Source organism: Ruegeria sp. BJ5 (assembly GCF_056537865.1).
The window spans coordinates 903853-959938 of record NZ_JBQFSH010000001.1 but is presented as its reverse complement, the minus strand read 5'-3'; the positions used below and the strand labels follow the sequence as shown (position 1 = coordinate 959938).

The following is a 56086-nucleotide window of genomic DNA, read 5'->3' as shown; positions in this document are numbered from 1 at the left end:
GCGACCCGGGCAGTCAAATTCGTATCCTGCTGGATGGCGAGCCGATCCACAGCTTCACGGTCGATGGCAGCGGCCAGTTCGCCGAGTTCGTCACCATCCCCTTCAGCGAGGCCGCGCGAGGTCTGGTTCTTGAAGCCGGTGACGGTACCCGGTCTGCGCAATCGGATGACTATCTAATTGCCGCGTTGCCCAAGCCGCCTGCGCCACCCGCTACGGACGAGCAAGTCGCCAGCACGGACACCGAAGCGCAAGACGAAACGGCGGAACAACCGTCTGTGGCAGCAGCGGCAGAAGGCACCGAGGTCGCGCAAGCGGGCGAGACCGTTACCAGGGCGCAGGACGAAGAAGCAACCTCACCCGAGGCCACGACCGAGACTAAATCCAGCGAAAGCCAGCAGGTGGCCGTTTTGCGGTCCGGTGAGGAAGGGGTTGAGCTTGTCCAGTCGCCGTCGTCCGAAGACGCATCGCCTGAGCAGGTTGCGCTTGATACGATCGGCTATTCCGACGCTGGCGATGTCCAATTGTCCGGCCGCGTATCCGAGGGTGCTGCGGTTCGGCTCTATCTGAACAACAAGCTGGTGGCCGACATCACGCCAGGACAGGACGGTGATTGGCGCGGGGAAATCCAGGAAGTCGATCCCGGTGTCTATACTCTACGCGTTGACGAAGTCGACACGGACGGAACGGTGCTGAGCCGTCTGGAAACGCCATTCAAGCGCGAACCGGTTGAAGTTCTGCAGGCGGCCGAGGCGCAGGATGCGGTGCCGGGTGCTGACCAGAGCACGCCGATCCGGTCTGTTACCGTGCAGAAGGGCGATACCCTGTGGGCGATCTCGCGAGAGCGTTTTGGCGACGGTGTTCTGTATGTCCGCCTGTTCGATGCGAACCGCGACCTGATCCGCGACCCTGACCTGATTTATCCAGGCCAGGTCTTCACCATCCCGGAATAAAGGCTTAGGTCTTGCGGGGCCGGGTTTTCGCCCGGCCTCGAAGCTTTCCGGGTCAGACATGAGAAGACTTGCGCCTATGCATTCCGCAGACATGCCACAGATGGACGAACGCAAGTCGGGTTGGCTGACCATCCGAAAAGTGGCTCCGTACCTGTGGCCCGAAGATGAGCCGTGGGTCAAACGGCGGGTGGTCTTCGCGATGGCCATGCTGGTTCTGGCCAAGCTGATCGCGGTCTATACGCCGATCCTGTACAAGGGCGCGGTCGATGCCTTGGCGGGCGAGGGCGTGCCGCCGCTGGCGCTGGGCGCCGTGGGGCTGACCGTGGCCTATGGCGTGGCGCGGATGTTGACCGTGGGGTTCCAGCAGTTGCGCGATGCGCTGTTCGCGCCGGTGGGTCAACGCGCGCTGCGGGCACTGGCGCTCGAGACCTTCCAGCACATCCACCAGCTGTCGATGCGCTACCATGTGACCCGGCGCACGGGCGGCCTCAGCCGGATCATCGAGCGTGGGGTCAAGGGCGTGGAGTTCCTGCTGCGCTTTCTGCTGTTTTCGATCGGCCCGTTGATGCTGGAACTGCTGCTGGTTGCGGTGGTTCTGATGTGGCTGTTCGACGTCTGGTATCTGGTCGTGGTGGCCGTCACCATCGCGCTGTACATCTGGTTCACCTTCACGGTCACCGAATGGCGGGTGAAGCTGCGGCGCGAGATGAATGACCAGGACACCGAGGCAAACCAGCGCGCCATCGACAGCCTGCTGAATTTCGAAACCGTCAAGTATTTCAATGCCGAGCGGCGCGAAGCTGAACGATATGACGTGTCGATGAAGGCCTATGCGCAGGCCGCATTGAAAACGGCATATTCGCTGGCCTTCCTGAATTTCGGTCAGTCCTTCCTGATCACCTGCGGGTTGATCGGGGTGATGGTTCTGGCCGCGATAGGCGTGCAGAACGGGTCGCTGACGGTGGGCGATTTCGTGATGGTCAACGCCTACATGATACAGATCACCGTGCCGCTGAACTTTCTGGGCACCGTCTATCGCGAGATCCGACAGGCTCTGGTTGATATGGGCCAGATGTTTCAACTGCTGGAGCAACCCGCCGAAGTGGTGGACAAGCCAGACGCCAAGCTCCTGCAGATCACCGAAGGCCGGGTCGAACTGGACGATGTGCATTTCGGCTATGACCCGGACCGCGAGATCCTGCGCGGTGTCTCTCTGGTGGTGCCGGGGGGGCAGACCGTGGCCATCGTGGGCGCGACCGGCTCGGGCAAATCCACCATCGGTCGGTTGCTGTTCCGGTTCTACGACGTGACCGAAGGCGCGTTGCGGATCGACGGGCAGGACGTGCGCGACGTGACGCAGGAAAGCCTGCACGCCGCCATCGGGGTGGTGCCGCAGGATACGGTGCTGTTCAACGATACGATCCGGTACAACATCGCCTATGGCCGCGAGGGGGCCTCGCAGTCCGATATCGAAGCCGCCGCAAAGGCCGCCCAGATCCACGACTTCATCACCTCTCTGCCCGAGGGGTACGAGACCAAGGTGGGTGAGCGTGGCCTGAAGCTGTCAGGTGGAGAGAAGCAGCGCGTGGGCATCGCGCGGACGCTGTTGAAGAACCCGCCGATCCTGCTGTTGGACGAGGCCACCAGCGCGTTGGATACCGACACCGAGCAGGACATCAAGGATGCCCTGGCCCGCGCCGGCGAGGGGCGCACGGTGATCACCATCGCCCACCGCCTGAGCACGATCGCCGAGGCCGACCAGATCGTCGTTCTGGAAAAGGGCGAGATCATCGAGCGGGGCACCCACGACGAGTTGCTGCGCCGTGAAGGGCGTTATGCCCAGCTGTGGAACCGCCAGCAATCGGATACGCAGGCAGCCTGAAACCTCTGCGGCTAAGGTCTCAAACAAAAAACGGGCCGGCAGGACCGGCCCGTTTCCTTTGTTACTCTGCCGCTTTCAGCGGATGTCCCGGTGTGTCGCCCGGGCTTTCCTCGGCATCGGTGGCCTCGACCTCGGTCCAGATGATCACGGTTGCCTGCATCCGGCGGGCCGAGTCTCCGATCGCCATGTCCTGCGCGATCTGGCTGGACTTTCCTGCAGTGACCCGCGCCATCAGTTTGCCCAGCCATATGGCATAAGTGGTCACCCACACCCGCAACGCCAGGAACGAGGGCGTCACGATCAGGGTCAGAACCGTGGCGATGCCCAGGCCGAACACCACCGCCGTCGCCAGCTGTTTCCACCACAGCGCGGTGGGGCTATTGATCGAATAGCCGCCGTTGATGAAGTCCAGTGACAGGCCGAACATCATCGGCGTCAGGCCCGCCATCGTGGTCAGCGTGGTCAGCAGAACCGGACGAATCCGCGCCTCGGCCGTGCGCACGATGGCGTCGATCCGGGGCATGTAGCGGCTGTATTCCTGGTAGGTGTCGATCAGAACGATGTTGTTGTTCACCACGATCCCCGCCAGCGCAACGATGCCCGTCCCGGTCATGATGATCGAGAAGGGTTGTTGCATCACCATCATCCCGATCAGCACGCCAGTGGTGGACAGAACCACCGCCAGCAGCACCAGCACCGAGTTGTAGAACGAGTTGAACTGCGCCAGCAGGATCACGAACATCAGACCCAGCGCGGCCAGGAAGGCGCTGGAGAGGAAGGCCTGGCTCTCGGCTTGGTCCTCCTGGTCTCCGGTCCATTCCCAAGTGATCGTGTTAGCAAAGGGCTGAGTGTCCAGCCACTCGGTCAGTACCGCGATCCGCTCGTTCGGGTTGATCAGCGTCAGGCGGGCGTCGCCGTCATCAATGGCGGCCTGCACCTCCTGGAGGGTTTCGGCGCCGGTCAACTGAACCAGAGAATAGGCCGTACCATCGGCACCGTTGACCGTCGCACCTTCAGGTTCCGAGCCTTCGGTCACTTCGCGCACCACGGCCAGCCGCTGTTCTCCGTCCGGGGTGGCGATCACCACTTTGCTCAGGCTGGGTTCCACATCGGCCTTGACGTCGTAATAGCGCTCTTGATCCACACGGTTGATTTCGGCCAGCTTTGCCACCGGTTTGCGGGTGATGAAGTTCGACAAGGGCACCAGCCCGTCCGGTGTACGCACTTTGAGCGTATCCAACGTTGACAGGACCCGATCCTGATCGGGCAGGCGAACGCGGATCTCGATCTCTTCATCCACGCTTTCGGGGCGCATTTCGCCCAGCAGGATGCCACGGGTCACCAACTGCACCATCGCGCCCACGGTTGCCACGTCGGCCCCGAACCGGCCGGCCTTGGCCACGTCGACGTCGATCTGCCAATCGATGCCGGGCAAGGGCAGGGTGTCCTCGATCTTGATCAGGCCTGGGGTGTTTTCGAACACTTCGCGCGCGGTCAGCGTGGCGCCGGTCAGGTCGTCCCAGTTGTCGCCCTTGATCCGCAGGTGCACGGGCTTGGCCGATGCCGGACCCTGTTCCAACGGCAGGATCTCGACAACGAAACCCGGCAGCTTGGCCAGTTCGGCGTTCAACTGCTCGATCACGAAGTCGCCGTCATACTCGGGCGCGACGGTGTGCTTGTCGAACAATCCGCCTGCGACAGGTTCTGACACGTTCGGGCGATCCTCCCACGGGATGATCTCGAACTGCACGCGGCCCACCGTGTCCGCCGGAGCCTGCGCCCCGCCGTTGTTCTGGTTCAGGCCGCCTTCACCGGCGAACGAGAACACGTTGATCACCGCCGGATGCTGGCTGATCACCTGTTCAGCCTCAAAGACCAGCGCGTCTTTTTCGGCTAGAGACAGGTTGCCCCGCGCACGGACATAGGCGGTGGCCTGTTCCGGCTCGCTTTCGACGAAGAATTCAACACCGCGGTTGTTCTGACCGTACATGGTCATCACCGTCATCACCGCAAAGCCTACCGCCACGATCGAGACGATCGGCATGATCGGATTGCCGACCAGGAACTTGATGACATAGCCGAAGGGCGTATGCTCCTTGGCTGTGTGGACACGTTCGTCCGGCTTGCGCTCGATCCGGGCTGCGCTCAGCGTGACCGATCCGGCGAAGGCGCCGAACAGGAACAGAACCGCGCCCAGCAAGAACCCACCGCCTGCGCCTTCCGGCAACAGATACGTGGGGTTCAGCAGCTGCATTGCGCCCAGGAAGATCATGTAGACCGAGGGTGGAACCATGATGGCACGCACCCACCAGGGCGTCCGCGCGCGCAACCAATCCGAGCTGCGGTCGAACACGCGGCTCAACCGGCCCGAGACACCGCCCATCACCGGCAGGTAGATCAGCGCCACGATCAGCGAGGCCGACAGAACGAAGATCAGCGTGACCGGCAGCATACCCATGAATTCGCCCGGAATGCCCGGCCAGAACAGCATGGGAAGAAATGCGCACAGCGTCGTGGCGGTTGACGAGACGATGGGCCAGAACATCCGCTGGGCTGCCTCGACATAGGCGTGCATCGGGCCGACGCCTTCCTTGATGCGTTTGTCGGCATACTCCACGACCACGATCGCGCCATCGACCAGCATCCCCACAGCCAGGATCAGGCCGAACATGACGATGTTCGAGATGCTGACGCCCATGATGGCCAGGAACGCGAAGCACAACAGGAACGAGGTCGGAATCGCGAATCCCACCAGCAGCGCCGCGCGGGTACCCAGCGAAGCCAGTACCACGATCATCACAAGCGCGATGGCCGTCAGAACCGAACCTTCCAGCTGGCTGACCATCGAGCCGACGATGCGGCTCTGGTCATTAGAAGTGCCGACATTCACGGCAGCCTGCAGCTCGGCCGGCCACTTGGTCTCGGCCTTGGCGACGGTCTCTTTCACCTGGGCCACGGTGTCGATCAGGTTGAAACCCTTGCGTTTGACGACCTGCAGCGCCACGGTCGGTTCGCCGTTGAATCGGGCGGTCCCTTCGCGGTCTTCGAAGGTATAGTTGATCTCGGCCAGTTCGCCCAAGGTCACGACCCGGTCGCCATTGACCTTGATCGGCAGTCCATAGACATCCTGTGCGGTCTTGAAGGACGAAGGAATCTTGACCGAAAACGCACCCTGTTCGGTTTCGACCTCACCAGCGGCGATCAGCTGGTTGTTGTTCTGCACGACGTTGATCAGCTCGGCCGCGGTGACGTTGTACGCCTCAAGCCGCAGCGGATCGATGACCACTTCCAGCATTTCATCGCGGTTGCCGGCGATCCCGGCCTCAAGGACCGAATCCAGCGCCTCGAGCTCGTCCTGAAGGTCCTTGGCGACCCGCGCCATCGTGCGTTCGGGCACGGCACCCGACAGGTTCACGATGACGATCGGGAATTCCGAGAAGTTGATCTCGGTCAGCGTGTATTGCTCGGCGCCTTCGGGGAAGTCGGCCTGCGCGCTGTTCATCGCGTCGCGCACGTCAGCGGTAATGGCTGTCTTGTCCCAGCCAAAGTCGAACTCCAGTGCGATCCCCGCATAGCCCTCGGCGGCGGTGGCGGTCATCTCCTTCAGGCCGTCCAGATCCGCAAGCTCGGTTTCCATCGGCTTGATCAGCAGGTTTTCACTGTCTTCGGCCGAAATGCCCGGAAACTGAACCGACACGAACAGGGCCGGAATCTCGATGTCCGGTTCACCTTCTTTGGGCAGGCTGACATAGGCAAACCCGCCGATGATCAGCGAGATGGCAATGAATGCCAGAACCATTCGGGCCCTGTCGGCGGCCCAGCTGACTATGCCCGTCATTGGGAAACGTCCTTATAGGTGGGCGCTACGACCACACCCGCAGTCACGAACTCTTGTCCGACCACGATAATGTCTACGGTTTCCGCAAGACCGCCGACCCAAACACCGTCGGCCGTATCGCGCAACAGGCGGATGGGTACGAAATCGACGATATTACCGGCTCCGACCGTCCGAACGCCTAGCTGGCCTTCGTTGTTCAGCGTCAACGCCGATTGCGGCAGCAGGTGAGCCTTGGCGCCTTCGGCCGCGATGCGGATGCTTGCGGTCTGCCCGTCCCGGATCAGAAGCTCGGGGTTCGGGATGGTAACTTCCACCTCGAATGTGCGGGTTGTGTCGTCCGCCGAACGGCTGAGGAAGGTCACACGGCCCTCGACCTGCAATCCGGTCACCAATTGTGCCTGCGCCGGAGCGCCGACGGTGACACGGTTCACTTCGGTTTCGGGAACAAAGCCAACCAGCTTGATCGGATCAAGCTGGATCACGGTCGCGCACAACGATCCGGGCTGCATCAGACTGCCCAATTCGGCGGCATCGCTTTCCAGAAGGCCCTGAAACGGGGCCTCGATGGTGATGCGGTCCAATTCCAGTTCGGCAGCCGCAACCGCCGCCTCCGCCGCCTCGATGCCCGCCTCCGTAGCCTTCAACTCGGCCTCGGCCGCCTTGATACCGGCCTTTGCGGTACTCATCTCGGCCTCGGCCGCGATCCGCCGGGTTTCGGAGCCGAAGCCAGTTTCCGACAGTTTGCGGGCTGCAATCAGGTTTATTTCGGCCTCGGCAACGCGCGCATGCGCTTCCTCCAGCCGTGCTTCGGCTTCGGGCACACGGCTTTCCGCCTCCAGCTTGGCCGCCTTGGCTTGGGCAAGCTGTGCCGGGCGTGAGCCGGGATCCAATTCGCACAGCAGATCGCCGGCCTCGACGAAGGTGCCCTTACGCTTGGGTTCCGAAATGACGGTTGACGTCGTTTCCGCCAGAACTTCGACCTGACGGATTGCTTTGGTTTCACCGCGCAGCAAAACCGCGCTGTCGATTTCGCGCGCAGTGGAGCGCAACGCAACAACCCCAACGGCCTGCACGGCCGAGGCGTCGTTTGCTTCAGCGCCAGCGTCAGACTGGCTCGCAGCATCTTCGCGACCGGCAAATGCAAACAGGGCATCGCGCTCGAAAACCACGAAATACAATGCAACGATGACCAATGCGGCGTTGACGAGGGATATCAATCGCATGCCGTCATTCTCCTTAAAATATTATGTCCGCACAAATGCCGATGAGCACGCAATGACATGGGGGCGTGCGTGCGCGAAGTCCATACTGAACTGAATAGTTCGGTTTGTTTTTTTTCGCAAGAGCGCCCTGACGCTGAGCAATTGTGCATTTCGGGTACTTGGCTTGCTGATGGTGCCGGGGTATGACATGGCGCCAGAAAGCTGAATGCAACGCCCGGGGGCAGGAATGAGCGACGTCGACAGTTTCATTGATGAGGTCACCGAAGAGGTGCGCCGCGACCGGCTCTACCTGCAGCTGCGTCGATGGGGCTGGGTCGGTGTTCTGGCCGTTGTTCTGATCGTGGGCGGCGCCGCTTTCAATGAATACCGCAAGGCGCGCGATGCCAGTCAGGCCCAGAAGCTGGGCGACGATATTCTGGCCGCGATGCAGCTTAACGACGCTGCCGAACGTGCGGATGCGTTGGCGCAGGTCACGGCCAATTCGGCCGGCGAACAGGCTGTTTTGGGCTTTCTCCTCTCGGGCGCATTGTCCGAGTCGGGATCGGTCGAACAGGCCGTTGAACAGCTGAACGCGATTGCGGTTCAGGGTGATCTTCCGGAAATCTACCGCTCGATCGCTGCCTTCAAAGCCCTATTGTTGCAGTCCGAAACCATGCCCGCCGCCGAGCGCCGGCAACAGTTCGAGGCACTGGCCGCTCCGGGCGCGCCGCTGCGTCTACTGGCAGAAGAACAACTGGCCCTGATCGACCTCACCGATGGTGACACTCAGGCCGCGCTGGAACGTCTGCAGTCCATCCGTCAGGATGCAGAGGTCAGTGCCGACATCCAGCAGCGTGCAACCCAATTGATCGTCGCGCTGGGCGGAACGCCCGAACCGATCACCGCACAGCAGGGTTGATACGCGGCCCATTTCAGTGAACCAAGACAGGCGAGTTCGGAGTTTCATGGCAAAAAGACTATTTTCCCGATTTGGTTTGCCGGTCGCAGCCCTGGCGCTGACGGCGCTGAGCGCCTGCGAGGAACCCGAAGTGATCCTGCCGGGCGAGCGTGAAGACATCCGCCCGGCCCAGGATCTGGAAACCGTTCAGACGACCGGTGCCAAACCGATCAGCCTGCCGGCCGCAAAGCGCAACGCCGAATGGGCGCAGAGCCCGGGAACCGCGGCTTTCCGTACCACCAACGCGGCGCTCAGCCCCGCGCCGCAGCGCATCTGGTCAACCTCGATCGGGGCCGGCGACGGGCGCAAACAAAGGATCACCGCTGATCCGGTCGTCGCAGGTGGCCTGATCTACACCCTGGACGCGGCGGCAACCGTTTCCGCTGTCTCTCCCCAGGGGCAACTGGTCTGGAGCACAAACCTCGTCCCCGCCACGGATGGCGAAGAGCAGGCAACCGGGGGCGGCATCGCCTATGCAGACAACACGCTGTACGTTTCGTCCGGTTTCGGGCGTCTGACCGCTCTGGATGCGCGCACCGGCGGAATTCGCTGGCAAAAGAAGCTGAACGCGACGGGTAGCGGAGCGCCGCTGGTTTCTGGCGGCCTGCTTTACCTTGTGGCGGGGGATCAGACTGGCTGGGCGGTTGATGCAAAGGACGGGCGCATTGCCTGGCAGATCGAGGGCACGCCCAGCGTGGGCAATGTTCTGGGCGCTCCGGCACCAGTATTGGCGAACGAGTTCGCAGTCTTTGCGTTTGGGTCCGGTGATGTGGCGGCCGCTTTCCGCAAAGGCGGTATCCGTCGCTGGAACGCGTCTGTCGCCGGCGGCCGCAGGGGGCGGGCCGCAGCGCAGATCGTGGATGTGACGGGCGGCCCGATCGTATCCGGAAACTCGATCTACATCGGCAACCACTCGGGACGCACGGTCGCCTTCGACGCCAGCTCGGGGGAACGGATCTGGACCGCTTTCGAAGGCGCGGTCGATACCGTCTGGCCAGTCGGCAACAGCGTTTTCCTGATCAGCGACCGCAGCCAGTTGGTGCGGTTGGACGTGTCAGACGGGTCTGTGGTCTGGGCCATCGACCTGCCGGGCTTCGTCAAGGACAAGCCCAACCGTCGCGGACCGATCTTTGCGCATTACGGCCCCATCATGGCGGGCGGACGTATCGTCATCGGCTCGAACGACGGTTATCTGCGGTTCTACAACCCAGTCGACGGCACGCTGGTGCATCAGGTCGAGGTTCCGGGCGGGGCGACAACGGCACCGGTCGTCGCGAACCAGACCCTCTACGTGGTTTCGACCAAAGGGCAACTGCACGCTTTCCGTTGACGACAAGATGCGTTAAAGGGCGCGTCTGAGTCTTGAAAGTTGAGTATCATGTCTTTGACCCTCGCCATCGTGGGGCGCCCCAATGTGGGCAAATCCACCCTGTTCAATCGCCTTGTGGGCAAGCGCCTTGCGCTGGTGGACGACCAGCCCGGCGTTACCCGCGATCTGCGTGAGGGCGAAGGGCGGCTGGGTGACCTGCGCTTTACCGTGATCGACACGGCCGGGCTGGAGGATGCCACCGACGACAGCCTGCAGGGCCGGATGCGGCGCCTGACCGAGCGTGCCGTGGACATGGCCGATGTCTGCCTGTTCATGATCGACGCCCGTGTGGGCCTGACCCCGACCGACGAGATGTTTGCCGAGATTCTGCGCAAGCGGTCCAAGCATGTGATCCTGGCGGCCAACAAGGCCGAGGGGGCGGCGGCGGATGCCGGTGTGCTCGAGGCGTACAACCTGGGTCTAGGCGAGCCGATCCGCCTGTCGGGTGAGCATGGCGAAGGCATGACCGACCTTTACGCGGCGTTGATGCCTTTGGCTGACGCCATGGAGGAAAAACAGCCAGAGGACGTTCCGCAAACGGATATCGATCTGGACGAGGATGGGGAAACCGAGGGCGAAGCCCCTGCAATTACGCCGGACAAGCCGTTGCAGGTGGCCGTTGTCGGGCGTCCGAATGCGGGCAAGTCCACACTGATCAACAAGATCCTGGGCGAAGATCGTCTTCTGACCGGTCCCGAGGCCGGCATTACCCGTGACGCCATCAGTCTGAAGTTGGATTGGGGTGGCACCCCCATGCGCATCTTTGACACCGCCGGTATGCGCAAGAAGGCCAAGGTACAGGAAAAGCTCGAGAAACTCTCGGTGTCGGACGGCCTGCGCGCCGTCAAGTTCGCCGAAGTCGTGGTTGTCCTGCTGGATGCAGCGATCCCGTTCGAACAGCAGGACCTGCGCATTGCCGATCTGGCCGAACGTGAAGGCCGTGCCGTGGTGATCGCGGTGAACAAGTGGGATGTCGAGGATAACAAGCAGGAGAAGCTGCGCGAGCTCAAAACCTCGTTCGAACGCCTGCTTCCCCAACTGCGCGGCGCACCTCTGGTGACCGTGTCGGCAAAGACGGGCAGGGGGTTGGAGCGGCTGCGTGATGCGATCCTGCGCGCCCACGATGTCTGGAACCGTCGGGTTCCCACCGCGGCCCTGAACCGCTGGCTGACCGCCATGTTGGAGCAGCACCCACCGCCAGCCCCCCAGGGGCGCAGGATCAAGCTGCGCTACATGACCCAGGCAAAGACGCGCCCGCCGGGCTTTGTCGTCATGTGCTCGCACCCGGACAAGATGCCGGAAAGCTACTCGCGGTATCTGGTCAACGGTCTGCGCGAGGATTTCGATATGCCCGGAACCCCGATCCGGCTGACGCTGCGCGGGCAGGGGGACAAGAACCCCTACAAGGGGCGCCGCAAGAAAAACGCGGGTGCGCTGGCCAAACATCTCAAGGGCAAGGCGTAACTGCGCCAATTTTCAGCATTTTCGGGCTTGGGGCGTGACAGCCCTCAAGCATCGCGCTAGCATTCGCATGCGTGCATTCATTTCGCGCGCGATTTGCGCGTGCCAGTGACGTGCAAAATTTCGCAAGGACTATTGAACCGGACCATCGTGGGGAGCGGGCTGGATGGACCTGAGAGAATATACGAGACAGTACGCGGTGCAGGACAATCGGCTGGCCGCGCTCAGCTATTTCGGGACGTTCGTGGTGTATTTCGCATCGCTGACGCTGGCGATCGTCTATGAGGATCAGTGGTTCATCATGATCCCGGCTGGGATCGTGTTCGCCTTTTCGGCAGTGCGTCTCTATGTTCTTCAGCATGATTGCGGTCATCATTCATTGTTCGAAACCCGACGGCAGAATGAATGGGCTGGCCACGTGCTGTCGCCGTTCACCTTCGCTCCGTTCGAAGTGATGAAACAGAACCACAATCTGCATCACGCGGGCATCGGCAATCTCGAGCATCGGGAGACCGGGGAAATCAACACGATGACCTTGCGGGAATGGAATGAAGCGGATTGGAAAACCCGTCTGTTCTACAGGCTTTACCGCAATCCCTTCATCCTGGTGCCGGTCGGGGCCCTGTTCACGTATTTCATCCGCTATCGCTGGCCCAAAAACACGGTGCGGTTCGGCGTCCGTGGGGTCGTGCTGCACAACTTGTCCATCGTGGTTTTCCTCGGGCTGTTGTATTGGATTGCTGGCATGACGGGCATACTCGTCTGGCTGGCCTTCTCGTTTCTCGGTGGAATGCTGGGTGTGTTTCTAGTGTATCTTCAGCACAATTTCGAGGACACCTACTGGGATCGCCGCCCGGATCTGGACCCGCAACTGGCTGCGCTTCAGGGCTCGTCAGCACTGGATTTCGGATGGTGGTTCGACAATGCGGTCGCCTGCATCACGCTGCATGACATCCACCATTTCAATGCCCGCATCCCGTCCTACCGGCTGCGCGCCTGTCACTACAACCTGCCACCTGAATACACACCCCGCCGGATCAAGTTTCCCGAGGCGGTGGCCGCGCTGAACCTGAAACTGTGGGATGAAGATGCCAAGCGGCTCGTTCCCTTTCCGCGGCAAGGTGAAACCGGTGAGCTGGCCCGGGGCAGTTAAAGGTGGTTTTCCGAAGGTTGTGCAGAGCAAAGCCTTGCCTTGCTGCCTGTCGGACGTAGTTTTTGAGTTGGATCGTTTAGGAGTTTTGGAATGACAGCGGTGACCAAGGTTCGCGGCATCGGAGAAGCACTTGGCCGCGCTCTCAACGACAATGGCTTCAAGACGGCCGAGGACCTAGCCAAGGCCAAGCCGGCTGCGCTGGTCGCCGTTCCCGGTATCGGAGCGCGCCGGGCGCCCGGATTGATCGCCGCCGCCAAACAGGCCACGTCCGGCGCTGCACCCGTGGCCAAGACCCGCCCACCGAAGGCCCCAACGCGCAAGACGGCGCAACCTCGGACCTCAGCTGCTGCGCGCAAGGCCGAAGCAGAGGCCAAGATGGCATCCGAGAAAGCCGAGGCAGAGGCCAAGGTGGCGGCTGAGCAAGCTGAAGCAGAGGCCAAGGCCCGGAAAAAGGCCAAGGCCAAAGCCAAGGCCGAAAAGGCAGCGAAGAAAAAGAAAGAGATGGAAGCGGCGATCTCGAAGGCGAAGGAAAAGATAAAATCCAAAGCCAAGTCGAAAAAAGACAAGAAATCCAAGAAGGAAAAAGAGACGGTCAGCGGTAAGTCCAAGAAAGACAAAAAGGACAAGAAGGCCAAGAAAAGGGTAAAGAAGTAGTCACTTCCTTGCCCTGATCCGAAGCAATGCGGTCGCGGCTGGGGTGACCGCTTTATCTTACGCCAGCGTGCCGTCAGCCTGCAGGGTCAGCTTGCCGCCAAGATACGGCGAAAGCACCTCGGGTAGGGTCACGGTGCCATCGGCGTTCTGGCCGTTTTCCAGAACCGCGATCAAGCAGCGCCCCACCGCCAGCCCCGATCCGTTCAGCGTGTGTACGAATTCAGGTTTGCCCCCGCCTTCAGGCCGGAAGCGCGCATTCATGCGACGGGCCTGGAAATCTCCGCAGGTCGAAACCGAACTGATCTCGCGATAGGTGTTCTGGCCGGGCAACCAGGCCTCAATGTCGAAAGTCCGGCGCGCGCCAAACCCCATGTCGCCGGTGCACAAGACGACGGTACGATAGGGAATGCCCAGCTTTTCCAAAATGCATTCGGCACAGCGCAGCATGCGCTGCTGTTCGTCGTCCGATTTGTCGGGATGCGTGACCGAGACCATCTCGACCTTTTCGAACTGGTGCTGGCGCAGCATGCCGCGCGTGTCCTTGCCGGCCGAGCCCGCCTCGGAGCGGAAGCACAGCGAATGCGCCGTGTAGCGGCGCGGCAGATAACTTTCTTCGATGACGCAATTGTTGACGATGTTGGTCAGCGACACCTCGGAGGTCGGGATCAGCCACCACCCCTCGCGGGTTTGGTAGCTGTCCTCGCCGAACTTCGGCAGCTGGCCGGTGCCCTGCATCATCTCGGAGAGCACCAGAACCGGGCCATTCACTTCGGTCAGACCGTTCTCGTTGGTATGTGTATCCAGCATGAACTGCGCGAGCGCCCGGTGAATGCGCGCCACACCGCCCGACAGCAGCACGAAACGAGATCCGGCCAGCTTGGCCGCAGTCTCGAAATCCATGCCGTTTTGTACCGAGGCGATCTCGAAGTGTTCCTTCGGTTCAAAGTCATAGTCCCGCGGCGTGCCCCAGCGTTTGACTTCGACATTGTCATTCTCGTCTTTGCCGTCGGGTACGTCCTCGGCCGGCAAGTTCGGGATGCGAACCAACTGGTCAGTCAGAAGGGCGTCGATATCCTTGGCCTCGGTCTGCATACGGGCGATTTCGGCTTTTTTCTCGGCCACAAGTCCCCGGAGACGCTCGAACTCGGCTTCGTCGCCGCGCGCCTTGGCTGCGCCGACTTCCTTGCTGGCCTTGTTCTGTTCGGCCTGAGCCGTTTCGGCTGCCAGAATCTTGGCCCGACGGCTTTCATCCAGGCGCAGCAGGTCTGACGATACCGGAGCTTCCCCCCGGCGCGCGAGCGCGGCGTCGAAAGCTGCTGGGTTTTCGCGAATTGCGCGGATGTCGTGCATAGGTCAGATCCTTGGCAAGTGAATCACTAGGCCCGCTTATGCACCATCTGACCGGCAGGGTGTAGCACCGGGTTGGAAAATCGGCCTAGTTGTCGGTGTCTTCAACCGCTTCATGTGCCAGTCGACCGTCCCAGGGATGGTTCGGGATCTTCAGCGCGGGCGGGTCGGCAACGTAGGACGGCGTCATGATCTGAACACCGTTCTCGTTGAACACCTCGACGATGTTGCGGTGGAGGTCGGACTTGATCCGCGGGATCGAGTTGCCACGGGTCGTGTAGGCGTTGATCTGGTAGTTGATCGCGTAATCGGCCAGCGCGGTCCACAGGACAAATGGCTCGGGGCGGGCGCGAAGGCCATCGGTACGGCGGGCTGCCTCGATCAGCATGGCTTCGACCTTTTCGGGGGGCTCTTCATAGCCGATCCCGACCGTCGTGTGCAAAAGCAGGCCCTTGCCGTCGGTCTGCTTGGAAAAATTGACCACGTCCGAGTTCATCAATTGGGCGTTGGGAATCGAGATCAGCTCGTTCTTGATGGACTTCAGGTGGGTTTCCATAAGTTTGATCTGCACGACATCACCGATGTGGTCACCGATCTGGATGCGGTCACCGATCGACGTCGACCGGCGATAGATTACGAACAGTCCAGCCAGCATGTTGCTGACAACCGAGTTCGCGCCCAGCGAGAGCATTGCACCAACCAGGATGGTCAGCCCCTGAAAGGCCGCCGAGTCCGAGCCCGGGATGTACGGAACCGCAAAGACAAGGGCGATCAGGATCACCACGACACGCGCGATGTTGAACGTGGGATTGACCCAATGTTTCTCGAAATCGCCCATGTCGAAAGTGCCGGCCTCGACCGCGTCGAAGAACACCCGCATGCCCTTGATGATGTACATCGTCACCCAAGCGATCAACGCCAGCATGATCATGTTCGGGATATAGCTGAGAATACCCCGGAAAATCAGCAGAACCGGTTCGGTCAGGTAGGTCAGCAGCAGCTGCGCAAAGTACCGCGACTCGGCAAATGCCAGCAGGACGAACGACAGATAGTAATAGAAACCCAGAAAGAAGATGATCAGCAGGCCAAAATTCAGCCCGTATCGGATCAGTGCGGCAATCGCCTCGGCCTGTACGCTCTTGGCGGTAGCTTCCTCAACGTCCCTCAAGTATCGCCGGACAAAGATCAGCGTGCGTCGCCGAACGCGCCTGTGCAGCCACAGGATCACCAGGACGAAGACGATGAACCCCAACGTCCACGCCGCCGCTTCGATCGCACCCGACACACGCGCCTCGTCCGTGCGGTTTGCCCGGTAAGCCATGATCGCGTCCCTGATGGCGTCGCCATGCAAGACCGTCAGGACGCTCAGTTCCATCTGCTCCAGCTCGGCATCGGCCTCGGTGACGATGGTGACCATCTGCCCGTCCGCCAGAATGCGGGTGCCTATCTCGGTGTCCTGATAGGTGATGTCGACATCCGTGGCATCCGAGGATTCGGCGACCTTGATGATCGCGTCCTGAATGTTTTCGGCCCTTTCCGGAGCGGGCAGGGCGCTGGAGCCTCGAATGTGAAACAAGGTGTCGCCGTCAACGATGACCGGAGCCATGAAGGTCTCGGCGGCGGCGCTGTCGGCTTCGGGTACGTCCTGCGGGGCATCCTGTGCCATGACAGGCACCGAAAAGGCCCAAGCTGCAAACAGCATGGACAGCAAAACACCCAATGGAAATGGGGCCTTGACGAAACTCCGCATGGGTCCTCCCTGACTTTGACTATACCCAAAGCCCCGTACCATCCTAGTGGATATCTGCGGTGTAATTCATCATCTTCGGGGATCGTGACACTGTCGCACGGCATGCCAAGTCGGGCATCGCTTGCAAAGGTTGATTTCAAAGCATAGTTTCCCGGCAAATTCGCGGTGCTCACTCCGCGACCTCAAGAAAAAAGGAATGTCCCATGGAAGGTGGCGCAATCGCCCAGTTTCTCCCGCTCATCCTGATCTTCGCGATCATGTACTTTCTGCTGATCCGTCCGCAGCAGAAGAAGATGAAGGAACATCAGGCCATGGTCGAGGCAGTGCGCCGCGGCGATCAGGTCGTCACTCAGGGTGGCCTCATCGGCAAAGTGTCGAAGGTCAAGGAAGGCGAAAACGAGATCGAGGTCGAGATCGCGGACGGTGTCCGGGTTCGTGTGGTCAAGTCGACCATCGCTCAGGTGCTGAACAAGACCGAACCGGCGAAGTAATTTCGCGTCGCAACTTCCTGAAAAGGCAGGGTAATGCTGCAAATTGATACCTGGAAACGGGTCCTGATCTGGCTGGTCTGCGTGGTTGGCCTGCTGATGGCCCTGCCGAACGCGTTTTACACGCGGGTCGAACAATCGAACGACGCCAAGGCCGCCATCGAACTGGGCATCGACACGCCCGAGATGCAGGCGCAAGCAGAACAATGGCCCGACTGGTTGCCGTCGTCATTGGTCAACCTGGGGCTTGATCTGCGCGGTGGGGCGCATCTGTTGGCCGAAGTTCAGGTTGGCGATGTCTACGAGACACGGATGGAGGCCATGTGGCCCGAAGTTCGTGATGCCCTGCGGGACGAACGGGCGACGGTCGGAACCATCCGCCGTCAACCCTCGGCCCCGGATGAGATTCGCGTTCGCATCAGCCAGCCGGACGGGATGCCAAGCGCTCTGGAAGCGGTGCGCGGGCTGGCCCGTCAGGTGCAGACGCTGACCGGCGTCGGTGCCACGGATATCGAAGTCAGCGCCGACGGCGACACCCTGATCGTAAAGCTGTCCGAGGCGGAAAAACTGGCCTCGGATGATCGCACGGTGCGTCAGGCTCTGGAAATCGTGCGCCGCCGGATCGACGAGGTTGGCACTCGTGAGCCGACCATCCAGCGTCAAGGCACCGACCGGATCCTGATTCAGGTGCCCGGGATCGGCAGTGCCAGCGAGTTGAAGGACATCATCGGTACCACGGCGCAACTGACCTTCAATCCGGTCGTGGCCCGCGGCACCGATCCGGACGTCGTGCCCGGCGTCGGTGAAGAGGTCGTGCCGTCGATCGACGAAAACGGCGTGTACTACACCATCGAATCCGCACCCGTCGTGACGGGCGAGGAATTGGTCGACGCGCAGCCTTCCTTCGATCAGAACGGACGCCCGGCGGTCAGCTTCCGGTTCAACACATCCGGCGCCCGCAAATTCGGCGATTACACCCGTGACAATATCGGTGCCCCTTTTGCAATCGTGCTGGATGACGAGGTGATCTCGGCTCCGGTGATCCAAAGCCATATCCCTGGCGGTTCCGGCATCATCACCGGCAACTTCACCGTCGAAGAAAGCACGAACCTCGCTGTTCTGCTGCGTGCCGGCGCGCTGCCGGCGGGTCTTGAGTTCCTCGAAGAACGAACGATCGGCCCCGAACTGGGCCAAGACAGCATCGACGCGGGTAAGGTCGCGACCACCGTCGCTTTTGCAGCAGTCTTGATCTTCATGGCGCTCAGCTATGGTCTTTTTGGCGTCTTCGCCAACATCGCTTTGCTGATTAACGTCGGGCTGATCTTTGGGCTGTTGTCATTGATTGGCGCGACATTGACCTTGCCAGGCATTGCCGGGATCGTCTTGACGGTCGGTATGGCGGTGGATGCCAATGTGCTGATCTTCGAACGTATCCGCGAAGAGCTGAAATCGGCCAAAGGCCCCGCTCGGGCAATCGATCTGGGCTATGAAAAGGCCCTGTCGGCCATCCTGGATGCCAACATCACGACCTTCATCACTGCCGTCATTTTGTTCGCCATCGGCAGCGGCCCGGTTCGCGGCTTTGCCATCACTCTTGGCCTGGGCATTCTGACGTCGGTCTTCACCGCGATCTTCGTGACGCGGCTGATGATCATCATGTGGTTCGAACGGCGCCGCCCGAAAACGATCGAGGTTTGACATGAGACTGAAACTCGTACCCGAAAACACCTCGTTCGATTTTTTCAGCCGCTGGCAGCTGTGGCTGGGCATCTCGGGCCTGATGATGGTCATCGCATTCGCTTCGTTCATGCTGCAGGGTTTGAACTTCGGGATCGACTTCCGGGGCGGTACCACGATCCGGACGCAGAGCACGCAGGAACTGGACGTCGGAGTTTATCGCGACGCCATTGCGCCGCTGGGCCTCGGGGATGTCACCATCACCGAGATCTTCGACCCGACGTTCGGGCCTGATGAGAACGTGGCCATGATCCGCATTCAAGCGCAGGACGGTGCCGAGTCTGTCACGGCCGACACCATCGCGGCAGTCGAAGGCGCCTTGCAGGCGGTAATCCCAGATATCCAGTTCGTTTCGGTGGAATCCGTGGGCCCGAAAGTCTCGGGCGAGCTGATCCAAACAGCTGTGATTGCTGTGGTTCTGGCGATCGGAGCGGTGCTGGTCTACATCTGGCTGCGGTTCGAATGGCAGTTCGCGTTGGGGGCGGTCGCCGCGCTGGTGCATGACGTGTTGCTGACGATCGGTATTTTTTCCGAGCTGCAGATCCGCTTCGACCTCGCGATTATCGCCGCGCTTCTGACAATCGTCGGTTACTCGCTGAACGATACCGTGGTCGTATTCGACCGGGTGCGGGAGAACCTGCGTAAATACAAGAAGAAGGACCTGAAAGAGGTGCTGAACCTCTCGATCAATGAAACGCTCAGCCGAACCGTCATGACCTCGGTCACCACGTTGCTGGCGCTTGTCTCGCTGTATGTGCTCGGCGGTGACGTGATCCGCGGGTTCGTCTTCGCGATGATCTGGGGCGTGATCGTAGGGACCTATTCGTCGGTTTTTGTGGCCTCGACCATCCTGCTGTGGCTGGGGGTCAAACGCGATTGGTCCAAGCCATCGAACACGGCCGGCAACCAGTTTGCCAATATTGATGCCTGATGTGTTCGGCCAATCCCCAACGGGATTGGCCGTCATCATTTTTGCAGCCCTCGCGGGTGGAATCGTTCGAGGGTTTTCCGGGTTCGGCACCGCGCTGATCTTTCTGCCGGTGTCGACGCCTTATCTTGGTCCGTTCGGGGCTTTGATCGCGTTGACCTGCATGGATGTCTTCGGGCCACTTCCCAATCTGCGCCGCGCCTGGGTTGATGTCGACAAACGCGATCTCGTGCGACTTGTCGTCGGGTGTGCACTTTTGCTGCCGGTCGGACTGTCGATATTGACCCGAGTCCAGCCTGAGGTTTTTCGCTACGCCGTCAGCCTCGTGACCCTGTTCATGCTGGTCGTGCTGATTTCGGGGCTGCGGTACAACGGCGAAGTCCGGCGCAACATGGTAACTGCCATCGGCGCTGCGGCCGGCTTTTTGGGGGGCGTTGCAGGCATCCCGGGTCCGGCGGTAATCCTGTTCTACATGTCTCGCCCGTTGCCTGTGGCAGTTGTTCGGGCCACGATCCTGCTGTTCCTTCTGGCCTTTGATTTTCTGATCTTCGGATATCTCGCTGCGTTCGGGCAATTGACCTGGTCAACGGTCGGGTTGGGGCTGGCGCTTGCCGTTCCGAATCTGGCAGGAAATTGGCTGGGCGGCTGGATGTTTCAGCCTGCCAGGGAACGGGTCTACCGCGTGATCGCCTATGCAGTCATCGCTGCTGCGGCCTTGTCGGGCTTGCCGCTTTGGGGATAGAAGATCACATGCGTCTGAACGAGATCACATATACCAACGCAGTTCCGATTGATGGCTATGGGCCGGGATTTTTTCGGATAGGCGGCGAGGTTCACGAAGGCAGTGTTCTGACAGGCCCCGGGGGCACCGGACCTTGGGGCGGTTTCACGGACAGCGAGAGCCTTCTAGGGCTGGCCAATCAGGTTGATGTTCTGTTCATCGGCACCGGCGCTGATCTGTCTCACATACCATCTGATTTGCGGTCGACCCTCGAAGAGGCCGGCATCGGGGTCGAGATCATGAACTCGCCCGCCGCCTGCCGCACCTACAACGTGCTTTTGTCCGAGGGGCGCCGTATCGCTCTGGCCCTGTTGCCGGTCTGACCGCTTCATCTGGCCCCTCACATCCCACCCCGCCAAAAGGCCCTGCGGCAAATCCGTCCTTTTTCCCCCGCAACCAATCGGATAAGCGGGTCTCATGACACTGACCGTGACCGACCTTGCCATCGCCCGAGGGGGTGTGCCCGTGCTCGAAGGCCTCAGTTTCGCGCTGCCCCCGGGCAAGGCGCTGATCCTGCGCGGCCCGAACGGGATCGGCAAGACCACCCTTCTGCGCACGCTGGCCGGTCTGCAACCGCCGCTCTCGGGCCGGATCGAGGGGGCCGAAGACCGGATCGCCTATGCCGCCCATTCCGACGGGCTGAAACCCACCCTGACCGTGACCGAGAACCTGACCTTTTGGGCCTCGGTCTTTGGCACGCGTGACATACAGCCGGCGCTGGAGGCCTTCGCCCTGAACGAACTGGCCGATCGTCACGCAGGCAACCTGTCGGCCGGCCAGAAACGCCGCCTGGGTCTGGCCCGAATGCTGGTGACCGGCCGACCGATCTGGATGCTGGACGAACCCACCGTGTCACTGGACAAGACCGCCGTGGCAATGTTCGCCGATGCAGTGCGGGCGCATCTGGGGCAGGGCGGCTCGGCCCTGATTGCCACCCATATCGACCTGGGTCTCGATGGTGAGGTCCTGGATGTCGGCCCCAACAAGGCGCGCCCGAAGGCGCTGGATGACTTCGACGGAGGCTTCCTGTGATCGCCCTGCTGTTACGTGACCTGAAACTGTCCTTCCGCGCGGGGGGAGGGTTCGGCCTCGGGCTGGCCTTCTTCCTGATCGTCACCGTTCTGGTGCCGTTTTCGGTGGGTCCGCAATCCTCGCTGTTGGCGACCATCGCGCCGGGGGTGCTGTGGCTGGGCGCATTGCTGGCCTGCCTGCTGTCGCTGGATCGCCTGCTGGCACTGGATTGGGAGGATGGGTCGCTCGATCTGCTGGCCACCGCGCCGCTGCCGCTGGAATCGGTGGTCACGATCAAGGCGCTGGCGCATTGGATCACCACCGGCCTGCCGCTGGTGCTGGCCGCGCCGGTGCTGGGTGTGCTGCTGAACCTGCCCGGCCCCGGTTTTGGCTGGCTGGTCGTCTCGCTGCTGATCGGCACGCCCGCGCTCAGCGTGATCGGCACCTTTGGCGCAGCCCTGACCGTGGGGCTCAAGCGCGGCGGCCTGCTGCTGTCGCTGCTGGTGCTGCCGCTATATGTGCCCACGCTGATCTTCGGGGCCGAGGTCGCGCGCCGTGGTGCCACCGGGATGGAGGTCCAGACCCCGCTGCTGATGCTGGCCGGGATCACCGCCGCCACGGTCGCCCTTCTGCCTTTTGCCAGCGCGGCGGTGCTGCGCATCAACCTCAGATGATTGGGGCACGTTGACCGATGTCAATTGAGAACGCCCCCGACTCGGACTAGATAAGGCCCATGTCGATAGCAGCCAAAGCCAACGCCCTGTGGGAATACGCCAACCCGCGCAAGTTCCTCGCCACCAGCGAGCGGGTTCTGCCGTTCTTCTGGATCAGCTCGGCCCTGTTTCTGGTCGTCGGGCTGGTGTGGGGGTTCTTCTTCACGCCGGATGACTACAAGCAAGGGTCGACCGTCAAGATCATCTACCTGCATGTGCCATCGGCGCTGATGGCCATCAATTGCTGGCTGATGATGCTGGTCACCTCGCTGGTCTGGCTGGTGCGTCGCCACCATGTCAGCGCGCTTGCCGCACGCGCCGCAGCGCCGATCGGCATCGTGATGACCCTGATCGCACTGGCCACCGGCGCCATCTGGGGGCAGCCCATGTGGGGCACCTGGTGGGCCTGGGATCCGCGCCTGACCTCGTTCCTGATCCTGTTCCTGTTCTATCTGGGCTACATCGCCCTGTGGGAGGCGATCGAAGACCCCGACACGGCGGCGGACCTGACTTCGGTCCTGTGCATCGTGGGCTCGGTCTTTGCCATTCTCAGCCGATATGCGGTGAATTTCTGGAACCAGGGCCTGCATCAGGGCGCATCGGTGATGCGCGCAGGTGCGATCACCGGCACGGACACCACCGAGAAGGTCAGCAACGTGTTCTTCTACCCGCTGCTGACTTGCATCATCGGCTTCGTGCTGCTGTTCATCGCGCTGGTCCTGTACCGGACCGGCACCGAAATCCGCGCGCGGCGCATCAAGGCGCTGCTGGCACGGGAAAGGGTAAACGGATGATGCCTGATCTGGGGAAATACGCCGAGACGGTTCTGTCCTCCTACGCGGCCTCGATCGTTTTGCTGGTGGCGCTGGTGATTTTCAGCATCCTGCGTGGTCGCAAGGTCCGGGCCGAGATGGAAAAGATCGAACAAAGGATGTCGCGCAATGGCTAAGATCTCGCCGTTGATGATTGCTCCGCCGCTGATCTTCGGCGCCTTCGCCGTGCTTGCGGCCATTGGCATGTTCCGCGAAGACCCCAACGCGCTGCCCTCGGCCCGCGAAGGCCAGCCCGCGCCGCCCGTTGTTCTGGCCGAGTTTCCTGGCAAACAGGGGTTCGACGACGCAACCCTGCGCGACGGCCAGGTCAAGCTGGTGAACTATTGGGCCAGCTGGTGTGCCCCCTGCCGTGCCGAGCATCCGAACCTCGAGAAACTGGCGCAGGAAGGTATTCCGGTCTACGGCGTCAACTACAAAGACAAACTGGCCAACGCCGACGCTTTCCTGAGCGAACTGGGTGATCCTTATGCCGCCATCGGGCGCGATGAAAATGGCCGCATGGGATTGGACTGGGGCGTCTACGGCGTGCCCGAGACCTATGTGATCGACGGTGACGGCACGATCATCCTGCGGTTTGCCGGCCCGATCACCCAGCGCGTGATCGAGAGCACTATCCGACCCGCATTGGAAAAAGCCGCCGCGCAGTAACGCCGAGGCTAAAGGCGATACCCGCCAGAGACGGTCAGCACCTCTCCGGTGATAAAAGACGCGTCTTCGGATGCGAGGAAGCGAACTGCGCGCGCGATGTCTTCGGGGGTGCCAACACGCCCCAGCGCGGTGTTCTGAACGAACAAGTCGGTCAGATCGTCGGGCCTGGGGGCTTCGGGGATGTTGATCGCTCCGGGTGCCACCGCGTTGACGCGAATGCCGTCCGGCCCCAGTTCTTTCGCCATGGCGCGGGTCCACAGGTTCAGCGCGGCCTTGCTGGCCCCATAGGTCGCGGCGTCGCGCGGGGGAAGCTGGGCATTGACTGACGAGATACTGACGATCGACGCTCCCCGCTGCAGGTGAGGCAACGCGGCAGCCAGCAGCGCGGCTGGAACCAGCAGGTTGAGATCAAGAATGGCCCTGTGGTCCTTTCGGCTGAAGCTGTCCTTCGGCGTGGCCTGAACCAGCCCGGCATTGTTGATGATCACATCCAGCCGCCCGAACCTGTCGATGACGCGGCGCACCACGTCTTCGGGCTGGCTTTCCTGCGTCAGATCGCTGTGCAGGGTCAGCGCCTGCCGGTCATCGGGCAGGGGGTTCGGTTCGGTTGTGTGCCATGTCAGGGCCACCTGATGATCTGCGGCCAGATCAACCGCGATGGCGCGGCCAATTCCGCGAGCACCACCCGTTATCAAGGCAACTTTTTCCATGCCCCCAGCAGATCGCTTATCTGCACGGAACACAACGCGATTGTGGCTAGACCTGAAATGAAAAAGGGCGCCCGTTCGGGGCGCCCTTGCGTTCTTGGCTTTGTGCCGGCTTAGCTGGCCTTGGCCAGGTTCCGCAGCACATAGTGCAGCACGCCGCCGTTTTCGATGTATTCGATCTCGGGTGCGGTATCGATGCGGCACTTGAGCGTGATGGTCTTCTCGGTCCCGTCTGCGTAGGTGATGGTGCATGGCACCTCTTGCAGCGGCTGGATCGTGTCCAGACCGTGGATCGAGAAGGTCTCGTCGCCTTTCAAGCCCAGCGTCTTGCGGTTGTCGCCGGCGGTGAACTCGAACGGGATGACGCCCATGCCCACCAGGTTCGAGCGGTGGATACGCTCGAAGCTTTCTGCGATCACGGCCTTGACACCCAGCAGCGCGGTGCCCTTGGCCGCCCAGTCCCGCGAGGAACCGGCGCCATACTGCTCGCCGCCGATCACGACCAGCGGAGTGCCTTCTGCCTGATAGGCCATTGATGCGTCATAGATCGAGGTCTGCTGCCCATCGGGGCCTTTGGTGTAACCACCCTCGACGCCGTCCAGCATCTCGTTCTTGATGCGGATGTTGGCGAAGGTGCCGCGCATCATGACCTCGTGGTTGCCACGGCGCGACCCGTACGAGTTGAACTCGCGCGGTTGCACCTGGCGCTCCAGCAGGTATTTGCCCGCGGGGCTGGTGGTTGCAAACGAACCAGCCGGCGAGATGTGGTCGGTGGTGACCATGTCGCCCAGAATGGCAAGAACCTTGGCGCCTTCGATGTTCGAGATGGTGCCCGGCTGTGCCCCCATACCCTGGAAGTAGGGCGGGTTCTGGATATAGGTCGACGTCGGCGGCCAGTCATAGGTCTCGGCATCGGTGGTTTCGACCGATTGCCATTTCTCGTCGCCCTTGAAGACATCAGCGTATTTCGACTGGAATGCCTCGCGGGTTACGGTTGCCTCGACCAGTTCGGCGATCTCTTTCTGGGTCGGCCAGATGTCTTTCATGTAGACGTCGTTGCCGTCCTTGTCCTGACCGATCGGTTCCGAGGTCAGGTCGATGTCCAGCGTGCCGGCCAGCGCATAGACAACCACCAGCGGCGGCGAAGCCAGGTAGTTGGCGCGCACGTCGGGCGAGATCCGGCCTTCGAAGTTGCGGTTGCCCGACAGGACCGAGGTCGCCACAAGGTCGCCCTCGGCGATGGCTCCCGAGATCTCTTTCTGGATCGGGCCCGAGTTGCCGATGCAGGTGGTGCAGCCATAACCAACGAGGTTGAAGCCGATCTTGTCCAGATCTTCCTGCAGGCCAGCGGCCTCAAGATATGCGGATACGACCTGCGATCCCGGGGCCAGAGAGGTTTTGACCCACGGTTGGCGGTTCAGGCCCAAAGCCGCCGCCTTGCGTGCGACAAGGCCCGCACCGATCATCACATAGGGGTTCGAGGTGTTGGTGCACGACGTGATCGAAGCGATCACGACCTTGCCCGATTCCATGGTGTAGTCTTCGCCTTTGACCGGCACTTCCTTGCCCATCGGGCGCTTGAAAGTGTTTTCCATTTCCTGGCGGAAGGCAGCCTTGGCGTTGGTCAGGGGCACATAGTCCTGCGGACGCTTGGGACCCGAGATCGCCGGAACGATGGTGCTCATGTCCAGCGTCAGGGTGTCGGTGTAGACCGGGGCATAGTTCTCGTCGCGCCAGAAACCGTTTTCCTTGGCGTAGGCTTCGACCAGCGCGATGCGGTCCTCGTCACGGCCAGTGTTGCGCAGGTAGCGCAGGGTTTCGTTGTCGATCGGGAAAAAGCCGCAGGTCGCGCCGTATTCGGGCGCCATGTTGGCGATGGTTGCACGGTCGGCCAGCGGCAGACGGTCCAGGCCTTCGCCGTAGAATTCAACGAACTTGCCCACCACGCCCTTGGCGCGCAGCATCTCCACGACCTTCAGAACCAGGTCGGTGCCGGTGGTGCCTTCGACCATCTCGCCGGTCAATTCGAACCCGATCACTTCGGGGATCAGCATCGAGATCGGCTGACCCAGCATCGCGGCCTCGGCCTCGATCCCGCCAACGCCCCAGCCCAGAACGGCCATGCCGTTGACCATGGTGGTGTGGCTGTCGGTGCCGACCAGCGTGTCGGGATATGCGACTTCTTCGCCGTTCTGGTCGGTGTCGGTCCAGACGGTCTGGGCCAGGTATTCCAGGTTCACCTGGTGGCAGATGCCGGTGCCCGGCGGTACCACGCGGAAGTTGTTGAACGCGCTCTGGCCCCATTTCAGGAACTGGTAGCGCTCCATGTTGCGCTCGTATTCGCGGTCCACGTTCATCTGGAAGGCGCGCGGGTTGCCAAATTCATCGATCATGACCGAGTGGTCGATGACCAGATCGACGGGGTTCAGCGGATTGATCTTCTGCGGATCGCCCCCCAGCGCCTTGATGCCGTCGCGCATCGCGGCCAGGTCGACAACGGCCGGAACGCCCGTGAAGTCCTGCATCAGCACGCGGGCAGGGCGATAAGCGATCTCGCGCGGGTTCTTCCCGTTGTTGGCACCCCATTCGGCAAAGGCCTTGATGTCATCGACCGAGACCGAAAAACCGCCGTCCTCGAACCGCAGCATGTTTTCCAGCACCACTTTCAGCGCGGCGGGAAGCTTGGAGAAATCGCCCAGGCCGGCCTCTTGCGCGGCGGGGATCGAGTAATACGAGATGGACTTGCCATTCACGCTCAGGCTGCGGCGTGTCTTGGCGGTATCCTGTCCGACTTTGATGGGCATCTGTGGCCTCCCTCTCAAATGACGTGGAATTGGGATTCGCTGAGCGGTATCTGCATCACCATGGCCTGCGGTTCAAGGTCCAACAGGGCGGGTGCGGCAATTTTTGTATACCATTGCACACATTTTTGCGGATTGGCGCCGAAACCTGTCTCAAGAAACCTTGATTGGCGCTTGATCCGGTGGCGGAGTACACCGGTGCTTGCACGCCCCCTCAAACCGAGAGTGAAATGAAAAGATCAGCCCTGACCACAGTTCTTGCGTCCGTGTTCCTGTCGGCGTCTTCAGCCTGGGCGGACGGCCCGGTAGTGGTCGAATTGTTTACCTCGCAGGGGTGTTCGTCCTGCCCGCCGGCAGATGCGATCATGCACGATCTCGCCAAGCGCGACGACGTGATCGGCTTGGCGCTGCACGTGGACTATTGGGACTACATCGGTTGGAAGGACGAGTATGCCGATCCGGCGCATACGGACCGTCAGCGCGCCTATGCGCGGCGCGGCGGCCGTTCGATGATCTATACCCCTCAGATGGTGATCAACGGACAGCAGGATGTCGTTGGTGCCAAATCCCGTGACTTGAACCGATTGATCGACGCGCATTTGACCGCTGCGCCCACCGCGTCGGTTTCGGCGCAGAGGTCCGGGAACACGGTTACGGTCCGTGTTGCTCCGGTCGATCTCGCCGCCGCGGAAAACTATGACGTGGTGGTCGTGCAATACACGCCCTTGCGCCACGCGTCGATTCGACGGGGCGAGCTGGCCGGACACGATCTGGACTACGCGAATGTCGTTGAGGAATGGCACGAAGCGGGCCGATGGAACGGGTCGGCTGAACAGGATTTTCAGATCGAACTGTCTTCGGACCTGCCCGCGGTGGTTCTGATTCAGAGCACCGGCAATGGCCCGATCATCGCCTCAACAAGGGTGAAGTAGAGGGCGGCTCAGGGCATGTCCTGAGGCTGCACACCCAGCCCATTCCAGGCTTTCCACCGTCGGTGAATCCAGAACCATTGGCCCATGTGTTTCCGCACCATGCCTTCGAGGTCATCGTTGATGAATTGGGTCATGGTCTTGGGGTCCGTATGGGGCACCGGATCATGCAAAACGATCTCGAAATCGATACCGTTGGCTTGGCGCACCGCATAACAAGGAATGAGAACGGCATCGTATTTCATTGCCAATTCCGCGTTCAAAACCGACGTGACTGCGGGTTTGCCAAAAAACGTCAGCTCTTCACCGCCATGGGCGTGCAGGTCCGATACGATGGCGATGATGCCGCCCTTCTTGAGGGACCGAACCATTTCCACCATGCCGCGCCGGCCTTGTTCGAACATCGGCTCTCCGGTTTTGTGGAAGGCGTCGACATACATCTCGTTGAAATACGGATTGGCCATGCGGCGGTACAGGCAGCCAATCGGCTTGCCGCTGCGCGCCTGCAATGCGATCCGCGCAGCAAGGTAGTGGCCGAAATGTGCGGTGATCATCATCACCGGCCGACCTTCGGCCACCGCTTGTTCAAAGGCGGCGATTCCTGAACCTGATACTTTTGCGTTCTTCTGCCGTTCAGTGAAATCCTCGGGCGAGAAGTGTTCCATGATCGCGCGGCCTGCGTTATCGGGCACTGCACGGCAAATGTGTTTCACTTCGGTCTCGGGCAGGTCAGGGCAGGTCAGTTTCAGGTTGCTGCGCACGCGTTTGGTGAACCCAACCGCCGGAGCCAACCCGCGCACGAACGCCCCCATCGTCGCAATGCGCCGCTCATAGGGCAAAAGACGCATTGCGCCGATCATGCCTTTCAGGAACAGGTTGGCGACATAGTATTGACCAAGCTCAAAACGGCTCAGTTCCGACTTTTCGACGGGCATCGGGGGATCTCACCGGGTGTTGTGAATTGCGGATTCAGACATACAGCCGGCGCGCAACAACCACAAGTATTGTCCCGATCCCGGGTTCTACGGCATCCGAGCCAGCGGCAGGCAGCCCTTAGTCGTCGTTGCCATCGGCGTCCGCTTCGACCAAGGTGATTGTGCCTGCGTCCACAAATGTGCGGATCGCCCCGACAATCTGGGTCATGGCCTCCTCTGCTTCGGCCTGCTTGACCTTGCCGCGTTCAGCAATTTCTTCGCGCAGGTTGTCGGCCATCCGCGCGGATATGCTGGACAACAGATAGTCGACCGAGGCTTTGTCATCCTCGGCTCTTGCGCCAGCCAGAGCGGTTATCAGAAGTGGCTGATCGACTTCGCGCAGGATGGCAGGCACATCCCGTGCAGCGATACGCGTGGCGATGTGTCCAAAGGTGAAAATGGACTTGCGAACAGCGCTGGCGAACTCAGAATCCTCCTCGTCAAGCGCATCCAGCAGCCCGTCACGCGTGGATGGGGGGGATTGGTTCAAGATCGCCCCGACGCGCGTGACGGGTGAATCGGTGAAGGCCGGAACCGGGCGTTGATCGAGTTGCGCGGCTAGTGACCAGCCGATCCGCTCCACCGCCTCGGGCGTCACGTTGGCGGTTTTTGAAACGGCATATGTAATCCGTCTGGCCACCGGCCCGGGCAATTGCGCCAACAACTGTGCCGCCTTTGCCGTTTCGAGCTTGGATAGCATGACGGCTGCAACTTCGGTGCTTTCTGCCTGAGCCATACGCGCGAGGTCTTCTGCAGGGGTGTCACGCAGGCGCAGCCATGGATCGCCGACCTGGCGCACACCCGCGACCTTGCGCAGCCGGGCAGCGGTCGCCGGGGCAATCTTGCCATTTACCGCGTCCAGCGCCCCGGCCAAGCCGTGCGGAAAGGCAAGTCCGATGCTGTCCAGTGTGTCTGCGAATTCTTGCGCGACAGCAGCGAGGGTCACGCGGTCAACCAGCCCCATCCGGCCCAGTTGGAGGGTCAGCCGTTCCTGCAGTTCGTCGGGCAACTCCTCCAACGGGAGATCGGCCCCCTCGTTCAACAGCAGGCGTACGATGATGGCGGCCTTCTGGCCGGGCGTGAGTTGACGAGGAACGACGCGAGGGGCGTCATCCGTCTGTTTCGCGGCCGGAGCAGAATTGCCCGGCGCGGTCTGTACCAAAGCATGTGAATCTTGCATCTGCCTGCGGTGTCAATTTTTGTTCCGCAGGCAGATTAGCGAGAGTCGAGTAAAGAAAGACTGAACCTAGTAGCTGTAAGTCAGCCCCGTGCGGATCGCCTCGCGCAGAGACGCTTCGGCCCAGGTGCCTTCTCCTCCGCGTGCCTTGATCTCGCGCCATTGCGTGATGGCCAGTTCGGTTTTCCCTTCGGTGACATATCCCTGGCCCATGTAGCTGCGGGCCAGAATGTTGTCAGGATTGGTTTCGATTGCGCGTTGGTAATAGGTGTTGGCCAGCTCGGCTTCGCCCATTTTGCGGTAGGTGAAACCCCAATACGTCAAAACGCGATCATCGTCTTGATCCATGACCCGCAACACGTCCTGCGCATTTTCGAACTGGCCGTCATAGGCAAGCTCGCGCACGGCCTGATACAATTGCTCTTCGCTGAAATTGGTCTTGTTCGGTTTGACGCATCGGCCGGCTGCTTCGTCATAGACGCGGCCGAACAGGCATTTCTTGGTGGTGTTTGTTGGTTTTGGGGGGCTGCTGTCACCGCCGGCGGCGCTGACCGCAGGGGCAAAGGCAAAGGTCTGAAGGGCTAGTGCCGTGGCCATCAAAAGGCGCATTGTCCTACTCCGTTCCAAGGGCTGCTCGCAAGAAGCATAGTGCGTTCTTCAAAAAAGCTAACAACCAATGGCTCGCTTTTATTCACAAGTAGGACAAGAATTCAGCTGCTGGCGTTTTTCACGCAGCTTTCCGAGGCCGAATCCCAAGTCGTGCCGGGCGCACAGGATTGCGATTGCTTGCTGTGGCCCTGGCAGGCGAATGCGGACGACGCAGACAGGGCAAGGGCCAGTGCGCAGAGGGTCGTGCGGATCATGGTGGGCTCTCCTTGAACGGAAATTGCCCACCCAGCATAGCCGATTTCGGACGTTTCCGCAAAAGACAGGGGCCCGGATCGTGCTGTGCGACCCGGGCCCCAACAAAAGCCGTTCCTGCGTCGAGGGTTACTCGCCGAACACCCGCTCGAAGATCGTGTCGACATGCTTGGTGTGATAGCCGAGGTCGAATTTTTCTTCGATCTCTTCCTTGCTCAGCGCTGCGGTCACATCCGAGTCGGCCAGCAGTTCGGTTTTGAAGTCCTTGCCTTCTTCCCAGACCTTCATCGCGTTGCGCTGCACCAGACGATAGGCGTCCTCGCGGCTGACGCCGGCCTGAGTCAGGGCCAACAGCACGCGTTGGCTCATGACCAGACCGCGGAACTTGTTCATGTTGGCCAGCATGTTGTCCGGATAGACCACCAGCTTGTCGATCACCCCGGTCAGGCGCGACAGGGCGAAATCCAGGGTCACGGTGGCGTCGGGGCCGATATTGCGCTCGACCGAGCTGTGGCTGATGTCGCGCTCGTGCCACAGGGCCACGTTCTCCATCGCCGGGATCACGGTCATGCGCACCAGCCGGGCCAGGCCGGTCAGGTTTTCGGTCAGCACCGGGTTACGTTTGTGCGGCATCGCCGACGAGCCCTTTTGGCCTTTGGAGAAAAACTCCTCGGCCTCCAGAACCTCGGTGCGCTGCATGTGGCGGATTTCGATGGCGATGTTCTCGATGCTGCTGGCGATCACGCCCAGCGTGGCAAAGAAGGCCGCATGGCGGTCGCGCGGGATGACCTGCGTGCTGATCGGCTCGGGCACCAGGCCCAGCTTTTCGCAGACATGCTCTTCGACGCGCGGATCGATATTGGCGAAGGTGCCGACCGCACCGCTGATGGCGCCGGTGGCGATCTCGGCGCGCGCGTCGCGCATCCGTGACAGGTTGCGGTCCATCTCGGCATAGAAGCGCGCGAAGGTCAGGCCCATGGTGGTGGGCTCGGCATGAATGCCGTGGCTGCGGCCGATGCGGACAGTGTCCTTGTGCTCGTAGGCGCGGCGCTTGAGTGCGGCCAGCAGGCCTTCGAGATCGGCGATCAGGATGTCGGCGGCGCGGGTCAGCTGCACGTTGAAGCAGGTGTCCAGCACGTCCGAGCTGGTCATGCCTTGGTGGACAAAGCGGGCCTCATCGCTGCCGACATGCTCGGCCAAATGGGTCAGAAAGGCGATGACGTCATGCTTGGTCACGGCCTCGATCTCGTCGATGCGGGCCACGTCGAATTCCACGTCCTTGGCCTTCCAGACGGCCTCGGCGTTTTCACGCGGGATGACGCCCAGATCGGCCATCGCGTCGCAGGCATGGGCCTCGATCTCGTACCAGATGCGGAACTTGGTCTCGGGCGACCAGACGGCAACCATTTCGGGGCGGGAATAGCGGGGAATCATGGGCGGCGGCACCTTTTTCGGTTGGCAATGGGTGTTGGCGCGGGTGATAGACTCGCCGGACCGTTGGGACAAGGCAGGAGACGCGGGATGAGACGGTTTGCCCTGATTTTGTTGGTTTGGCCCGGAATTCTGGCGGCCGACACGTTCCTACCGCTGACGGGCGCGCAGATTCTTGACGCTCTGTCGGGCCGGACGCTGGCTTATGACAATGGAGCCACACAGGTCTTCGAGCCGTCTATGGCCACGCAGTATTTCTCGGGTCGACCCAGCTCGGGGCGCTGGGCCGTGCGGGATGACAGATATTGTTCGATCTGGCCACCGTCTGACTTTTGGGCCTGTTACGATGTTCAGTCGGACGGTACGCGGATCCGATTTGTGGGTGAGGCGGGCGATGCGACAGTCGGCGTATATGCAGACTAGGCGGCAATGCAGGTCGGGCGGGCCCCTGAGCAAAACTCTTTAAAAACTGGACAAGCGCGGGTTGCATCGCTCATCCTCGGGACGATGACACCAACAAATAGAGATATCAGCTTGTTTAAGAAAAACCTTTTTGCCATCGGCGCGGCTTTTTGGGTCGGGATGGCGGGTGCGGGGCTGAGCGATACGCCGGTCACCTACACCGAAGGGGGGCGTGCGCTGTTTCAGTTCGATGTCCCGGATTTCTGGATGCTGCGCACGGGCGGCCCACGCGATCTTGAGGATACACAACTGGGCGATACCCGGTCCGTAAGCCGGGTGATGGCCGCGCGTCCGGTCACAGATGACTCGGTCTGGATCGGATTCGTTTCGCCGTTCGGCGTTGCCAGCATCGAGGACGGGGTCCGTTACTTGCAGGATGTCGACAAGTTTCTGGTCAAAAACCCAGAGGTGACAAGTGATGCGAACATGCGCATCGGCGGTTTGCCGGCCCGGGTCATTCGCGGCACCGGCACCCGTGACGGGCGTGGGATCAACTTCACCGCTACGGTGATCGACCTGCCGCGCAACCGTGTTGCGGTTGTAGTGACCATCCTGCGCGACGGTGCAGATCCTGGCTATGTCGAGGATCTGAATGCCATCTTCGCGTCATTCCGGTCAGTGCAGTGAGGGCGTGAAAATGGCAGGAACCTTTTTGAAGCGATCCGTCATCGTTCTGGGGCTTGGGGCCGGGGGATTCACCCTCTCGGGCTGTGAAGGCGTCACGGTCGGTGTAGGATACGGATATGACCCGTTCTATGACTCGATGCTGTGGAACGACTATTACCGCAACGTGAATGTCGACATTGACGTGGACCGCCCACCGCCGCCGGGTAAACCGCCGGGTGGAAAACCGCCGCCCAAACCCAAGCCGCCAATTGCGAAACCGCCTGCGCGGCCCAAACCTCCGATCGCCAAGCCGCCGGCGCGTCCTCGACCGCCCGTGGCCCGCCCACCAGCGGCACGGCCCCCGATCCACAGGCCTGCGCCTCGGCGATAGGCCATCCGGACCGGATATCGGTTCACGCCGGAGCCGCAACAGGTTCCGGCGGCAGCAGTTCGGTGGTGATATGCGCCGAATTTTCAAGCGTGCGGTGCACCGGGCATTTGTCGGCAATCTCAAGAAGCTTGATCCGCTGGTCATTGTCCAGCGGTCCGTCCAGTCGGATCTTGCGGCGGAACTGGTCGACCTTTCCATCCCCCGCCAACCCCGCGTCCTGCGCGTGCACCTTGTTGTGACAGACATCCACGCTGATCCCGGTCAGGGGCCATTGCTTGCGTCGCGCATACATTCGGATGGTCATCGAAGTGCACGCCCCAAGCCCGGCAGAAACAAAGCCATAAGGCGACATGCCGCGATCAGTCCCGCCGTAAGAGGCCGGCTCATCCGCCACGGCATGATGGCTTGGACCTGATTGAATGTCCTGAAGAAAACCACCCGGGTCCACTTCGGTCACGCGCACAACGCCTTCGGGCGCGCCCGGCGGCGGGGCGGGCGGCGACAGCGGCACATAGCGAGATACCCAGGCGGCGATGACATCGGCGGTGTATTCTGCATCCTTCGGACGGGTGATCAGGTGGTCTGCGTCGTCCAGCGTGACAAAGCTTTTGGGGTGCTTGGCGGCCAGAAAGATCGTGCTGGCATCGTCGATGCTGACTGTTTCGTCACGCGGCGCATGCAGGATCAGCAGCGCGGCCTTCAACTCGGCAATCGAGGGCGTCAGTTCGGATTCAGAGATGTCGCGCACAAACTCTCGGCCGATGCGGATGGGGCGCCCACCCAGCAGAACTTCGGCGCTGCCATCCTGTTCGATCTGGCCCCGCGCGTCTTCAAAGTGATGAGCCACATGGCCGGGATCGGCCGGGGCGCCGATCGTGACCACCGCCTTTACCGAGGGTATACCGGCCCGCGCCCGTAAGACCGCGGCCCCGCCCAAAGAATGCCCGACAAGCAGGTCAGGCGCCATGTTCCGACCCGCAAGAAACTGCGCAGCGGCGATCAGATCCTCAACGTTCGAAGTGAAAGTCGTGTTGGCGAACTCGCCTTCGGAATGGCCCAGCCCGGTGAAGTCGAACCGTAGAACGGCAAATCCCATCGCTGCAAGCCGCGCGCTGATGCGCCGGGCCGCGGGAATGTCCTTGGAGCAGGTAAAGCAATGCGCAAACAACGCAGTTGCCAGCACCGGCCCATCGGGGAGATCCAGCCGAGCAGCCAGCTTGCCACCATCGTGACCGGAAAATGTGACGCGTTCTGTGGGCATGTGGGGTCCTCAGGCTGTGATGCTAAGCGCAATACTGTGAATAAGGCAGTGCAGTCTCAACCCTTGTGACAGGACCGTCACGGGAAGGTGAGGGCGCAGGCGGTGGTCGTGAGGCGCCCTTTGTCCGGGAGGTGATCACAATTTGTGAAGTCTAAGCGAACAACAATTCGTTTTTACAATGATTCAGAAGCTCCCATGTTCGGCCTAACCGAAACAAAGGATCAAGGAGCGCGGAGATGACAAATTCGACAAACGCAGCGCATTTCGAAGCTGTACAGGTCGGTACGGCGGTTGCTGTCCTTCTGGCCACGGCCATCGGATTTGCCGCCGGACTGCACTGGCCCCAAGACATGTTTTCACCGGGCGCATCGGCAGAGCCGGTGCTTGAGGATTGGCACGGAAATGTGCGTCGCTCTCACTGGGCGGATTGAGACCTAGTCAAGCCCCATAAGCGCGGAATCGAACGGATAGCGGGTCAGGTTCTCAAAGCCGTCTTCGGTGATCAGAACCTGATCTTCCAGCTTGATCGAGAAATCGCCGCCGACTTCGCCCACGGCGGCCTCGACGCACAGTACCATGCCGGGTTCCAGCGGATAATCATATGAGCCTGGCACCGCCTTGTCCGGATAGGCCACCAACGGCCATTCATCACACAGGCCCACGCCATGCATCAGGCAGCCGTATTTCTGCGCCTGGAACTTGTCGTCCAGCCTGTGGCAGTTGGCGGTCAACTCGGGAATCATCACGCCGGGCTTCAGCATCTCCATGTTGGTCATGATGTGCTCGTGCGCGTGCTGCATGGCATAGACCATGTCGGGGCGCGGCTTTTGATCCCCGATCCACCAGGTGCGCGAGATGTCGACGCAGATGCCGTAGCTGCCGATCAGATCGGTATCGAAGGCGATGATCTCGTTCCTCTGCGTGATCCGCGGCCCGCATTCCTGAAACCACGGGTTGGTGCGCGGCCCCGAGGCCAGCAGGCGCGTTTCGATCCACTCGCCGCCGCGCTTGATGTTTTCGGCGTGCAGAACGGCCCAGATGTCATCCTCGGAGGTCTTGCCGTCACCAACATAGGTGCGGGCGAACTTCTCCATCTTGGCCACGGCGGTTTCGCAGGCGTGGCTGGCGCAACGCATGGCAAGGATCTCGTCAGGGCCCTTGATGGCGCGGGTCTTTTCGGTGACTTCCTCGCCCTCCATGATCTCGAAGCCCTGTGCCTCGAGCGCGCGGAGGCCGTGCAGCATGATCTTGTCCACCGCCAGCCGGGTGTGGCCGGGGGCGTGGTCCTGCATCAGTATGCGCACCTCGTTGGCGAACACGTCCGCCTGTACGTCCACCTTGTCGCCCCTGTCGAAATAGAACAAGTCCGCGCCCGAGCGCTGTTCCCGCACCAGCGGGTTGAATTTCGACAAAAAGGGCGAGTTCTTGTAGTCCCAGATCACCATGTAGCCATCGGAGCACAGCAGCACCGCCCGGAACGGGTTGTGTGTGTTCCACAGCTGCATGTTGGTGCTGTCGGTCGCATAGCGGATGTTGAGCGGGTCGAACATCAGCAGCCCGCCATAGCCTCGATCGACGATTGCCTGGGTCAGCCGTTTCCAGCGATATTCGCGCATCCGGTCCAGGTTGGGCAGTTGCAACCCGGCGGCGGCCCATTCGCTGAATGCAAGTTGGGTGGGGCCGATCTCTATCCGGTCATTGTCGTTCGGCGTGCCGTCGCCAAGCGTCGCGCCGCGGCTGGGGTCGATCTTGCGGGTGTCTCGGTAGTGGTGGTTCACGGCGCGCCTCCCTGCTTGCCGGTTCAGCCTGAAGGGGCAGGGCGGCCCCGTCTGGGTGAATTGCGACGATTTGCCAGTCGCTTTTTGACCGACAAGGCCTGTTTGGAGTGCTAACCCAAGGCCATGACAGCCATTCTGCAACAGACTCTGCCCTACGATCCGACCCAACAGCGACCGCTGCCGGGGATCGCGCCGACAACGATGGAGGACTGGCTTCATCGCGATGATGCCTTCGCCGCGCAGATGCGCCACCGCCAGCACCTGCTTGAAACCCGTCGGGACGACGTGCTTGCGCTGGACCCGCAGGCCCACCCGGCCGCCGTCGAACTGCTGGATCTGGTCTTGGCGCAGGCCTATCCCGAGGCGGCCGACACCGCGCAGCGCCCGGATGGGGCCGCCGTGCCGATTGACCGCGACAATCCTTTGGATACGCTTTGCATGCTGGCGCAGGAGGATTTCTGCATCCTGCAGAAACGGGGCGACGAGCATGTGTTGACCGGGGCCATCCTGTGCTTTCCCGCCAGCTGGCGTCTGTCCGAGAAATTCATGCGACCACTGATCGCCATTCACGAGCCGGTCGACAGCTATGATCCCAACATCGCTCGCCGGGTGCAGCGCCTGTTTGACGGGATTCAAATTGCTCGGCCTTTGTGGCGGTTCAACGCGCTGTGGTACGATGACCCCGAGTTGCACCAGCCCCGCAGTGCCAGCGCCCCGCGCGAGATCCGCAACCGCGGCACTGCACGGTACCTGCGCAGCGAGCGACAAACGCTTTTGCGGTTGCCCGAGACACGGGCCGTGGTGTTCTCGATCCACACCTATGTCGTGCCGGTCGAGCACCTGCCAGAAATGGAAAACCCCGCCTGATGGCGGGGCCTCCAAGGAGGGTCTTCTGGTAATTCAGTTACAGTCCGATCGCATTGGCGACATCGGCAAACGCACCACTTGAGTTCAGCGACACGATGGCGACCGTATAGGCCAGGACCTGAGTGTTCAGGCGAAAGTCTTCGCCCCGGATGAGGTTCACAGCGGCCATCGACAGAGCGATCGGGGCCGACAGGCTGGCAACGGCACCGGTCAGGGCCCAGCTGGTCAGTCGCAACGCGTCACTGGGCCGGTCGTCATCGCCATCCGTCGCGGCCGGTGCATCGGAAACGGGTGCGTTGGCCTCGTCGGAACGGAAGGCAATGCTGAGCAATTGCTCATCGGTCAATTGAATCGGGCGAGGCGGCTTTGCCGGTGCTTTGACGGCCTCGTGGTCATCAGTTGCTGCGGGCTCAAGGCCCGCAAAAGGTCCGCTGACCGCCTCGAACGCCTCGCGGCGGTTCCGCTGCTTGCGTGGCATCAACGAGTCAAACGCGCCCATGAACTGTTCGATCGTCAAAACGGTTTGCGGCGACAGCCATTCCACTCGTTGCGTCGAGCAGATGTCGACCATCCGATACAGCATGACGACAAGCATCAATTCGGAAATCTCAGGGTCATCCATCAGGCCTGAAACAGGCGAGACCGAAATCACCAATCGGTTGCGCGGGCGTGTCGCCGAGGGGCGCACCATGGTCTTCAGACCAACCGTACGGTCCAGACGCCCATAGCGGTCGCTGGTCTCCCGGGGTTCGGACTCGAGGGTCAAACGGACAAGGTACTGGCTGGACACGATGGTTGCCTCGGTCTGGCTCAGCAGGGTCTTTCGTTCCACAAGATGCCCGTAGTCCTCAAGAGTTGCCACCACGATATGGCCGAACCGCTCCAACGCGCCGTTCGTGTCGCCGTTGAATTGCAGGCCACCGTGGTATCTGTGCTTCGTGGTCACAGTCTTGCCCTCTGCCGTACGAATACTGAACCAACACTCTAGTCGGTGATGAGGGTCAAATTTTGACCATATTGCAAAAAAATGAATTTTTGCGACGATTGATTACGCTTTGGAAACCAAGAAATTAGAGCTTTCCACCCGACACTGTGGCAGCAATGTGGCGGAATTGAGTGCGGTGGCCCGGTGGCCAACAAAGCCTCAGTTGTCGATTCGAGCGGCCATGATCGCAATTGATTTTTGGTAAACCGATGCGGCGTTCCATTGCTGTATCACCGCAAAATTCGGTTCGCCGGGTTGATAGCCCCGGCCGGGTTTCCACCCTTTCTGCCGAAGAAAATTTGCGGTTGAGGCCAACGCATCCGTCATGTTGTAGAAGTCCACGCGCCCGTCACCCGTGGCGTCCACGCCATAGGTCAGAGCATTGCCGGGCAGAAACTGGGTGTGGCCCAACTCGCCATGTTTTGCCCCTTTTGTTGCCACCGTGATCGCCCCCTGATCGACCAGTTTCAGCGCCCCGATGGCATGGGGAACAAAGAAGTCGGACCGTCGACAATCGTAGGCCAATGTTGTGATTGCGGAAACAACCTGGCTGTCGCCCATGAAGTTTCCGAACCCGGTTTCCATGCCGTGAATGGCAATCAGAACGCCGGCCGGGACACCATACTGACGCTCCAGCGCCGCGTAGAATCCCGGGTTTCGGGCCTTGCGCTTGCGCCCCTGGACCACGATCGTATCCGCCCCTCGAACCTTCATGAACTTGTCGAGGGAATATTTGAAGCTTTTCTGCCCCCGATCCGCGGCGATGGTCCGTGTGGCATATTGGGTTTGCGCCAGAGCCTGCAGCCCTTTTTTCTTTACTCCGGCTTTGCGCGCCTGCTTGGCAAAGTCGGCCTTCCAGGCTTCAAAACCAGCGCCTGTGTTCCCGCAGGGAGCGGACTGCGCCGCCACGGGGGCACTCAGTGCAATGAAAACGGACAGGACCGTAAGGCGCATGGGGACCTCCTGGAAATCAGGGCAGGGTGGGTGCGATAACGTACAGGGCTTTTAGGGCCTCGCTGGGTTCAATCCCGGGCAGTGCGGCGCGAAAGATCTCTTCCATCGTGCCTTGGGCATACAGCTGCGACAGGATCTCATCGACCATCAGGCGAAAGTCATCGTCGCCGCGCGCAAGGGCCAGACCTTGCTTTTCAATCGTCAGAATCTCTTGCGAGATTTTGAAGTCGTCCTTCAATCCGGCTGCCAAATAGTTGACCAAAAGAATGGATTGGTCGGCGAAATAGGCGTCGATTTCTCCGTCCCTCAAAGCCTTGATCCCGTCGGGATGCGAGGCGAACCGAACAAGCTTTGCCTCGATCCCCGCTGATCCGAACGAGTTGAACACGGCTTCTTCGGTGGTCGTGCTGCTGCGCATGCCGACTTTCTTGCCGGAAAGCGACGCCATCGTGACATCCGCATCTATCGGCAGCAAAACCGATGTTCCGTCTACGAAGATCGGGATCGAGAAATCAACGGTTTCCCGCCGCGACAGGGTGATTGTCGCCGCGCCGCATAACAGGTCGATCTGGCCAGAGGCGACCATGTCAAAGCGCGTATCCGACTGCACCGGAATGAATTGTGCGGTCAGGTCATCCGCACCCAGTCGGCCGGCGATGGCTCGGGCAACCTGGTCGCAGATCATCACGGACAGCCCGTCGGGACGCTCCTTGTCGTTGATGAACGAAAGCGGGGCAGCATCCGTGCGAAACCCAAATCGGATTTCGCGCGTTTCTTTGATCCGGTCGATCGTCTGCGCCGCAGCGCCTGAAACAAGAAGTGCAGCGGAGAGGGTCAGGGCGAGAAGGCGCATGAATAATCCTGATAATTGAATTGATCTTCAGCCTAGCGGCAAAGGCGCCTGTCACAAAGGGAAATATGGGGACCGCGCAGCACTGAAAAGGGGCGCCCGACAGGACGCCCCCAAGGTCTTTTCATTGGACTTCCGACCGGGGTCAGCAGCTGTAGTACATGCCGTATTCGACCGGGTGCGGAGTGTGCTCGTAGGTTTCGACCTCTTCCATCTTCAGTGCGATGTAGCCGTCGATCTGGTCCTTGGTGAACACGTCGCCCTGCAGCAGGAAGTCGTGATCGGCCGCCAGGCATTCCAGCGCCTCGCGCAGGCTGCCGCAGACGGTCGGGATGCCGGCCAGCTCTTCGGCGGGCAGATCGTAGAGGTTCTTGTCCATGGCTTCGCCCGGATCGATCTTGTTCTTGATGCCGTCCAGACCGGCCATCAGCAGTGCCGCAAACGCCAGGTAGGGGTTTGCCGACGGATCGGGGAAGCGGGCCTCGACGCGCTTGGCTTTCGGCGATTCCGTCCATGGAATACGGACGCAGCCCGAGCGGTTGCGGGCCGAGTAGGCGCGCAGAACCGGCGCTTCGAAGCCCGGGATCAGGCGCTTGTAGCTGTTGGTCGACGGGTTGGTGAAGGCGTTCAGGGTCTTGGCGTGCTTGAGGATGCCGCCGATGAACCACAGAGCTTCGTCCGAAAGATCGGCATATTTGTCGCCTGCAAACAGCGGCTTGCCGTCCTTCCAGATCGACATGTTGACGTGCATACCGGTGCCGTTGTCACCCGCGATCGGCTTCGGCATGAAAGTGGCCGACTTGCCGTAGGCGTGCGCGACGTTGTGGATGACGTACTTGTATTTCTGCAGCTCGTCCGCCTGTTTGGTCAGGCTGTCGAAGATCAGGCCCAGCTCGTGCTGGCACGAGGCCACTTCGTGGTGGTGCTTGTCGACCTTCATGCCCAGACGCTTCATGGTCGACAGCATTTCCGAACGCAGGTCCTGCGCCTCGTCGATTGGGTTCACGGGGAAGTAGCCACCCTTGACGCCCGGACGATGGCCCATGTTGCCCATCTCGTATTCGGTGTCGGTGTTCCAGGATGCATCGGTTGCATCAACTTCGTAGGACACCTTGTTGATGCTGTTCGAGAAACGCACGTCGTCGAACAGGAAGAACTCGGCCTCGGGGCCCATGTAAGCCACGTCGCCAACGCCCGAAGACTTCAGGTAGGCTTCGGCCTTCTGCGCGGTGCCGCGCGGGTCACGCTCATAGGCTTCGCCGGTATCGGGTTCCACGACCGAGCAGTGCAGGCAGATTGTCTTTTCCGCATAGAAGGGATCGACATACGCGCTTTCAGTATCGGGCATCAGTTTCATGTCCGATGCTTCAATCGACTTCCAACCGGCGATGGACGAACCGTCGAACATGAAGCCTTCCTCAAGGAAGTCTTCGTCGACCTGGTCGGCCATGACGGTCACGTGCTGAAGCTTGCCACGCGGATCGGTGAAGCGGATGTCGACATACTCGGCACCCTCGTCTTTGATCAGCTGAAGAACTGCGTCCTTGCTCATTACTATGTTCCTCTAGATTGCAGAATTGGTATTACAGCGCGTCCGAGCCGGTCTCGCCGGTCCGGATGCGAATGGCTTGTTCAACGGACGAGACAAAGATCTTGCCGTCCCCGATCTTGTCGGTCTTGGCGGCCGACACGATGGCTTCGATGGCCGCGTCGACCTGATCGGCATCCAGAACGACCTCAACTTTGACCTTGGGCAGAAAGTCCACGACATATTCCGCACCGCGGTACAGTTCGGTGTGTCCTTTCTGGCGGCCGAAGCCCTTGACTTCGATCACGCTGAGGCCCTGGACGCCAACGTCCTGCAGGGCCTCTTTCACTTCGTCCAATTTGAACGGCTTGATGATCGCTTCGATCTTTTTCATCCGGGCTCACCTCGCATGGTTGTCAGAATGGCAGTGATCACGTCTAAGATCGGGCGGCAATGCGATTGCCGAATTGACCGTCTGCTGGTGAAGGGATTCTGGGCGGCGGGCCAATTTTTAGGCAAGTTGCGCAAAAATTAATCAGATTTGAAACGTGCGAGGGTTTCGGATGCCAAAACTGCTGACTTCGTCCCAGATGAGGGCGGCCGAACGCGCCGCAATCGAATCCGGGTTTGTCACCGGCCTTGAGCTGATGGAGAGCGCAGGTCGCGGGGTGGTCGAGGCCGTCTTTGAAACCTGGCCTGACCTGGCGGCGGGGTCAGGGCGGGCCGTTGTGTTGTGCGGGCCGGGCAACAACGGCGGCGACGGTTTTGTGGTTGCGCGCATTCTGAAAGAGTGGGGGTGGGTCGTGGACCTCTTCCTGTTGGGCGACCCCGAGAAGTTGCCTGCAGACGCGCGGGCGAATTATGAGCGCTGGTGCGCGATGGGTTCGTGCCATGGGCTGTCCGATGACGCGTTCGATGCCTACGCCGCGGCCTGTTTGGATACTGTTCTGGCGGTTGATGCCTTGTTCGGAACCGGGTTGACGAGACCGGTAGCCGGGCTGCCACGGACAATGCGTAAATTGGGCCAGTGGAAAGCGTCACAGTCGGAAGGTGGTTACCCACGTGTCGTCTGTGTGGACATTCCCAGCGGCCTATGCGCGGACAGTGGTCGGCGTCTGGTGTCAGAGGGATTTGCCCCCGAAGACTGCGCCGTTTCAGCCAACCTGACGGTGACGTTTCATACCGCAAAGCCGGGCCATTATCTGGCCGAGGGACCAGAGTGCTGTGGCAGGATGTCCGTTGTCGACATCGGTCTGCCGGCTCTGTCAGTTGAAGAAACGCCAGATGATCGGCCGAGTGTGTTGCTGGACCCCGAAAATCTGCCTGATCTGCGGAAATCGGCTTTCGATCACAAATACGGTCACGGTCATGCGCTGATCCTGACAGGCGACACAGGTAGAACAGGTGCCGCGCGATTGGCTGCCCGCGGAGCGTTGCGCGTGGGCGCTGGTCTTGTCACGCTGGGTGTCCCTCCCGCCGCATCGCAGGAAGTCGCCGGCCAAGTCACCGCGGTCATGATTGAGCAGATCGCAGGCGAGGATGGGCTGGCCATTGCATTGCGGGACCAACGCCTGAACGCGCTGTGCCTAGGGCCCGGATTGGGCCTGGACAAGGCCCGATCGCTGGTCCCCGTGGCATTGGAGTCCGGCAGGGCAACCGTGCTGGATGCTGACGCTCTTTCGGCATTTGCTGAAGATCCAGCGTCACTGATGGCGATCCTGCATAAAAACTGCGTCCTGACACCGCACGGCGGTGAATTCGCCCGTCTGTTCCCCGACATCTCGGCCAAGCTTTCCTTACATCCCAAGAATGGACCAGCTTTCTCAAAGGTTGATGCCGTGCGCGAGGCGGCCGGCAGGGCAGGGTGCGTGGTTCTTTTCAAGGGACCGGACACTGTGATTGCGGGTCCGGACGGTCAGTGCTCGATCCATTCAGCCCAAAATGATCGGGCCGCGCCGTGGCTGGCGACTGCAGGCGCGGGCGATGTGTTGGCGGGTTTTTTGACAGGGCTGCTGGCACGTGGATTGCACCCGCTGAAAGCCGCCGAAACCGCCGTCTGGCTTCACGTGGAGTGCGCGCGCGCTTTTGGCCCGGGATTGATCGCGGAAGACCTTCCCGAGCAACTGCCCGGTGTGCTCAAGCGTCTTCAGGTATGAAGTTCTTGCGTGTTCCCAAGGCGCAAGGCTAAAATATCGGCGGGTTTTTGCTGTCAAGACCGCGCAAATGCATAGCGAGTGTTTGCCAAACGCATGGCCGGATGGCAGAATTCTCTTGCGGGCCGTCTGAAGCCTGCACGCGTTTGTTGTTAAAATATTGATAACACGGACATTTTGCTTTGCTGCCACTCTGTCTTTGTGGCGGATTTGCAATGATCGAGCTGAATGGCGTAGGGGCCTCTGGAACCGGACAGTTCCACTGAACATCTGGGCAGTACCTGAAACCCGAACCTTTCATGGTGAGTGCTATGACATTGAATATCAAACTCTCCTCAGTCGTCGCTGTTCTGGCAGCCACCACGGCCATCCCCGCCGCGGCAGAGCTGAAATACGAGAACAACAGCGGTGGCTATGTTCTGCTATATGGGCAGTTCAACCCGGCAATCATCTCGGTTGACGACGGCCAAGAGACCGATACCCGCCTGCTGGACAACGACCTGTCCAACAGCCGCGTCGGCCTGAGCCTGATGCAGCCGTTTGGCCAGAACGAATTCACCTTCCGCTTTGAAACCGCGCTGGGTCTGCCGAACTCCAGTGAGTGGAACCAGTTGGGCACCGATTTCAGCGGCTGGACCCGGGAAGACATTCGTCACGTGGATTTTGCGCTGAAAGGTGGCTGGGGTAAATTCTCGGCCGGTCAGGGCAGCATGGCGTCTGACGGTGCAGCGGAAACTGACCTGTCTTATGTCGGCACCGCGCTGTATTCGTTCACCAACGATGAAAACTCGGGCTTCTTCTACCGCGGAACCGACGGAACCCTCAGCGACATCACCGTCGGCGACTCCAGCAGCAACTTTGACGGCGCGCGCCGTGGTCGCGTGCGGTATGACACGCCGGATTTCAGCGGTTTTTCGGCAAGCTTCGCCTATGGTCAGAACATCCTGTCCAGCAGTGATGACGACGACTATTACGACGTTGCACTGAACTACAACAACACCTTTGCCGGTGGCGTCGAGTTCGCGGCAAGCGTGGCCTATGCGGTGCGTGATTTCGACGATGGTTCGGGCGACCGTGAAGACACGATCGGTTCGGCATCGGTACTGCTGCCCAGCGGCTTCAGCTTCACCGCTGCTGCCGGTACCCGAAACAACGTGTCGGGCGAAAGCGATCCCAACTTCTGGTACACCAAGATCGCCTATGAGGATAATTGGGTGTCCTGGGGCAAGACCGGTATCGGCATCGACTACTATGATGGTTCCGATTTCAACACGGACGGGTCCAGCACCGAGTCCTGGGGTATCGCAGTGGTGCAGCGCATCGACAGCATCAACACCGATGCCTACCTGAAATATCGCAACCACGACTTCAACGACGGGACGTCGTTTGACAAGAACGAAGCTTGGGTCCTGGGGGCCCGCTGGAAGTTCTGATCCCGACGTTGTTTTGAATTCATGGCGCCCCGGCTCTGTCCGGGGCGTTTTTTGTAGGGCAGGGTGGCAAAACAAGGCCAATCTGGCACCTTGCCCCTTGCCCTTCGGCGGCTAGGCAAATAGAAGGCGTCAAATTTGCCCGGCGCGCCCGTTTTGCGCGCCCCGAATCCTATGGGGACTACCAGAATGCAGGTTACCGAGACGCTGAACGAGGGTCTGAAACGCGGCTACAACATCGTTGTTACCGCCGCCGAGCTGGACGAGAAGGTCAATGAGAAACTGATCGAAGCTCAGCCGGAAATCGAGATGAAAGGCTTCCGCAAGGGCAAGGTTCCCATGGCACTGCTGAAGAAGCAGTTTGGCCAGCGCCTGTTGGGCGAAGCAATGCAGGAAACCATCGACGGTGCGATGAACAAGCACTTCGAAGACAGTGGTGATCGTCCGGCGCTGCAGCCTCAGGTCAAGATGACCAACGAAGACTGGAAAGAAGGCGACGACGTTCACGTCGAAATGTCCTATGAAGCCCTGCCGGAAATCCCCGAAGTTGACCTGAAATCGGTCGAGCTGGAGAAGCTGGTCGTCAAGGCGGACGACGCGGCCGTGGAAGAAGCCCTGCAGAACCTGGCTGAAACCGCTCAGGATTTCAAAGCCCGCCGCAAGGGATCAAAGGCGAAGGAAGGCGATCAGGTCGTCATCGATTTCGTCGGCAAGGTTGACGGCGAAGCCTTCGAAGGCGGTTCGGCCGAGGATTACCCGTTGGTGCTGGGCTCGAACAGTTTCATCCCCGGTTTCGAGGACCAGCTGGCTGGCGTGAAGGCCGAGGAAGTCAAGGACGTCACCGTTACCTTCCCCGAGGAATACGGTGCCGAGCACCTGGCCGGCAAAGAGGCCGTGTTTACCTGCACCGTCAAAGAGGTGAAGGAACCTGTTGCCGCCGAGATCAACGACGAACTGGCACAGAAGTTTGGCGCTGAGGATCTGGCTGCGTTGAAGGCGCAGATTGCCGAGCGTCTGGAAGCCGAATACGCGGGTGCGTCGCGCGCGGTGATGAAGCGCGCACTGCTGGACGCGCTGGACGAGAAAGTGTCGTTCGACCTGCCGCCGACCCTGGTCGAAGCCGAAGCCAAGCAAATCGCGCATCAGCTGTGGCACGAAGAAAACCCCGAGGTGACCGATCACAACCACGATGAGATCGAGCCGACCGAAGAGCACAACAAACTGGCTGAGCGCCGCGTGCGTCTGGGCCTGTTGCTGGCCGAGCTGGGCCAGAAGGCTGAAGTCGAAGTCACCGACGCCGAGATGACCCAGGCGATCATGAACCAGGCTCGCCAGTACCCGGGTCAGGAGCGTCAGTTCTTCGAGTTCGTTCAGCAGAACGCTCAGATGCAGCAGCAACTGCGCGCGCCGATCTTTGAGGACAAGGTTGTAGACTACGTGGTCGAGTTGGCCAAAGTGACCGAAAAGGAAGTCAGCAAGGAAGAGCTGCAGAAGGCAATCGAAGCCCTCGAAGAGGAATAAGCCGCGTTTTCAGGTCGGTCCGGGTGCCGCCGCACCCGGTCGGTCAAACGGCGAATGTCCGAACAGAAAGAAATGAAAACAGGCCCTCTTCGGAGGGCCTTTTTTGTTGCCGCCGAGAACCGGAACGTATGGCGCCAGCGGCGGATCGGTTGCCGAAATTAGAGCGGAGCCGCCTGGAATGAGACGGCTCCGCATGGGTGGCTTTTGGACTTATGAGGTGAGGGGGTCAGGCCTCATGAGCAAAAGCACGGGGGGTTTGCAACAAAGCGGTTTTCTGCTCTGGGGTGAAGCGGTCCGACAGGCTCTCGATCAATTTGAGTACGGCCTGGACTTCTTCTTTCGTCGTCGCAGCGTGCATCTGCTCGACGAAGTATTTCTCAAGATCGGTCAGTGGCTGGTGGTCAAGATTGGCGGCACCGGCCTGTGCAAGCTTGGCTTGCTGACCCGAATTAAACAGTTCGAGCGCCTGATCGTCGGTCAGGAACACGTCGTAGTCGATGCTCGAATACTCGCGGATCGATTGGATACGCTCGTCCGAACAATCCATCAGAGCGGCCATTGCGACCACTTTGCCCATCGGCTTGGCCGTTCCGACATAGTCGTACGGAGCATTTCCGGACCGTTGCAGCACCCGGTTCATAACCGGATCAATGACCGCGACCGAGTCGAGCACTCCAGCTTCCTGGGCGTATTCGAATGACCCAATCATGACCTCGCTGGTCACGTAGGATACGGAATTTTTGCCACGTCCCCGGCCGAGCCGTTTCGTGTCGACGCAGAACCGTGTGGCTTCCCAGACCTGGGCGCTGCGGATTGGCGGCTCGCCATCAAGGATCGAGCTGAACACATCGGCCAGCATGTGCGGGCCGGTCGTCTGCAAGAGGCGCATGCACCCAACGACGTCCCCCTCGTCGTTGATGCTGACCACGTGTGCAGGATTGAGCGAGTCGAACTGATCGAATTCGCGCCCGTCCTGGATGTTCACTTCCCAGCCCAAGCGATCCCCGAACACGCGTGCGCGCAGCTTGAACATCTCATCCAAGACGTCTTTGAACTTATGCTGGTTGATGCCATCAATAACGATGATCATTCCATCCCCCTACAGTTTGGTTACCGTAAGGAGCAGATTAACCAAGTTTCGAAACAAGACTATTGGGGATATCCCGTATTTTTCTGCCTTAATTGTTAACCGGGGTAAATTAACCCCAGACCAATGGCACGGCCGATCGCCTGGGCGGTCGTGAGTGCGCCCAGTTTCTCTCGTCCGGAACGCATGTGCACCTCGACCGTCCGGTGCGAAATGCACAGAATGTCCCCGATATCCTGCTGGGACTTGCCCTCGGCGACCCATTGCAAGATTTCTTTTTCGCGCGAGGAAAGTGTCGGAAGGTATAGAGCCTTGGCCAAAAGGCCAGACTGCATGACTGTGTCATGTGCGTGAACCGCGGCCATCTGCAGGTCACCCATCACGTGCTTTTTTAGCTTTTTCCATTCCTCGTCCGTGCAATCCTTGGTCACGCTGAGCAAGCCAGTTTCGCCATAAGGTCCCCGAACCGGAACCGTCAGGCCGCGGTCGGTGATCCCGAAATCATGAGCGTCGCGGAACACCGCGTTGAACTTGTCGTCGTGATTGAAGCGGCCCCAGTCCACCGGCGCGATGCTGAGCGCCGACTGATATAGGGTGGGATCAAGGTGATGGTAGCCTTGCGTGGCGTAGTGGATCTTCCACTCGTCCGGGTAGTTCGCGTAACCTTGGACGTCACCATTCACGGGATGGGTCGTCGCATAGGACGCATAGTCGAACCCAAGTTCGTTGCAGACAGAATTGATGATGTCGTAAGCCGACCGTTCATCATGATCAATTGTGGCCAAGTCAATAAGTTTCACTCGTCCAACCTTTGTCCCTACGGCATTTCCCCCGAAAAATGCCGTATCTGCCCGTATCACAGCCTACGTTGCGTCAATCTGAACAAATTGCGCAACCCATTTGTACATATCACATGGAGTTATTGAGTGCTAATGGCAACAGACAACCTCCGGATTATTTCGTCCTGTGAGGTATTCTCGGTCAAATTGAATGCTGTGTAGACCGGGGTCGATTGCCCCGTTCAAGCTATTCGGACCGCAAGCCAGTTTCAACCAGCATTCCGCGAGCCTTGGCTTCGGGGTAGTACCCCTTTGCATAGAGGAAGATCGCGCGCTGCTGGTCGCCGTCGGCCAACATCCATGCGCCGCGAAGATACTTGCCCGCATACTCCAGGTTGGTGTCAGCATCCAGAAGACCTTTGGCGTCGCCCTTGTAGCCCATCGAACGAGCGGTGGCGGGAAGGATCTGCAGCAGGCCGTAATATGGCCGGTTCGTCGCCCAGGGGCGATGCGTGCTTTCGCGGATCGCCAGCTTATGGACCAACTCTCGCGGAAGTTCGTAGTGATCAGCCCATTTGTTGATCGATTCGCGCAATTCGGGCGTTTCGTTGGGGTGGAGCGGCGGCTCGAATGCCTGTTCCTTCGTCGCTTTGCCAGATGGGTCGCTGCAGGCGGCAATCGGGGCAGCCAGAAGCACTGAAAGCATTATTCGACGCAGGACCTTTGCCATGCAACTTCTCCGGATTGTTACGCGGCTGGATGATACGAAAGTGGCCCGGGGTCGCAAGTCCGGCGCGCTGTGGTGGCCAAAAATTGCCAGTCGAAAAAAAAGGCCGCGCAATGCAGCGCGGCCTTTGAGATTTACAGACCTGATCGGATCAGGCTTTGGGTTCGTCTTCCTCGGTCGAAGCATCGGCGGCAACCAATTCTTCGTCTTCCGAAGCGGCCGAGCCGATGTCGTCGAACAGTTCCGCGATTTCGAAATCTGCGGCGGCCTCTTCTTCAGCGGCCAGTTCCTGGATCGACTTGCCCGATGCCTGAAGCTCGGCTTCTTCTTCCGAGCGGGCAACGTTCAGTTTGATTTCGACCTCGACTTCGGGGTGCAGTTTGACGGAAACCGTGTGCAGGCCCAGCTCTTTGATAGGCGAGACCAGAACGACCTGCTTCTTGTCAACAGTGAAGCCAGCAGCGGTTGCGGCCTCGGCTGCGTCACGCGGGGTGACCGAGCCGTACAGCGCGCCGGCGTCCGATGCCGAGCGAATCACGATGAACTGCTGACCGTCCAGCTTTTTAGCCAGAGCTTCAGCTTCTTTCTTGGTTTCCAGGTTGCGTGCTTCCAGCTGTGCTTTCTGGGCTTCGAACGAGGCGATGTTGGCCTCGGACGCGCTCAGCGCTTTGCCTTGCGGCAGCAGGAAGTTGCGGGCGTAGCCGGGCTTGACGTCGACGACATCGCCCATCTGACCCAGTTTCGCAACGCGTTCCAGAAGGATAACTTGCATGTCAGTCTCTCCTTACTTCACGGCGTAGGGCAGCAGGGCGAGGAAGCGGGCGCGCTTGATGGCGCGGGCCAGTTCACGCTGCTTCTTTGCCGAAACGGCGGTGATGCGCGAAGGCACGATCTTGCCACGCTCGGAAATGTAGCGCTGCAGCAGACGGGTGTCTTTGTAGTCGATCTTCGGCGCGTTCTCGCCCGAGAACGGGCAGACCTTGCGGCGGCGGAAAAACGGTTTTGCGGCCATGGTTTGGTGTCCTTTCCTCAGGCGTTGATCAACGGCGCTCGCGGCGGCCATCGCGCTCATCGCGCTTCTGCATCTGGACCGAGGGGCCCTCGGGATGCTCGTCGACCTTGATGGTCAGAACGCGCATCACGTCTTCATGCAGGCGCATCAGGCGCTCCATTTCCTGAACGGCGCCCGACGGTGCGTCGGTCTTCAGGAAGGCATAGTGGCCCTTGCGGTTTTTGTTGATCTTGTAGGCCATCGTTTTGACGCCCCAATACTCGCTGTCGACGATCTTGCCGCCGTTGTCAGCCAATACGGTGCCAAAGTGTTCGATCAGGCCCTCGGCCTGCGCGTTGGACAGATCCTGACGCGCGATCATTACATGCTCATACAGTGGCATGTTCACTCCTGTTTGTATCAAGGCGCATTTCATAGGCGGGGCCAGTTCCCTTCGCGACCCTGCCACGAGAGGCTGCGCGGTTCATGCGTATAGCGAAGGATGGCCCCGTATACACGTTTCTGGATGGGGGGCAAGCCCTGCCATGAATGCCTTTCTCACGCCGCCCAATTACCTTTGGGCCGCCCAAATCCTGACGCTTTTCGGCTTGAGGTTGTTTGCAAGCCCGGCGTTACCCGGGGGGTCTCAAGAAACTTGGACAGGGCAAAAGCGATGGCCGTCATGAACACGAACACATTTCAACAGTCCGCAGCCGGCGCAGCATACGACAAGTCGGTGCCCGTGCTTATTTCCTTTGCACCGAATTGGAAGGCCCGGTTGGTCCTGTTCCGTGTGCTGGGTGCATTTCTGATCGTATCGGCCTTTTCGATGTGGCTGATGCCGGGTTCGGTCATCGGGGCCGACGTCTGGACCATCAAGCTGGTCGCGTCGCTGATGTTCCTGATCCTCGGGGTGAGCCTGCTGACCATCGAGGTTCTGGATCCGCGCCCCGACGCATATTTTGACCCGGTCCGCCGCGAGGTTCGGGTGCTGCAGAAGAACGAAAACGGGCGTCCGCAGACCGTACTGCGCCGCAGCTACGATACGTTGGGCGGAGCGCGGTTCGTGGACGACCAGGTTGAACTCTTTGAAGTCGATGGCAGCCTTCTGATGAAGCTGCCGCTGGAATCGGCGGATGTCAGCCGAGCGCTGAAAGGGCAACTCAGCGGAAGCGTAACAATTTTCGCCTGAATTTTATTCTGTTCATTGAGGAACAGAATTTGTGAGAGAATGAAGGTTGTGTGCCGCCCATGGGCGGCACATCTTTGTTTTGGAGCAACCCAACCGGTTTGCGCTTTGAAAATTTTCGGAGATTGTCATGAAATCCACCCTTATTGCAGCAGCACTTGCCACGGCGGCGACCTCGGCCATCGCGGCCCCGGAGAAATACGTTCTGGACCCGAGCCACAGCCAGGTTGTTTTCAGCTACAACCATCTTGGCTTTTCGACCACCACCGGCATGTTCTCGGGTTTCGAGGGCGAGATCATGTTTGATCAGGAAGATCCAGCAGCGTCGAGCGTGACGGTTTCGATGCCCGTGGTCGAGATGATCACCGGCTGGAAACCCCGTGAAGATCATTTCATGTCCGAAGATTTCTTCGCGGCGACTGCCGAGGAAATGGTGACATTTACCTCGACCTCGATCGAGGTGACGGGTGAGAACACCGCAAAGATCACCGGGGACCTGACCTTGAATGGTGTGACCAAGCCAGTGGTTCTGGACGCCAAGCTGAATCAGGTCGGCGAGCATCCGATGGCGGGCAAGCCTTGGGCCGGGTTCGATGCCACCACCACCCTGGTGCGCAGCGATTTCGAACTGGGCAAGTTCGCGCCTTTCGTCGGAGATGAAGTTGCCATCGCGATTTCGATCGAGGCGCAGAAGGCCGACTGATCCGGGCCTCAGAACTAGAGAAACCGCCGGTGGCCGATGCCCCGGCGGTTTTTTCGTGTCGTCGGCTTACTGAGCGTTGCGTGTTGCCGTCAACTCGACCGAAACGGTGACGGCGAAGGCCAACGAATCCTCTTTCGGCATCGATTGGCCAACCCCGAAGTCGAGGCGGTTGAGGTCCATCCTGCCGGACATTTTGGCAGTCTCGCCTTTGATGTCCAAAGAGAAGGGCAATACAACGTCCAGTGTTTGATCGCGGATGGTCAGCGGACCCCTTGCTTCATACCCCGTTTCGGTTTTGTAGATCTCGGCATCGAACTGGGCCGTCGGGAATTGCGACTTGTCGAAGAAATCAGCTCCCATGGCCTGATCGGTTACCGTACCCAGGCTTAAAGACCCGATGGAGACCGTGACCTCTGCCGACCCGGCCGGACCGGGTTCGACGGGGTCGTCAAACGTGATTGCGGCGGTCCAGTCTGAAAACTGACCGGTTACAGGGTTGCCCAGTTGTGTGATCGTGATGGCAAGCGCGCCTTCTTCCACCTGCCAATCCGATTGAACGGCCGCCAACTCGGCCGTTTCAACCTCGGCATCTGGCTTGTCTGAAAAACTGCCGGTCAGCAGGCCGGCTGACAGAACGCCAACCCAGACAAGCCCAGCAGCCGCGGCGGGAACCATCGAGTGCTTCTGTTCCGGCGGAACCGGCGCAGCGGACGCCCCGGGCAACATTCGCCGCAGGGTGCTGTCCTTGTCGATGACGTGGTGTTTCAGTGCTCCGGCGATATGCAGGGTCAAAGCTGCGACGAGAACCAGCATGAAAAGCCAGTGCAGCGTTGCCATCACCTCGGCCAGATGCTCGGACTTGGGCACCAGTGGCAGGTTCTGCCCAAATGGCCAAAGGATGGGCGCGAAGCCTTCGGTAGCAGCGTGGTCGATCCAACCCGACAGAGGAACCAGAACCAAGGACCCGTACAGCAGCCAATGGACCGTTTCAGCCGCAAAGGCCTCGGGCTTTTTGTCGGCGTTCAGCAACCCGGGCTTGGTTTGGGTGAGCGACCAGAGAATGCGTGCCAGCGCAACGAAGAAGACGGTGATCCCAACGGTTTTGTGCAGGGAAAACAGCCGTGCGGCTTGGGCAAGATCGGCCTCGGTGGTGGGGATGGTCGGGTCATAGATTGCATGGGCCAGGTTGTTGGCGAACCACCCCAACGGCAAGGCGGTGAAGATCAACAATGCGGTCAGCCAGTGGAATGTCTTGGTCACGCTGCCATAGCTGACATTGGTGTTGGTTAGGGACATCGATCTTGCGCTCCGGGTTTTCTGCTGTGGCCAAGGTAACCGTGTGACGCACATAGACAATAGCGTGTGGCGCACAGACCCGGTGCCGTCACGCAGAGTGCAGGCAGTGCTTGTGCCGGACCCTCACTCGGTTTACACCCCGGCGCAACCTAACGTCATCCAAGAGGTTGCAATGACACTTGCGTTCGTTTTTCCGGGGCAGGGCGCCCAGACCATCGGCATGGGCAAGGCGCTGGCCGACGCTTATCCGGCCGCCAAGGCCGTGTTTGACGAGGTGGACGAAGCGCTGGGCGAAAGCCTCAGCAGCCTGATCTGGGATGGCGATATCGAGACCCTGACTTTGACGCAGAACGCGCAGCCGGCGTTGATGGCCACATCGATGGCGGCGATGCGCGCGCTTGAGGCCGAAGGGGTCGATGTGACACGGGCCGCCTTCGTGGCCGGTCATTCGCTGGGCGAATACTCGGCCCTTGCCGCAGCCGGCGCGCTGAGTGTCGCGGACACTGCTCGCCTTCTTCGCACGCGCGGTCAGGCAATGCAGAGCGCCGTCCCAGTGGGCGAGGGTGCGATGGCCGCGATCCTGGGGCTCGACCTGGACGCCGTGCGAGCCGTGGCCGAAGAGGCCGCACAGGGCGAGGTCTGCCAGGCAGCCAATGACAATGACCCCACGCAGGTCGTGGTTTCGGGTGCCAAGGCCGCTGTTGAACGCGCCGCTGAAATCGCCAAGGAAAAGGGCGCCAAGCGCGCTGTGATGCTGCCGGTCAGCGCTCCGTTCCATTGTGCCCTGATGCAGCCTGCCGCCGACGTGATGGCCGAAGCTCTGGCGGGAGTCGAAATCAAGGCGCCGGCGGTTCCGTTGGTTGCCAATGTCCGCGCCGAGGCGGTGACCGATCCCGACCTGATCCGGCAATTGCTGGTCGAGCAGGTTACCGGTTCGGTCCGGTGGCGCGAATCCGTTCAGTACATGGTGGCGCAGGGTGTGACCGAAGCGTGGGAGATCGGTGCAGGCAAGGCTCTGTCGGGCATGATCCGCAAGATCGACCGGTCCGTGGCCTGCTCCGCCGTTGGTACGCCGGAAGACGTTCAAAAAGCGCTGCAGGCAGGCGATTAACTCAAAGCTGGTCCGACAGGACACTCGAAAAGGATACCGGTATGTTTGATTTGACTGGAAAATGCGCCCTTATCACCGGGGCTTCGGGCGGGATCGGGGGCGAGATTGCACGCACCTTGCACGCCGCAGGGGCCACTGTGGGCCTGTCGGGCACGCGCGTCGAACCGCTGCAGAAGCTGGCGGATGAACTGGGCGAGCGCGCTCATGTCCTACCGTGCAATCTGGGTGACCCCGAGGCCGTGGCCGCGTTGCCGAAACAGGCCGCCGATGCCATGGGCGCTGTTGATATTCTGGTCAACAACGCAGGCATCACCCGCGACAACATCTTCATGCGCATGTCCGACGAGGAATGGCAGAGCGTGATCGACGTGAACCTGACCGCCACCGCCAAGCTGTGCAAAGGCGTTCTTCGCGGCATGATGAAGGCGCGTTGGGGCCGCATCATCAACATTTCGTCCGTTGTCGGTGCAACAGGCAACCCGGGTCAGGTGAACTATGCCGCGTCCAAGGCGGGCATGGTCGGCATGACCAAATCGCTGGCCTACGAGGTCGCGAGCCGTGGCATCACCGCCAATGCCGTCGCGCCGGGTTTCATCACGACCGCGATGACCGACAAGCTGACCGATGAGCAGAAATCCGGCATCCTGACGCAGGTTCCCGCCGGTCGGATGGGCGAGCCATCTGAAATTGCGGCGGCCGTTCTGTACCTTGCAAGCCCCGAAGCGGGCTATGTTACCGGAACCACCTTGCATGTGAACGGCGGCATGGCCATGTTGTAGGCGCAGCCAGAGGCAGATGCGAAAGCGTTTGCCTCTTGCGTCGTCTGTGCTATAG

At 60.6% G+C, this 56086-nt stretch carries 55 protein-coding genes (1 of these 55 cut by a window edge); 30 read left to right on the top strand and 25 right to left on the bottom strand.

The genetic code is table 11. The features are described from left to right. Together ACR0NY_RS04775 and ACR0NY_RS04770 are read left to right on the top strand one after the other, a co-directional pair. Positions 1-950, top strand: partial view of a LysM peptidoglycan-binding domain-containing protein gene (locus ACR0NY_RS04775; protein ID WP_170368668.1) — the 3' portion only. Its footprint begins 466 nt before the window's first position; the window shows 950 of its 1416 coding nt (coding positions 467-1416); its start codon lies beyond the left edge, outside the window; its stop codon occupies positions 948-950. 76 nt (positions 951-1026) lie between these two features. Further along, positions 1027-2832: an ABCB family ABC transporter ATP-binding protein/permease gene (locus ACR0NY_RS04770; protein ID WP_170337990.1), complete on the top strand. Its 1806-nt coding sequence runs from the start codon at positions 1027-1029 to the stop codon at positions 2830-2832. A gap of 61 nt (positions 2833-2893) precedes the next feature. On the opposite strand, the gene ACR0NY_RS04765 is transcribed toward ACR0NY_RS04770, so the two are convergent. After that, entirely contained in the window at positions 2894-6670 is a 3777-nt protein-coding gene (locus tag ACR0NY_RS04765) for an efflux RND transporter permease subunit (protein WP_170337992.1), read from the bottom strand. Beyond that, positions 6667-7893 (bottom strand): efflux RND transporter periplasmic adaptor subunit, encoded by a 1227-nt coding sequence (locus ACR0NY_RS04760; RefSeq protein ID WP_170337994.1) that lies wholly within the window; start codon positions 7891-7893, stop codon positions 6667-6669. Before ACR0NY_RS04760 ends, ACR0NY_RS04765 begins: the two co-directional genes overlap by 4 nt. A gap of 226 nt (positions 7894-8119) precedes the next feature. Between ACR0NY_RS04760 and ACR0NY_RS04755 the strand changes: the two genes are divergently transcribed. The 5 genes from ACR0NY_RS04755 to ACR0NY_RS04735 all read left to right on the top strand — a co-directional run bounded on the left by ACR0NY_RS04755 (position 8120) and on the right by ACR0NY_RS04735 (position 13467). Then, positions 8120-8791 carry a hypothetical protein gene (locus tag ACR0NY_RS04755; RefSeq protein ID WP_170368667.1) on the top strand — a complete coding sequence of 224 codons (672 nt, stop codon included), beginning with the start codon at positions 8120-8122 and terminating at the stop codon, positions 8789-8791. Between the two features lie 46 nt (positions 8792-8837). Further along, positions 8838-10160, top strand: coding sequence for a PQQ-like beta-propeller repeat protein (locus ACR0NY_RS04750; RefSeq protein WP_170337998.1), 1323 nt, complete (start codon positions 8838-8840; stop codon positions 10158-10160). Between the two features lie 48 nt (positions 10161-10208). Beyond that, a complete protein-coding gene (der, locus tag ACR0NY_RS04745; RefSeq protein WP_170338000.1) occupies positions 10209-11663 on the top strand; it encodes a ribosome biogenesis GTPase Der in 1455 nt (484 codons plus the stop codon). Between the two features lie 163 nt (positions 11664-11826). After that, entirely contained in the window at positions 11827-12813 is a 987-nt protein-coding gene (locus ACR0NY_RS04740; protein WP_170338002.1) for a fatty acid desaturase, read from the top strand. A gap of 90 nt (positions 12814-12903) precedes the next feature. After that, entirely contained in the window at positions 12904-13467 is a 564-nt protein-coding gene (locus tag ACR0NY_RS04735; RefSeq protein WP_170368666.1) for a helix-hairpin-helix domain-containing protein, read from the top strand. 57 nt (positions 13468-13524) lie between these two features. On the opposite strand, the gene serS is transcribed toward ACR0NY_RS04735, so the two are convergent. Then, on the bottom strand, positions 13525-14817 hold the full coding sequence (gene serS, locus ACR0NY_RS04730; protein ID WP_170368665.1) for a serine--tRNA ligase: 1293 nt from the start codon (positions 14815-14817) through the stop codon (positions 13525-13527). Positions 14818-14902: 85 nt separating this feature from the next. Then, positions 14903-16564 carry a mechanosensitive ion channel family protein gene (locus ACR0NY_RS04725; protein ID WP_170338008.1) on the bottom strand — a complete coding sequence of 554 codons (1662 nt, stop codon included), beginning with the start codon at positions 16562-16564 and terminating at the stop codon, positions 14903-14905. Positions 16565-16767: 203 nt separating this feature from the next. Between ACR0NY_RS04725 and yajC the strand changes: the two genes are divergently transcribed. The 10 genes from yajC (at position 16768) to ACR0NY_RS04675 (ending at position 23703) form a co-directional block, all read left to right on the top strand. After that, complete coding sequence (gene yajC, locus ACR0NY_RS04720; protein ID WP_093962445.1) at positions 16768-17055, top strand: preprotein translocase subunit YajC; 288 nt, start codon at positions 16768-16770, stop codon at positions 17053-17055. A 33-nt stretch (positions 17056-17088) separates the two neighbouring features. Next, complete coding sequence (gene secD, locus ACR0NY_RS04715) at positions 17089-18750, top strand: protein translocase subunit SecD (RefSeq protein WP_170338009.1); 1662 nt, start codon at positions 17089-17091, stop codon at positions 18748-18750. Position 18751: 1 nt separating this feature from the next. Beyond that, entirely contained in the window at positions 18752-19720 is a 969-nt protein-coding gene (gene secF / locus ACR0NY_RS04710; RefSeq protein WP_170368664.1) for a protein translocase subunit SecF, read from the top strand. Beyond that, the gene (locus tag ACR0NY_RS04705; RefSeq protein ID WP_170368663.1) at positions 19713-20459 is read left to right on the top strand and encodes a sulfite exporter TauE/SafE family protein; all 747 of its coding nucleotides are present in this window, start codon (positions 19713-19715) and stop codon (positions 20457-20459) included. The genes secF and ACR0NY_RS04705 overlap by 8 nt, the downstream gene beginning before the upstream one ends. Positions 20460-20467: 8 nt before the next feature. Beyond that, positions 20468-20821, top strand: coding sequence for an Mth938-like domain-containing protein (locus ACR0NY_RS04700; protein WP_170368662.1), 354 nt, complete (start codon positions 20468-20470; stop codon positions 20819-20821). Positions 20822-20915: 94 nt separating this feature from the next. Next, positions 20916-21530, top strand: a complete 615-nt coding sequence (gene ccmA / locus ACR0NY_RS04695) for a heme ABC exporter ATP-binding protein CcmA (protein ID WP_170358704.1) — start codon at positions 20916-20918, stop codon at positions 21528-21530. After that, positions 21527-22183, top strand: a complete 657-nt coding sequence (ccmB, locus tag ACR0NY_RS04690) for a heme exporter protein CcmB (RefSeq protein WP_093962439.1) — start codon at positions 21527-21529, stop codon at positions 22181-22183. The genes ccmA and ccmB overlap by 4 nt, the downstream gene beginning before the upstream one ends. Before the next feature lie 59 nt (positions 22184-22242). Next, positions 22243-23016, top strand: a complete 774-nt coding sequence (locus tag ACR0NY_RS04685; protein WP_005982368.1) for a heme ABC transporter permease — start codon at positions 22243-22245, stop codon at positions 23014-23016. Further along, entirely contained in the window at positions 23013-23171 is a 159-nt protein-coding gene (ccmD, locus tag ACR0NY_RS04680) for a heme exporter protein CcmD (protein ID WP_170368661.1), read from the top strand. The genes ACR0NY_RS04685 and ccmD overlap by 4 nt, the downstream gene beginning before the upstream one ends. Next, on the top strand, positions 23164-23703 hold the full coding sequence (locus ACR0NY_RS04675) for a DsbE family thiol:disulfide interchange protein (protein WP_170368660.1): 540 nt from the start codon (positions 23164-23166) through the stop codon (positions 23701-23703). Before ccmD ends, ACR0NY_RS04675 begins: the two co-directional genes overlap by 8 nt. Positions 23704-23711: 8 nt before the next feature. Here ACR0NY_RS04675 and ACR0NY_RS04670 read toward each other — a convergent pair whose 3' ends face one another. After that, positions 23712-24413, bottom strand: a complete 702-nt coding sequence (locus ACR0NY_RS04670) for an SDR family NAD(P)-dependent oxidoreductase (protein WP_170368659.1) — start codon at positions 24411-24413, stop codon at positions 23712-23714. A gap of 110 nt (positions 24414-24523) precedes the next feature. Beyond that, a complete protein-coding gene (acnA, locus tag ACR0NY_RS04665; RefSeq protein ID WP_170368658.1) occupies positions 24524-27214 on the bottom strand; it encodes an aconitate hydratase AcnA in 2691 nt (896 codons plus the stop codon). A 227-nt stretch (positions 27215-27441) separates the two neighbouring features. On the opposite strand from acnA, the gene ACR0NY_RS04660 reads away from it, so the two are divergent. Then, positions 27442-28143 (top strand): DUF1223 domain-containing protein, encoded by a 702-nt coding sequence (locus tag ACR0NY_RS04660; protein ID WP_170368657.1) that lies wholly within the window; start codon positions 27442-27444, stop codon positions 28141-28143. 8 nt (positions 28144-28151) lie between these two features. On the opposite strand, the gene ACR0NY_RS04655 is transcribed toward ACR0NY_RS04660, so the two are convergent. The 5 genes from ACR0NY_RS04655 to purB all read right to left on the bottom strand — a co-directional run bounded on the left by ACR0NY_RS04655 (position 28152) and on the right by purB (position 32586). Beyond that, on the bottom strand, positions 28152-29075 hold the full coding sequence (locus tag ACR0NY_RS04655; RefSeq protein ID WP_170368656.1) for a lysophospholipid acyltransferase family protein: 924 nt from the start codon (positions 29073-29075) through the stop codon (positions 28152-28154). Between the two features lie 118 nt (positions 29076-29193). Then, entirely contained in the window at positions 29194-30294 is a 1101-nt protein-coding gene (locus tag ACR0NY_RS04650) for a flagellar motor switch protein FliG (protein ID WP_170368655.1), read from the bottom strand. A gap of 66 nt (positions 30295-30360) precedes the next feature. Continuing rightward, positions 30361-30900 (bottom strand): tetratricopeptide repeat protein, encoded by a 540-nt coding sequence (locus ACR0NY_RS04645; RefSeq protein ID WP_170368654.1) that lies wholly within the window; start codon positions 30898-30900, stop codon positions 30361-30363. 101 nt (positions 30901-31001) lie between these two features. Next, positions 31002-31154 carry an adenylosuccinate lyase gene (locus ACR0NY_RS04640; RefSeq protein WP_141138470.1) on the bottom strand — a complete coding sequence of 51 codons (153 nt, stop codon included), beginning with the start codon at positions 31152-31154 and terminating at the stop codon, positions 31002-31004. Positions 31155-31281: 127 nt separating this feature from the next. Then, on the bottom strand, positions 31282-32586 hold the full coding sequence (gene purB / locus ACR0NY_RS04635) for an adenylosuccinate lyase (RefSeq protein WP_170368653.1): 1305 nt from the start codon (positions 32584-32586) through the stop codon (positions 31282-31284). Between the two features lie 87 nt (positions 32587-32673). Here purB and ACR0NY_RS04630 point away from each other — a divergent pair, with 87 nt between their 5' ends. The 3 genes from ACR0NY_RS04630 (at position 32674) to ACR0NY_RS04620 (ending at position 34042) form a co-directional block, all read left to right on the top strand. After that, on the top strand, positions 32674-33006 hold the full coding sequence (locus ACR0NY_RS04630) for a hypothetical protein (protein ID WP_170363208.1): 333 nt from the start codon (positions 32674-32676) through the stop codon (positions 33004-33006). A 111-nt stretch (positions 33007-33117) separates the two neighbouring features. Next, positions 33118-33672, top strand: coding sequence for a hypothetical protein (locus ACR0NY_RS04625; protein ID WP_254428878.1), 555 nt, complete (start codon positions 33118-33120; stop codon positions 33670-33672). Positions 33673-33682: 10 nt separating this feature from the next. Continuing rightward, the gene (locus ACR0NY_RS04620) at positions 33683-34042 is read left to right on the top strand and encodes a hypothetical protein (protein ID WP_170338034.1); all 360 of its coding nucleotides are present in this window, start codon (positions 33683-33685) and stop codon (positions 34040-34042) included. A 22-nt stretch (positions 34043-34064) separates the two neighbouring features. Here the strand turns inward: ACR0NY_RS04620 and ACR0NY_RS04615 are convergent, their stop codons facing one another. Then, a complete protein-coding gene (locus ACR0NY_RS04615; RefSeq protein ID WP_170368652.1) occupies positions 34065-35303 on the bottom strand; it encodes a bifunctional alpha/beta hydrolase/OsmC family protein in 1239 nt (412 codons plus the stop codon). 236 nt (positions 35304-35539) lie between these two features. Here ACR0NY_RS04615 and ACR0NY_RS04610 point away from each other — a divergent pair, with 236 nt between their 5' ends. Beyond that, the gene (locus ACR0NY_RS04610; protein ID WP_170338038.1) at positions 35540-35734 is read left to right on the top strand and encodes a hypothetical protein; all 195 of its coding nucleotides are present in this window, start codon (positions 35540-35542) and stop codon (positions 35732-35734) included. 3 nt (positions 35735-35737) lie between these two features. On the opposite strand, the gene dddP is transcribed toward ACR0NY_RS04610, so the two are convergent. After that, the gene (dddP, locus tag ACR0NY_RS04605; RefSeq protein ID WP_170368651.1) at positions 35738-37081 is read right to left on the bottom strand and encodes a dimethylsulfonioproprionate lyase DddP; all 1344 of its coding nucleotides are present in this window, start codon (positions 37079-37081) and stop codon (positions 35738-35740) included. 123 nt (positions 37082-37204) lie between these two features. Between dddP and ACR0NY_RS04600 the strand changes: the two genes are divergently transcribed. Beyond that, on the top strand, positions 37205-37948 hold the full coding sequence (locus tag ACR0NY_RS04600) for a heme-dependent oxidative N-demethylase family protein (protein WP_170368650.1): 744 nt from the start codon (positions 37205-37207) through the stop codon (positions 37946-37948). Positions 37949-37985: 37 nt separating this feature from the next. Here ACR0NY_RS04600 and ACR0NY_RS04595 read toward each other — a convergent pair whose 3' ends face one another. The 5 genes from ACR0NY_RS04595 to ACR0NY_RS04575 form a co-directional block, all read right to left on the bottom strand. Then, positions 37986-38894, bottom strand: coding sequence for a hypothetical protein (locus tag ACR0NY_RS04595; RefSeq protein WP_367646345.1), 909 nt, complete (start codon positions 38892-38894; stop codon positions 37986-37988). Between the two features lie 198 nt (positions 38895-39092). Next, on the bottom strand, positions 39093-39887 hold the full coding sequence (locus ACR0NY_RS04590) for a lytic murein transglycosylase (protein ID WP_170338044.1): 795 nt from the start codon (positions 39885-39887) through the stop codon (positions 39093-39095). 16 nt (positions 39888-39903) lie between these two features. Then, positions 39904-40740 carry an amino acid ABC transporter substrate-binding protein gene (locus ACR0NY_RS04585; protein WP_170368649.1) on the bottom strand — a complete coding sequence of 279 codons (837 nt, stop codon included), beginning with the start codon at positions 40738-40740 and terminating at the stop codon, positions 39904-39906. A 142-nt stretch (positions 40741-40882) separates the two neighbouring features. Then, positions 40883-42289: a type I glutamate--ammonia ligase gene (gene glnA / locus ACR0NY_RS04580; protein WP_093962421.1), complete on the bottom strand. Its 1407-nt coding sequence runs from the start codon at positions 42287-42289 to the stop codon at positions 40883-40885. A gap of 31 nt (positions 42290-42320) precedes the next feature. Beyond that, positions 42321-42659 carry a P-II family nitrogen regulator gene (locus ACR0NY_RS04575; protein ID WP_093962420.1) on the bottom strand — a complete coding sequence of 113 codons (339 nt, stop codon included), beginning with the start codon at positions 42657-42659 and terminating at the stop codon, positions 42321-42323. Between the two features lie 169 nt (positions 42660-42828). Between ACR0NY_RS04575 and ACR0NY_RS04570 the strand changes: the two genes are divergently transcribed. From ACR0NY_RS04570 to tig, 3 genes are all read left to right on the top strand, one after another. After that, a complete protein-coding gene (locus ACR0NY_RS04570) occupies positions 42829-44421 on the top strand; it encodes an NAD(P)H-hydrate dehydratase (protein ID WP_170368647.1) in 1593 nt (530 codons plus the stop codon). Between the two features lie 308 nt (positions 44422-44729). Beyond that, the gene (locus ACR0NY_RS04565; RefSeq protein WP_170368646.1) at positions 44730-45851 is read left to right on the top strand and encodes a porin; all 1122 of its coding nucleotides are present in this window, start codon (positions 44730-44732) and stop codon (positions 45849-45851) included. Between the two features lie 186 nt (positions 45852-46037). Then, positions 46038-47369 carry a trigger factor gene (tig, locus tag ACR0NY_RS04560; protein WP_170338051.1) on the top strand — a complete coding sequence of 444 codons (1332 nt, stop codon included), beginning with the start codon at positions 46038-46040 and terminating at the stop codon, positions 47367-47369. 226 nt (positions 47370-47595) lie between these two features. Here the strand turns inward: tig and ACR0NY_RS04555 are convergent, their stop codons facing one another. The 6 genes from ACR0NY_RS04555 to rpsF form a co-directional block, all read right to left on the bottom strand. After that, a complete protein-coding gene (locus ACR0NY_RS04555; RefSeq protein ID WP_170366325.1) occupies positions 47596-48459 on the bottom strand; it encodes an acyl-homoserine-lactone synthase in 864 nt (287 codons plus the stop codon). A 95-nt stretch (positions 48460-48554) separates the two neighbouring features. After that, positions 48555-49256, bottom strand: a complete 702-nt coding sequence (locus tag ACR0NY_RS04550) for a helix-turn-helix transcriptional regulator (protein WP_170338055.1) — start codon at positions 49254-49256, stop codon at positions 48555-48557. A 226-nt stretch (positions 49257-49482) separates the two neighbouring features. After that, positions 49483-49965 carry a lytic transglycosylase domain-containing protein gene (locus tag ACR0NY_RS04545; RefSeq protein ID WP_170338057.1) on the bottom strand — a complete coding sequence of 161 codons (483 nt, stop codon included), beginning with the start codon at positions 49963-49965 and terminating at the stop codon, positions 49483-49485. Positions 49966-50113: 148 nt separating this feature from the next. Further along, positions 50114-50734 carry a 50S ribosomal protein L9 gene (rplI, locus tag ACR0NY_RS04540; protein WP_170368644.1) on the bottom strand — a complete coding sequence of 207 codons (621 nt, stop codon included), beginning with the start codon at positions 50732-50734 and terminating at the stop codon, positions 50114-50116. Positions 50735-50746: 12 nt separating this feature from the next. Continuing rightward, positions 50747-50974 carry a 30S ribosomal protein S18 gene (gene rpsR / locus ACR0NY_RS04535; protein ID WP_005608650.1) on the bottom strand — a complete coding sequence of 76 codons (228 nt, stop codon included), beginning with the start codon at positions 50972-50974 and terminating at the stop codon, positions 50747-50749. A gap of 28 nt (positions 50975-51002) precedes the next feature. Further along, the gene (rpsF, locus tag ACR0NY_RS04530) at positions 51003-51356 is read right to left on the bottom strand and encodes a 30S ribosomal protein S6 (RefSeq protein WP_093962413.1); all 354 of its coding nucleotides are present in this window, start codon (positions 51354-51356) and stop codon (positions 51003-51005) included. 279 nt (positions 51357-51635) lie between these two features. On the opposite strand from rpsF, the gene ACR0NY_RS04525 reads away from it, so the two are divergent. Together ACR0NY_RS04525 and ACR0NY_RS04520 are read left to right on the top strand one after the other, a co-directional pair. Further along, entirely contained in the window at positions 51636-52145 is a 510-nt protein-coding gene (locus ACR0NY_RS04525; protein ID WP_254432898.1) for a hypothetical protein, read from the top strand. A 127-nt stretch (positions 52146-52272) separates the two neighbouring features. Continuing rightward, positions 52273-52845 (top strand): YceI family protein, encoded by a 573-nt coding sequence (locus tag ACR0NY_RS04520; RefSeq protein ID WP_093962996.1) that lies wholly within the window; start codon positions 52273-52275, stop codon positions 52843-52845. Positions 52846-52911: 66 nt separating this feature from the next. On the opposite strand, the gene ACR0NY_RS04515 is transcribed toward ACR0NY_RS04520, so the two are convergent. After that, positions 52912-54141 (bottom strand): cytochrome b/b6 domain-containing protein, encoded by a 1230-nt coding sequence (locus ACR0NY_RS04515; protein WP_170368641.1) that lies wholly within the window; start codon positions 54139-54141, stop codon positions 52912-52914. Between the two features lie 172 nt (positions 54142-54313). On the opposite strand from ACR0NY_RS04515, the gene fabD reads away from it, so the two are divergent. Then, on the top strand, positions 54314-55252 hold the full coding sequence (fabD, locus tag ACR0NY_RS04510) for an ACP S-malonyltransferase (RefSeq protein ID WP_170338067.1): 939 nt from the start codon (positions 54314-54316) through the stop codon (positions 55250-55252). 41 nt (positions 55253-55293) lie between these two features. Then, a complete protein-coding gene (fabG, locus tag ACR0NY_RS04505; protein ID WP_170338069.1) occupies positions 55294-56031 on the top strand; it encodes a 3-oxoacyl-[acyl-carrier-protein] reductase in 738 nt (245 codons plus the stop codon). Positions 56032-56086: the final 55 nt, after the last annotated feature.

Bases quoted from the DNA above. Each gene is read 5' to 3' on its own strand.
- ACR0NY_RS04770 (WP_170337990.1), top strand. From the start codon at position 1,027: ATGCATTCCGCAGACATGCCACAGATGGACGAACGCAAGTCGGGTTGG.
- ACR0NY_RS04765 (WP_170337992.1), bottom strand. From the start codon at position 6,670: ATGACGGGCATAGTCAGCTGGGCCGCCGACAGGGCCCGAATGGTTCTG.
- ACR0NY_RS04760 (WP_170337994.1), bottom strand. From the start codon at position 7,893: ATGCGATTGATATCCCTCGTCAACGCCGCATTGGTCATCGTTGCATTG.
- ACR0NY_RS04755 (WP_170368667.1), top strand. From the start codon at position 8,120: ATGAGCGACGTCGACAGTTTCATTGATGAGGTCACCGAAGAGGTGCGC.
- ACR0NY_RS04750 (WP_170337998.1), top strand. From the start codon at position 8,838: ATGGCAAAAAGACTATTTTCCCGATTTGGTTTGCCGGTCGCAGCCCTG.
- der (WP_170338000.1), top strand. From the start codon at position 10,209: ATGTCTTTGACCCTCGCCATCGTGGGGCGCCCCAATGTGGGCAAATCC.
- ACR0NY_RS04740 (WP_170338002.1), top strand. From the start codon at position 11,827: ATGGACCTGAGAGAATATACGAGACAGTACGCGGTGCAGGACAATCGG.
- ACR0NY_RS04735 (WP_170368666.1), top strand. From the start codon at position 12,904: ATGACAGCGGTGACCAAGGTTCGCGGCATCGGAGAAGCACTTGGCCGC.
- serS (WP_170368665.1), bottom strand. From the start codon at position 14,817: ATGCACGACATCCGCGCAATTCGCGAAAACCCAGCAGCTTTCGACGCC.
- ACR0NY_RS04725 (WP_170338008.1), bottom strand. From the start codon at position 16,564: ATGCGGAGTTTCGTCAAGGCCCCATTTCCATTGGGTGTTTTGCTGTCC.
- yajC (WP_093962445.1), top strand. From the start codon at position 16,768: ATGGAAGGTGGCGCAATCGCCCAGTTTCTCCCGCTCATCCTGATCTTC.
- secD (WP_170338009.1), top strand. From the start codon at position 17,089: ATGCTGCAAATTGATACCTGGAAACGGGTCCTGATCTGGCTGGTCTGC.
- secF (WP_170368664.1), top strand. From the start codon at position 18,752: ATGAGACTGAAACTCGTACCCGAAAACACCTCGTTCGATTTTTTCAGC.
- ACR0NY_RS04705 (WP_170368663.1), top strand. From the start codon at position 19,713: ATGCCTGATGTGTTCGGCCAATCCCCAACGGGATTGGCCGTCATCATT.
- ACR0NY_RS04700 (WP_170368662.1), top strand. From the start codon at position 20,468: ATGCGTCTGAACGAGATCACATATACCAACGCAGTTCCGATTGATGGC.
- ccmA (WP_170358704.1), top strand. From the start codon at position 20,916: ATGACACTGACCGTGACCGACCTTGCCATCGCCCGAGGGGGTGTGCCC.
- ACR0NY_RS04685 (WP_005982368.1), top strand. From the start codon at position 22,243: ATGTCGATAGCAGCCAAAGCCAACGCCCTGTGGGAATACGCCAACCCG.
- ccmD (WP_170368661.1), top strand. From the start codon at position 23,013: ATGATGCCTGATCTGGGGAAATACGCCGAGACGGTTCTGTCCTCCTAC.
- ACR0NY_RS04675 (WP_170368660.1), top strand. From the start codon at position 23,164: ATGGCTAAGATCTCGCCGTTGATGATTGCTCCGCCGCTGATCTTCGGC.
- ACR0NY_RS04670 (WP_170368659.1), bottom strand. From the start codon at position 24,413: ATGGAAAAAGTTGCCTTGATAACGGGTGGTGCTCGCGGAATTGGCCGC.
- acnA (WP_170368658.1), bottom strand. From the start codon at position 27,214: ATGCCCATCAAAGTCGGACAGGATACCGCCAAGACACGCCGCAGCCTG.
- ACR0NY_RS04660 (WP_170368657.1), top strand. From the start codon at position 27,442: ATGAAAAGATCAGCCCTGACCACAGTTCTTGCGTCCGTGTTCCTGTCG.
- ACR0NY_RS04655 (WP_170368656.1), bottom strand. From the start codon at position 29,075: ATGCCCGTCGAAAAGTCGGAACTGAGCCGTTTTGAGCTTGGTCAATAC.
- ACR0NY_RS04650 (WP_170368655.1), bottom strand. From the start codon at position 30,294: ATGCAAGATTCACATGCTTTGGTACAGACCGCGCCGGGCAATTCTGCT.
- ACR0NY_RS04645 (WP_170368654.1), bottom strand. From the start codon at position 30,900: ATGCGCCTTTTGATGGCCACGGCACTAGCCCTTCAGACCTTTGCCTTT.
- ACR0NY_RS04640 (WP_141138470.1), bottom strand. From the start codon at position 31,154: ATGATCCGCACGACCCTCTGCGCACTGGCCCTTGCCCTGTCTGCGTCG.
- purB (WP_170368653.1), bottom strand. From the start codon at position 32,586: ATGATTCCCCGCTATTCCCGCCCCGAAATGGTTGCCGTCTGGTCGCCC.
- ACR0NY_RS04630 (WP_170363208.1), top strand. From the start codon at position 32,674: ATGAGACGGTTTGCCCTGATTTTGTTGGTTTGGCCCGGAATTCTGGCG.
- ACR0NY_RS04620 (WP_170338034.1), top strand. From the start codon at position 33,683: ATGGCAGGAACCTTTTTGAAGCGATCCGTCATCGTTCTGGGGCTTGGG.
- ACR0NY_RS04615 (WP_170368652.1), bottom strand. From the start codon at position 35,303: ATGCCCACAGAACGCGTCACATTTTCCGGTCACGATGGTGGCAAGCTG.
- ACR0NY_RS04610 (WP_170338038.1), top strand. From the start codon at position 35,540: ATGACAAATTCGACAAACGCAGCGCATTTCGAAGCTGTACAGGTCGGT.
- ACR0NY_RS04600 (WP_170368650.1), top strand. From the start codon at position 37,205: ATGACAGCCATTCTGCAACAGACTCTGCCCTACGATCCGACCCAACAG.
- ACR0NY_RS04590 (WP_170338044.1), bottom strand. From the start codon at position 39,887: ATGCGCCTTACGGTCCTGTCCGTTTTCATTGCACTGAGTGCCCCCGTG.
- ACR0NY_RS04585 (WP_170368649.1), bottom strand. From the start codon at position 40,740: ATGCGCCTTCTCGCCCTGACCCTCTCCGCTGCACTTCTTGTTTCAGGC.
- glnA (WP_093962421.1), bottom strand. From the start codon at position 42,289: ATGAGCAAGGACGCAGTTCTTCAGCTGATCAAAGACGAGGGTGCCGAG.
- ACR0NY_RS04575 (WP_093962420.1), bottom strand. From the start codon at position 42,659: ATGAAAAAGATCGAAGCGATCATCAAGCCGTTCAAATTGGACGAAGTG.
- ACR0NY_RS04570 (WP_170368647.1), top strand. From the start codon at position 42,829: ATGCCAAAACTGCTGACTTCGTCCCAGATGAGGGCGGCCGAACGCGCC.
- ACR0NY_RS04565 (WP_170368646.1), top strand. From the start codon at position 44,730: ATGACATTGAATATCAAACTCTCCTCAGTCGTCGCTGTTCTGGCAGCC.
- tig (WP_170338051.1), top strand. From the start codon at position 46,038: ATGCAGGTTACCGAGACGCTGAACGAGGGTCTGAAACGCGGCTACAAC.
- ACR0NY_RS04555 (WP_170366325.1), bottom strand. From the start codon at position 48,459: ATGATCATCGTTATTGATGGCATCAACCAGCATAAGTTCAAAGACGTC.
- ACR0NY_RS04545 (WP_170338057.1), bottom strand. From the start codon at position 49,965: ATGGCAAAGGTCCTGCGTCGAATAATGCTTTCAGTGCTTCTGGCTGCC.
- rplI (WP_170368644.1), bottom strand. From the start codon at position 50,734: ATGCAAGTTATCCTTCTGGAACGCGTTGCGAAACTGGGTCAGATGGGC.
- rpsR (WP_005608650.1), bottom strand. From the start codon at position 50,974: ATGGCCGCAAAACCGTTTTTCCGCCGCCGCAAGGTCTGCCCGTTCTCG.
- rpsF (WP_093962413.1), bottom strand. From the start codon at position 51,356: ATGCCACTGTATGAGCATGTAATGATCGCGCGTCAGGATCTGTCCAAC.
- ACR0NY_RS04525 (WP_254432898.1), top strand. From the start codon at position 51,636: ATGAACACGAACACATTTCAACAGTCCGCAGCCGGCGCAGCATACGAC.
- ACR0NY_RS04520 (WP_093962996.1), top strand. From the start codon at position 52,273: ATGAAATCCACCCTTATTGCAGCAGCACTTGCCACGGCGGCGACCTCG.
- ACR0NY_RS04515 (WP_170368641.1), bottom strand. From the start codon at position 54,141: ATGTCCCTAACCAACACCAATGTCAGCTATGGCAGCGTGACCAAGACA.
- fabD (WP_170338067.1), top strand. From the start codon at position 54,314: ATGACACTTGCGTTCGTTTTTCCGGGGCAGGGCGCCCAGACCATCGGC.
- fabG (WP_170338069.1), top strand. From the start codon at position 55,294: ATGTTTGATTTGACTGGAAAATGCGCCCTTATCACCGGGGCTTCGGGC.